This window comes from Paenibacillus sp. FSL H7-0357, from assembly GCF_000758525.1.
GTDB lineage: Bacteria > Bacillota > Bacilli > Paenibacillales > Paenibacillaceae > Paenibacillus_AQ.
Genome location: NZ_CP009241.1, coordinates 6169640 through 6227310 on the forward strand (window position 1 = coordinate 6169640; position 57671 = coordinate 6227310).

52 protein-coding genes and 2 pseudogenes (1 of these 54 cut by a window edge) are annotated in these 57671 nt (G+C 51.1%); 10 read left to right on the forward strand and 44 right to left on the reverse strand.

Annotation, left to right across the window (positions count from 1 at the left end):
• On the reverse strand, nucleotides 1-71 hold the start of the coding sequence (locus tag H70357_RS27250) for a hypothetical protein (RefSeq protein ID WP_038595886.1). Its footprint begins 280 nt before the window's first position; only the first 71 of its 351 coding nucleotides appear in the window; its start codon is at nucleotides 69-71; its stop codon lies beyond the left edge, outside the window.
• 242 nt (nucleotides 72-313) lie between these two features.
• Here H70357_RS27250 and asnB point away from each other — a divergent pair, with 242 nt between their 5' ends.
• Nucleotides 314-2158, forward strand: coding sequence for an asparagine synthase (glutamine-hydrolyzing) (gene asnB / locus H70357_RS27255; protein WP_038595887.1), 1845 nt, complete (start codon nucleotides 314-316; stop codon nucleotides 2156-2158).
• Nucleotides 2159-2259: 101 nt separating this feature from the next.
• On the opposite strand, the gene H70357_RS27260 is transcribed toward asnB, so the two are convergent.
• The 17 genes from H70357_RS27260 to H70357_RS27340 form a co-directional block, all read right to left on the reverse strand.
• Nucleotides 2260-3096, reverse strand: a complete 837-nt coding sequence (locus tag H70357_RS27260) for an aldo/keto reductase (RefSeq protein ID WP_038595889.1) — start codon at nucleotides 3094-3096, stop codon at nucleotides 2260-2262.
• A gap of 191 nt (nucleotides 3097-3287) precedes the next feature.
• The gene (locus H70357_RS27265) at nucleotides 3288-3743 is read right to left on the reverse strand and encodes a cupin domain-containing protein (RefSeq protein ID WP_038595891.1); all 456 of its coding nucleotides are present in this window, start codon (nucleotides 3741-3743) and stop codon (nucleotides 3288-3290) included.
• 109 nt (nucleotides 3744-3852) lie between these two features.
• Nucleotides 3853-4788 carry an SPFH domain-containing protein gene (locus H70357_RS27270; protein WP_038595892.1) on the reverse strand — a complete coding sequence of 312 codons (936 nt, stop codon included), beginning with the start codon at nucleotides 4786-4788 and terminating at the stop codon, nucleotides 3853-3855.
• Nucleotides 4788-5222, reverse strand: a complete 435-nt coding sequence (locus H70357_RS27275; RefSeq protein WP_038595893.1) for an NfeD family protein — start codon at nucleotides 5220-5222, stop codon at nucleotides 4788-4790. Before H70357_RS27275 ends, H70357_RS27270 begins: the two co-directional genes overlap by 1 nt.
• Before the next feature lie 326 nt (nucleotides 5223-5548).
• A complete protein-coding gene (locus H70357_RS27280; protein ID WP_052092274.1) occupies nucleotides 5549-5887 on the reverse strand; it encodes a carbohydrate-binding protein in 339 nt (112 codons plus the stop codon).
• The gene (locus H70357_RS27285; RefSeq protein WP_052092275.1) at nucleotides 5839-7464 is read right to left on the reverse strand and encodes a glycoside hydrolase family 18 protein; all 1626 of its coding nucleotides are present in this window, start codon (nucleotides 7462-7464) and stop codon (nucleotides 5839-5841) included. The genes H70357_RS27280 and H70357_RS27285 overlap by 49 nt, the downstream gene beginning before the upstream one ends.
• Before the next feature lie 525 nt (nucleotides 7465-7989).
• Nucleotides 7990-9579: an FAD-dependent oxidoreductase gene (locus H70357_RS27290; protein ID WP_038595895.1), complete on the reverse strand. Its 1590-nt coding sequence runs from the start codon at nucleotides 9577-9579 to the stop codon at nucleotides 7990-7992.
• On the reverse strand, nucleotides 9576-10505 hold the full coding sequence (locus tag H70357_RS27295; RefSeq protein ID WP_052092276.1) for an ROK family protein: 930 nt from the start codon (nucleotides 10503-10505) through the stop codon (nucleotides 9576-9578). Before H70357_RS27295 ends, H70357_RS27290 begins: the two co-directional genes overlap by 4 nt.
• A 72-nt stretch (nucleotides 10506-10577) precedes the next feature.
• Nucleotides 10578-11405 carry a MurR/RpiR family transcriptional regulator gene (locus tag H70357_RS27300; RefSeq protein WP_038595897.1) on the reverse strand — a complete coding sequence of 276 codons (828 nt, stop codon included), beginning with the start codon at nucleotides 11403-11405 and terminating at the stop codon, nucleotides 10578-10580.
• A complete protein-coding gene (locus H70357_RS27305; protein ID WP_379146024.1) occupies nucleotides 11383-12093 on the reverse strand; it encodes an N-acetylmannosamine-6-phosphate 2-epimerase in 711 nt (236 codons plus the stop codon). The genes H70357_RS27300 and H70357_RS27305 overlap by 23 nt, the downstream gene beginning before the upstream one ends.
• 24 nt (nucleotides 12094-12117) lie before the next feature.
• The gene (locus H70357_RS27310) at nucleotides 12118-13665 is read right to left on the reverse strand and encodes a DUF4127 family protein (RefSeq protein ID WP_038595902.1); all 1548 of its coding nucleotides are present in this window, start codon (nucleotides 13663-13665) and stop codon (nucleotides 12118-12120) included.
• Nucleotides 13666-13728: 63 nt separating this feature from the next.
• Nucleotides 13729-14577 carry a carbohydrate ABC transporter permease gene (locus H70357_RS27315; RefSeq protein ID WP_231578325.1) on the reverse strand — a complete coding sequence of 283 codons (849 nt, stop codon included), beginning with the start codon at nucleotides 14575-14577 and terminating at the stop codon, nucleotides 13729-13731.
• The gene (locus tag H70357_RS27320; RefSeq protein ID WP_038595907.1) at nucleotides 14574-15455 is read right to left on the reverse strand and encodes a carbohydrate ABC transporter permease; all 882 of its coding nucleotides are present in this window, start codon (nucleotides 15453-15455) and stop codon (nucleotides 14574-14576) included. The genes H70357_RS27315 and H70357_RS27320 overlap by 4 nt, the downstream gene beginning before the upstream one ends.
• 73 nt (nucleotides 15456-15528) lie before the next feature.
• Nucleotides 15529-16857: an ABC transporter substrate-binding protein gene (locus tag H70357_RS27325; protein ID WP_038595909.1), complete on the reverse strand. Its 1329-nt coding sequence runs from the start codon at nucleotides 16855-16857 to the stop codon at nucleotides 15529-15531.
• Nucleotides 16858-17194: 337 nt separating this feature from the next.
• Entirely contained in the window at nucleotides 17195-17827 is a 633-nt protein-coding gene (locus tag H70357_RS27330; protein WP_038595911.1) for an XTP/dITP diphosphatase, read from the reverse strand.
• A 1-nt stretch (nucleotide 17828) separates the two neighbouring features.
• Nucleotides 17829-18587: a ribonuclease PH gene (gene rph, locus H70357_RS27335; protein ID WP_038595913.1), complete on the reverse strand. Its 759-nt coding sequence runs from the start codon at nucleotides 18585-18587 to the stop codon at nucleotides 17829-17831.
• A gap of 186 nt (nucleotides 18588-18773) precedes the next feature.
• On the reverse strand, nucleotides 18774-19898 hold the full coding sequence (locus H70357_RS27340; protein ID WP_052092277.1) for a GerMN domain-containing protein: 1125 nt from the start codon (nucleotides 19896-19898) through the stop codon (nucleotides 18774-18776).
• Between the two features lie 271 nt (nucleotides 19899-20169).
• Between H70357_RS27340 and H70357_RS27345 the strand changes: the two genes are divergently transcribed.
• On the forward strand, nucleotides 20170-20769 hold the full coding sequence (locus H70357_RS27345; protein WP_038600605.1) for a phosphatidylglycerophosphatase A family protein: 600 nt from the start codon (nucleotides 20170-20172) through the stop codon (nucleotides 20767-20769).
• 213 nt (nucleotides 20770-20982) lie between these two features.
• On the opposite strand, the gene H70357_RS27350 is transcribed toward H70357_RS27345, so the two are convergent.
• From H70357_RS27350 to nifB, 14 genes are all read right to left on the reverse strand, one after another.
• Nucleotides 20983-21987 (reverse strand): MBL fold metallo-hydrolase, encoded by a 1005-nt coding sequence (locus tag H70357_RS27350; protein WP_052092278.1) that lies wholly within the window; start codon nucleotides 21985-21987, stop codon nucleotides 20983-20985.
• Nucleotides 21988-22029: 42 nt separating this feature from the next.
• Nucleotides 22030-22764 carry a class I SAM-dependent methyltransferase gene (locus H70357_RS27355; protein WP_038595916.1) on the reverse strand — a complete coding sequence of 245 codons (735 nt, stop codon included), beginning with the start codon at nucleotides 22762-22764 and terminating at the stop codon, nucleotides 22030-22032.
• Between the two features lie 140 nt (nucleotides 22765-22904).
• The gene (locus tag H70357_RS27360; protein ID WP_038600611.1) at nucleotides 22905-24596 is read right to left on the reverse strand and encodes a glycoside hydrolase family 13 protein; all 1692 of its coding nucleotides are present in this window, start codon (nucleotides 24594-24596) and stop codon (nucleotides 22905-22907) included.
• Between the two features lie 157 nt (nucleotides 24597-24753).
• Complete coding sequence (locus H70357_RS27365; protein WP_038595919.1) at nucleotides 24754-25527, reverse strand: Cof-type HAD-IIB family hydrolase; 774 nt, start codon at nucleotides 25525-25527, stop codon at nucleotides 24754-24756.
• Between the two features lie 209 nt (nucleotides 25528-25736).
• Nucleotides 25737-26879 carry a homocitrate synthase/isopropylmalate synthase family protein gene (locus H70357_RS27370; protein ID WP_038595922.1) on the reverse strand — a complete coding sequence of 381 codons (1143 nt, stop codon included), beginning with the start codon at nucleotides 26877-26879 and terminating at the stop codon, nucleotides 25737-25739.
• On the reverse strand, nucleotides 26876-27628 hold the full coding sequence (locus tag H70357_RS27375) for a HesA/MoeB/ThiF family protein (RefSeq protein WP_038595924.1): 753 nt from the start codon (nucleotides 27626-27628) through the stop codon (nucleotides 26876-26878). Before H70357_RS27375 ends, H70357_RS27370 begins: the two co-directional genes overlap by 4 nt.
• A 36-nt stretch (nucleotides 27629-27664) precedes the next feature.
• Complete coding sequence (locus H70357_RS27380) at nucleotides 27665-28231, reverse strand: DUF269 domain-containing protein (RefSeq protein ID WP_038595928.1); 567 nt, start codon at nucleotides 28229-28231, stop codon at nucleotides 27665-27667.
• Complete coding sequence (gene nifX / locus H70357_RS27385; RefSeq protein WP_038595931.1) at nucleotides 28215-28619, reverse strand: nitrogen fixation protein NifX; 405 nt, start codon at nucleotides 28617-28619, stop codon at nucleotides 28215-28217. Before nifX ends, H70357_RS27380 begins: the two co-directional genes overlap by 17 nt.
• The gene (gene nifN, locus H70357_RS27390) at nucleotides 28594-29922 is read right to left on the reverse strand and encodes a nitrogenase iron-molybdenum cofactor biosynthesis protein NifN (RefSeq protein WP_038595933.1); all 1329 of its coding nucleotides are present in this window, start codon (nucleotides 29920-29922) and stop codon (nucleotides 28594-28596) included. Before nifN ends, nifX begins: the two co-directional genes overlap by 26 nt.
• A complete protein-coding gene (gene nifE / locus H70357_RS27395; RefSeq protein WP_052092279.1) occupies nucleotides 29912-31276 on the reverse strand; it encodes a nitrogenase iron-molybdenum cofactor biosynthesis protein NifE in 1365 nt (454 codons plus the stop codon). Before nifE ends, nifN begins: the two co-directional genes overlap by 11 nt.
• Nucleotides 31277-31419: 143 nt before the next feature.
• The gene (nifK, locus tag H70357_RS27400; RefSeq protein ID WP_038595936.1) at nucleotides 31420-32979 is read right to left on the reverse strand and encodes a nitrogenase molybdenum-iron protein subunit beta; all 1560 of its coding nucleotides are present in this window, start codon (nucleotides 32977-32979) and stop codon (nucleotides 31420-31422) included.
• Nucleotides 32976-34433 carry a nitrogenase molybdenum-iron protein alpha chain gene (gene nifD / locus H70357_RS27405; RefSeq protein WP_038595939.1) on the reverse strand — a complete coding sequence of 486 codons (1458 nt, stop codon included), beginning with the start codon at nucleotides 34431-34433 and terminating at the stop codon, nucleotides 32976-32978. The genes nifK and nifD overlap by 4 nt, the downstream gene beginning before the upstream one ends.
• Nucleotides 34434-34569: 136 nt before the next feature.
• Entirely contained in the window at nucleotides 34570-35436 is an 867-nt protein-coding gene (gene nifH, locus H70357_RS27410) for a nitrogenase iron protein (protein ID WP_038595941.1), read from the reverse strand.
• A 6-nt stretch (nucleotides 35437-35442) separates the two neighbouring features.
• Entirely contained in the window at nucleotides 35443-36810 is a 1368-nt protein-coding gene (gene nifB / locus H70357_RS27415) for a nitrogenase cofactor biosynthesis protein NifB (RefSeq protein ID WP_038595943.1), read from the reverse strand.
• 666 nt (nucleotides 36811-37476) lie between these two features.
• Between nifB and H70357_RS27420 the strand changes: the two genes are divergently transcribed.
• Nucleotides 37477-38304: a TerC family protein gene (locus H70357_RS27420; RefSeq protein ID WP_038595945.1), complete on the forward strand. Its 828-nt coding sequence runs from the start codon at nucleotides 37477-37479 to the stop codon at nucleotides 38302-38304.
• Between the two features lie 218 nt (nucleotides 38305-38522).
• Here H70357_RS27420 and H70357_RS27425 read toward each other — a convergent pair whose 3' ends face one another.
• The 7 genes and pseudogenes from H70357_RS27425 to H70357_RS27455 all read right to left on the reverse strand — a co-directional run bounded on the left by H70357_RS27425 (nucleotide 38523) and on the right by H70357_RS27455 (nucleotide 47366).
• A complete protein-coding gene (locus H70357_RS27425; RefSeq protein WP_038595948.1) occupies nucleotides 38523-40895 on the reverse strand; it encodes a YcdB/YcdC domain-containing protein in 2373 nt (790 codons plus the stop codon).
• A gap of 172 nt (nucleotides 40896-41067) precedes the next feature.
• Nucleotides 41068-41820, reverse strand: coding sequence for an ABC transporter permease (locus H70357_RS27430; RefSeq protein WP_038595950.1), 753 nt, complete (start codon nucleotides 41818-41820; stop codon nucleotides 41068-41070).
• Nucleotides 41814-42590, reverse strand: a complete 777-nt coding sequence (locus H70357_RS27435) for an ABC transporter ATP-binding protein (RefSeq protein ID WP_038595953.1) — start codon at nucleotides 42588-42590, stop codon at nucleotides 41814-41816. Before H70357_RS27435 ends, H70357_RS27430 begins: the two co-directional genes overlap by 7 nt.
• Nucleotides 42571-43584 carry an ABC transporter substrate-binding protein gene (locus H70357_RS27440; protein ID WP_038595955.1) on the reverse strand — a complete coding sequence of 338 codons (1014 nt, stop codon included), beginning with the start codon at nucleotides 43582-43584 and terminating at the stop codon, nucleotides 42571-42573. The genes H70357_RS27435 and H70357_RS27440 overlap by 20 nt, the downstream gene beginning before the upstream one ends.
• A 172-nt stretch (nucleotides 43585-43756) precedes the next feature.
• Complete coding sequence (locus H70357_RS27445) at nucleotides 43757-44857, reverse strand: Ger(x)C family spore germination protein (protein ID WP_038595958.1); 1101 nt, start codon at nucleotides 44855-44857, stop codon at nucleotides 43757-43759.
• A complete protein-coding gene (locus H70357_RS27450) occupies nucleotides 44850-45932 on the reverse strand; it encodes a GerAB/ArcD/ProY family transporter (protein WP_038595960.1) in 1083 nt (360 codons plus the stop codon). The genes H70357_RS27445 and H70357_RS27450 overlap by 8 nt, the downstream gene beginning before the upstream one ends.
• A gap of 12 nt (nucleotides 45933-45944) precedes the next feature.
• Nucleotides 45945-47366 (reverse strand): annotated as a pseudogene (locus H70357_RS27455) (spore germination protein).
• 286 nt (nucleotides 47367-47652) lie between these two features.
• Between H70357_RS27455 and H70357_RS27460 the strand changes: the two are divergent.
• On the forward strand, nucleotides 47653-47838 hold the full coding sequence (locus H70357_RS27460) for a hypothetical protein (RefSeq protein WP_038595962.1): 186 nt from the start codon (nucleotides 47653-47655) through the stop codon (nucleotides 47836-47838).
• A 106-nt stretch (nucleotides 47839-47944) separates the two neighbouring features.
• Here the strand turns inward: H70357_RS27460 and H70357_RS27465 are convergent, their stop codons facing one another.
• The 4 genes and pseudogenes from H70357_RS27465 to H70357_RS27475 all read right to left on the reverse strand — a co-directional run bounded on the left by H70357_RS27465 (nucleotide 47945) and on the right by H70357_RS27475 (nucleotide 49975).
• Nucleotides 47945-48247, reverse strand: coding sequence for a hypothetical protein (locus H70357_RS27465; protein WP_156130954.1), 303 nt, complete (start codon nucleotides 48245-48247; stop codon nucleotides 47945-47947).
• A gap of 390 nt (nucleotides 48248-48637) precedes the next feature.
• Nucleotides 48638-49399, reverse strand: coding sequence for a SagB/ThcOx family dehydrogenase (locus tag H70357_RS27470; protein WP_038595967.1), 762 nt, complete (start codon nucleotides 49397-49399; stop codon nucleotides 48638-48640).
• A gap of 168 nt (nucleotides 49400-49567) precedes the next feature.
• A pseudogene (locus H70357_RS35490) lies at nucleotides 49568-49660 on the reverse strand (LuxR C-terminal-related transcriptional regulator); the annotation flags it as partial.
• A gap of 33 nt (nucleotides 49661-49693) precedes the next feature.
• Complete coding sequence (locus H70357_RS27475; protein ID WP_038595969.1) at nucleotides 49694-49975, reverse strand: hypothetical protein; 282 nt, start codon at nucleotides 49973-49975, stop codon at nucleotides 49694-49696.
• Nucleotides 49976-50218: 243 nt separating this feature from the next.
• Here H70357_RS27475 and H70357_RS27480 point away from each other — a divergent pair, with 243 nt between their 5' ends.
• A complete protein-coding gene (locus tag H70357_RS27480; protein WP_231578326.1) occupies nucleotides 50219-50455 on the forward strand; it encodes a hypothetical protein in 237 nt (78 codons plus the stop codon).
• Nucleotides 50452-50841: a pepsin/retropepsin-like aspartic protease family protein gene (locus tag H70357_RS27485; RefSeq protein ID WP_038595975.1), complete on the forward strand. Its 390-nt coding sequence runs from the start codon at nucleotides 50452-50454 to the stop codon at nucleotides 50839-50841. The genes H70357_RS27480 and H70357_RS27485 overlap by 4 nt, the downstream gene beginning before the upstream one ends.
• A 150-nt stretch (nucleotides 50842-50991) precedes the next feature.
• Here H70357_RS27485 and H70357_RS27490 read toward each other — a convergent pair whose 3' ends face one another.
• Nucleotides 50992-51216: a helix-turn-helix domain-containing protein gene (locus tag H70357_RS27490; protein ID WP_019908812.1), complete on the reverse strand. Its 225-nt coding sequence runs from the start codon at nucleotides 51214-51216 to the stop codon at nucleotides 50992-50994.
• Nucleotides 51217-51587: 371 nt separating this feature from the next.
• Between H70357_RS27490 and H70357_RS27495 the strand changes: the two genes are divergently transcribed.
• From H70357_RS27495 to H70357_RS27510, 4 genes are all read left to right on the forward strand, one after another.
• Nucleotides 51588-52565, forward strand: coding sequence for a LacI family DNA-binding transcriptional regulator (locus H70357_RS27495; protein ID WP_038595977.1), 978 nt, complete (start codon nucleotides 51588-51590; stop codon nucleotides 52563-52565).
• Nucleotides 52566-52831: 266 nt separating this feature from the next.
• A complete protein-coding gene (efeO, locus tag H70357_RS27500; RefSeq protein ID WP_038595980.1) occupies nucleotides 52832-53734 on the forward strand; it encodes an iron uptake system protein EfeO in 903 nt (300 codons plus the stop codon).
• A 4-nt stretch (nucleotides 53735-53738) separates the two neighbouring features.
• Nucleotides 53739-55037, forward strand: coding sequence for an iron uptake transporter deferrochelatase/peroxidase subunit (gene efeB / locus H70357_RS27505; RefSeq protein WP_052092280.1), 1299 nt, complete (start codon nucleotides 53739-53741; stop codon nucleotides 55035-55037).
• Between the two features lie 631 nt (nucleotides 55038-55668).
• Entirely contained in the window at nucleotides 55669-57114 is a 1446-nt protein-coding gene (locus tag H70357_RS27510; protein WP_231578327.1) for an FTR1 family iron permease, read from the forward strand.
• The last annotated feature ends 557 nt before the right edge of the window (nucleotides 57115-57671 follow it).

Genomic DNA, 57671 nt, shown 5'->3' on the forward strand with positions numbered 1-57671 from the left:
CCCACTTCTGCACAAGGCGCGCCGTCATATTCGGTCATTCTGCGGATTTTGGCGTCTTTAATATAATACACTTGTCATCCATCCCTCCTGGCAAATTTCCCTCTCCCTTAGTGTTCGGATAAGGACATACATTTTATCCCTTCCTTCGGCATATATCTGTATTACTTGGCAAAAAAGAAACAAGTGAAATCGGCTGCGCCGTCCTTAAAGGACGGCATCCATTTCAGCGAGAAATATAAGGATAATTTATTGCGTGGAGCATATAAATTCTTATATTTGGACAACAATCGCACAAAAGAGAGGATGAACCATCATGTGCGGAATAACCGGATTTATCCAGTGGCGCGGCGACCTCACACAGCACTCGCAACTGCTCGTAAAAATGACTGAAACCTTGGCCAACCGCGGGCCGGATGCGGCCGGAACCTGGATTTCAGGGCCTTGTGCCTTCGGTCACCGCAGACTAAGCGTTATCGATCCCGAGAACGGCGCACAGCCTATGATCGCCCGCCATGACGATAAGGTGTACGCTATTGTGTACAACGGCGAATTATATAACGCCCCCGAGCTCAAAAAGGAACTGAAACAGCGGGGACACCATTTTCTCACCGAGTGCGACACCGAAGTTCTGCTGCACGCCTATATGGAGTGGGGACCGGATTGCACCGGGAAGCTGAACGGAATCTTTGCATTTGCCGTCTGGGACGGTCTGCGGGACCAGGTATTTTTGGCACGCGACCGCCTGGGTGTGAAACCCCTGTTCTATAGCCGGGTGGACGATGTTTTTGTCTTCGGCTCCGAACCTAAAGCGCTGCTCCAGCACCCCAAGGTACAACCGAAGGTAGGACCGGAAGGACTGGCGGAAATCTTCATCATCGGTCCGGCCCGCACTCCGGGACATGGGGTATACAAAGATATATTCGAGCTTCGTCCAGGTCATGCCATGATTTATAGCCGGGAAGGCCTGCGCAGCTATGCTTATTGGAAATTAGAAAGCAATCATCACACGGAAAATGAAGAAGAAACAGCCTCCAGAGTGCGTGAATTGCTGCAGGATACACTGGAGCGGCAATTGGTTTCTGACGTTCCGGTCTGCTCCCTGCTGTCCGGGGGGCTCGATTCCAGCGCACTGACCGCGCTCGCTGTGGATTATTACAACCGCACCGGCCAAGGCCGGGTGGATACCTATTCCGTCGATTATGTCGACAACGACAAGCATTTCAAAAGCCACACCTTTCAGCCCGGCGCAGATGGTCCGTGGATTAAGCGGATGGTTGATGAGTTGAACACGAATCACCATTATGTAGCCTTTGATACACCGGAGCTGGTAACGGCGCTGGACAATGCCCTGGAATCCCGCGATTTGCCGGGGATGACGGATGTGGATTCTTCGCTGTATCTATTTTGCCGTGAGATTAAAAAGAACGCGACCGTGGCCATCTCCGGCGAGGCGGCGGACGAGATTTTTGGCGGGTATCCCTGGTTCCACCGGGACGAGATGCTCTCCTCCGGCACGTTCCCCTGGTCGGTAGCCCCCAAAATGCGTGCAGGTCTATTGTCGCCGGAAGTGGGGGAATGGATACGTCCACTGGAATATTTAGGTGACAGATACAGCGATGCGGTAGCGGAGGTGCCGAAGCTTGACGGTGAGACCGGCAAGCAGGCGCAGATGCGCGTAATGTCCTATCTCAACATCACCCGCTTCATGCCGACACTGCTGGACCGTAAGGACCGGATGAGCATGGGTGCAGGACTGGAGGTCCGCGTGCCGTATTGCGACCACCGGCTCGTCCAGTATGTATTCAACATCCCTTGGGAAATTAAAACCGTAGGCAACCGGGAAAAAGGCATTCTGCGCAAAGCACTCGAAGGCATCCTGCCGGATGATGTGCTCTATCGTAAAAAAAGCCCTTACCCCAAAACCCATAATCCGGCCTATTTAAATGCCGTCCGGACTCAGATGCTGGGCATTCTGGATGATTCCACTTCGCCCATCCTGCCGTTGATTGATGCAGCCAAGATCCGTGAAATCGCTGCCTCTCCCGAATCCTCCAGCAATCTGCCCTGGTTCGGCCAGCTGATGTCCGGCCCGCAGCTGTTCGCTTATCTCGCCCAGGTTAACCTGTGGCTGCGCAAGTATAACGTATCTATCGGGTAAATCGCTAAGCTCTCTGCTCTCTGCACACAGCCAATAACTGTAAACAGCAAGCCCCCAACCGGAGGCTTGCTGTTTACAGTTTCCTATTGTAAGAGGCTTGCTCAGAAATTAAAATTATCCGGGTCCGGACCGAACCTGTGGTTCTGGTTCAGGTTCTCAATTGCCTTAACGTCATCGTCGCTAAGCGTGAAGTCGAAAAATCCGGCGTTCTCTGTGATCCGCTCTGCATGAACCGATTTGGGAATGGTAATGACACCCTGCTGCAGATCCCAGCGCAGGACAATTTGGGCGACAGTTCTGCCATATTTGCCGGCCAGCTCTTTAAGCAGCGGCATATCCAGATTGCCCTGCATCAGCGGACTCCAGGCCTCCAGCTGAATGTCATGCTGGCGTGTATATTTCAGCAGCTCGCGCTGGGTCAAGAGCGGATGGAACTCCACTTGATCGACCACAGGCACCACACCTGTATCGTCGATAATATCCTGCAGATGATGGATCTGGAAGTTGCTCACCCCGATGGATTTCACGAAACCTTCCTTTTGCAGATGGATAAGCGCCTTCCAGCTCTCCCGGTACTTGCCGGCGACCGGCCAGTGAATCAGATACAGATCAATTACATCCAGCCCCAGCTTGCGGCGGCTGACTTCAAACGCTTGTAATGCGGATTCATAGCCTTGATCAGGATTGCGCAGCTTGGTCGTAATGAACAGTTCCTCCCGGGGCACTCCGCATTCACGGATGGCTTGTCCGACGCCTTCTTCATTATTGTATCCAGCTGCCGTATCAATGCTGCGATAGCCTGTTTCCACTGCTGCTTTTACCGCGTTGATAACTTCCTCACCATCTTTGGTCTGCCATACGCCCAGTCCCAGCCACGGCATAGTTACTCCGTCATTTAATGTAGGTCCACCCGAAAACGGTCCGTTCAATTCACTCATCGTTAACCCTCCAAGCCTAATGATATTGATCTAACTTCCTTAACCTTAAAAGAGGCCGCATAATCAGCCGATGACCAAAATCAGTATAGCAGATTGCTCCCGCAGGTCCAAAATGCCGCTCTGGACAGGTAAATCAGAATAAAAAATAAGTGCAGTCTGTGTTCACAGTCTGCACTTATTTTAAAATTCGCTTATTTGTCGATTAGCTTGAAATCGTCAAAATTGAATTCCGGGGATACGATGCAGGAGACCAGCACCGGCTCGTCGCCTAGCACCCGGGCCGCCTGCCATACTCCTGCCGGAATAACCACCTGCGGCTGCTGGCCGGCGGCGATGTCGAGACCCAGGATAACCTCGGTAACATCCTCCGGCTGGTCACCGCTGCCTCCAAGGCTTAACACAATCGGGCTGCCGGAATGCCACAGCCAGATTTCGGAAGACAGCACCGTGTGCCATTCCGAGGTTTCGCCCGGATGAAGCAGAAAATAAATCGAAGAAGCTGAGGCTCTGGAGCCCGAATAGCTGCTTCCCAGTGTTTCTTGCGGGATATCAAAGGATGATTTCCAAAGTCTTTTGTACCATCCGCCTTCAACGTGAGGCTGCAGCCCCAGCGCTTCGACCAGCGGAGAAATTTCTTTTTGCGTCACAGTATCGTCTCCTTAAAGTTTTGCGAAGCAAAACTGGCTTCGTAAGCTTACGCTTAAGTTTTGCTTTTACTTTAACGGAATGTGCCGCAATTGTCTAATCCTCTTCCGCTTATTTGCTGTCCTTGCTCGCCTTAAACACCTCGGCAATGGCCCCGAGACTGCCCAGCGTTTCAACGGCGCTGGTCGGCAGGAACACCTTGTTGGCCGGTCCTTTAGCGATTTCGCCTAACGCTTCAAAAGATTGATAAGCCAGCACACGCTCATCCAGCCCTGCGCTGGCGATCAGTGCGATCCGCGTCTTCTCGGCTTCGGCGACCGCCTGAATCGCTTTGGCCTGGCCCAGTGCTTCCAGCTCCTGCGCCTGGCGGAACCCTTCCGCTTGACGGATACGCGCTTCCTTATCGCCTTCCGCCTTCAGAATCTTGCTCTGCTTATCCCCTTCAGCACGCAGGATCATATCCTGTTTGGCGGCTTCCGCCTCCAGTACAATCGCCCGCTTGCTGCGTTCTGCCTTCATCTGCTTATCCATCGCTTCCTGAATGTCCAGCGGTGGCTTGATATCAATAACTTCCACACGCTCGATCCGCACGCCCCACTTTTCAGTCGCTTCATCCAGAGCCAGGCGGATATCCGAGGAGATTTTTTCCCGGCCGGACAACGTTTCATCCAGCTCCAGCTTCCCGATAATCTGCCGCATCGTAGCTGTGGAAATGTTGCGCACACCATATACATAATCGGAAATTCCATAAGTCGCTTCTTCCGGACCAACCACCTGATAGAAAATGATCGTGTCGATCTGCACCTGCACGTTATCCTTGGTGATTACGGTTTGCGGCGGCACATTGGCCTGTTGAATCCGCAAATCATGATAGGTCCGCACCTGATCAATAATCGGAATCAGAATATTCAGACCCGGTGTAAGCAGCCGGTGGAATTTACCGAGACGCTCCACAACCCCTACCCGCTGCTGCGGTACGATTTTGATCGTAAGCGCGATAAAAACAACGACGACAGCAATAACAATACCGATAATTGCCCATTCCATTAGTACTTATCCCCCCATCGTTCTACTTCGATAATCGTGTTGCCTCTTCGGATGACACGGACTGCCTGATCTTTACCCAGAGCTTGAACCGAGGTTGCGCTCCAGGTGTCACCGCCCACTTTGACTTGCCCGTACTGTCCCGGCACAATCGGCTCGACGACAATACCTTGTCTTCCGACAATCTCTGTCCCTGTATCCTTAAACCCCCGTGAGTTGCGGAATCTCGCGACCAGCGGTTTGGTGAAAAAGGTCAGGACGAGGGCAACCAATGAACCGACGACCACCTGCAGCAAAATCGCCTCAGGAAACACAAGTGAGATCAGACCAGCCGCCAGAGCACCTATGCTTAACCAGAGAAGATAAAAAGTAAGCGCAAACATTTCAATCACAAACAGAACGCCGGCTGCAATCAACCAAACTATCCAAGCCTCCATCGGTGAATCCACCACCTTCCGCTATATACTACTATAACGAAAAAAACGGCATAGCGTTGCATTAGTTTTATCAGGGCTGGGACACAGCCATGCTTTTTCATTATATTTCAGCCTATGGAAGGTTATGAGCACCACAATCAGCCTTCTTCATAAAAATCCACACAATTCTGACATTATACAGGAAGACGGGGCTTGTACATCCGCTGTTTCTGCATTCGATCCGGTGAAGTGATTCTGCTGGTGATTATGACATAATAAAAAAAGCTTACAGATCGAGGCGCAGCCTTCTCTGCAAGCTTTTTTTGCTGTTCAGATGGAATTTAGCGCTAAATCAGCTGCCATAGAGCCTGCGTTACCGCCGGTTCCCAACCTTGCAGCGAGGTATGCGACTGCAGGCAGATGTAAGGTTTGCCGCTGTAGCTTACCTTATCGCCTGCTGTATAGGCCACTCCTGCTGCCCAGGCAGATCCCCCGGTCGTTGCCGTCGGGCTTACTGTAGCTGTTGGTACGGGTGTTGCCGTTGGTACTGGCGTTGCTGTCGGACTCACCGTAGCCGTTGGCGCTGGCGTGGTGTTGCCGCAGGTGCCAATCACTTTCCAGGCCCCGAATGCACCGCTCAGATCAGGGCGTTCCCCCTGTGTCCACCACTGGGCTTCATACAGCACACCTCCATTGGAAGCCTGTGGCCCTTGGTGTAGATGGTTGCCGCGTTCCAGGCCGCCGCTGTACATTGCCCCGGTGTTGCAGTTGGCGTCGGGGTAACAGTAGCAGTAGGCGTTGGTGTTGGTTTCACAGTAGCTGTTGGTGTCGGAGTCGGTGTAGCCGTTGGCGTTGATGTCGGTTTCACTGTGGCTGTTGGCGTTGCAGTCGGTGTTGGCGTCGGCACCACTCCGCCGCCCAGATCGGTGTTCAGCTTGTTTTGCAGTGTTTTGTTGCGGTCGCCGCTGGTCTCCCAGAACATCGCTCCTGCCAGGCCTTTGGTTTTGATATAGCTGGTTTTATAGCCGATCGACTCGGCGTCATCATAGCTGATGAAGGTTTGTGTAGACGGATTGTAGAGATAAGGAACTTTTGAGGTGTTATTCCAGTAGCGGGTATAGCCGTTTTTGTTAATATAGTTAGCTTCCAGATCGTAGAAATCATAGTTTCCCTTTTCCCATGTGCCTGTGGACGAAATACCGGCCGAAACCTGATATTGCCCGTTTCCTGTACTCGGCGCACCACCCCAGCCGCGTCCGTAAAACGGCATGCCCAGGACAAGCTTATTCGCCGGGACTCCGCTTGCGAGATAGCTTGTGACAGCCTTGTCGATATTGTAATTCGCCGGATCGGTCAGACCTGATGAGGCTGCTGCCGGGTCATAGTAGAGCGGAGCATTGTGTCCTGTAGTCGTGTTCCAGCTGCCGTTGAAGTCATAGGTCATAATGTTGATCCTGTCGACAACAGCAGCAATGCCGCTAAGGTTGTTATTCTGAACGTAGGCAGGACTTGCACCAGAGGCAATGGTCAGCAGGTAGGTTTTACCGTCAGCGGTTCCGGCCGCATTCAGCTTTTCACGGATTTTCTGCAGCAGCAGCACATAATTCTGCTTATCCTCCGGACGGTAGCTATTGCCTGCAAGGCCTCCGCTGACCGGGTATTCCCAGTCCAGATCGACACCATCCATTTGATATTTGCGGATGAAATCGACTGCGGAATTTGCGAATACTTCACGGGTCGCTGCCGTAGCGGCAACATCCGAGAACCGGTTCGACCAGGTCCAGCCGCCGACGGATATCACCGTTTTAAGATTCGGGTTCTTTTCTTTCAGTTTCCATAGCTGCTTCAGGTTGCCTTTAATCGGATCATCCCACTTGTCATCCCCAAAGCTTTTCTGGGCATCAATCCAGGGATCACCCAGCACAATCGTTCCATTCGGAACACTGATCGTTTGGCCTTGCTCATTTTGGCAGGTCCAGGTGACCGGATTGGGTCCGCTCGGGTCAGGATTGCCGTGAACCCCGTTCCAGCATATATCGGCAAACGCATAGTTGATTACATTCATTTTACTGGGATCGATATCCGTTACGTTGTAGGCTCGCCCATAGGCAGCCCAGGAAGCATAATAACCGACGAGCTTGTAGCCCGCAGCCGCATTTGCAGTTTTGACACTGGTGCCTATCGTTGAAAAGAGTGCAATCACAAGAGCAACGGCCATACCAAGCGCAAAGGTTTTACGAAATCTGCTGTTTGTCGACCTCATTTTCATTTACCTCCTCGGTTCAATGCATAGCCAGCAGTCCTCTTTACAGGCAAAGCTCCCCAAAGTCACCTCCTGGTTCGGATTCACCTTCATCCAGTGTCTCTATCAGATTCATGAGATCAGGATGGTAGATTAAGCACACAAAAAAAGCGCAAGAAAAAATAATCTGTGCTCTTAATCTTGTATTGCTGTTCATGGGTTGCAATCCCGGTAATGTTGTCCGGGACAATGCTTATGCCTACAAAATAGTTGGGAGGGATGGTGTACATGGAATAGGAGGATTCATAACATAAGAAGGATGAAGGCAATCTTATTGTCATATAAAGCACAAGATTAAGCTAGGGGGAAATTTCCATAGTCAGGGGGGAATATCATCTAATTTCCAGTTTTTTTGGCAGCAATAACTGTGCCTCTGTCCCCTATTTGAGGAAGGTTTAGAATTCCGGTGACAAAGGCGGTCCCTTACGCTCCGACAGTTCAAGAGGTGATGGTATCCTTTGCCACCAGATGCGATTATCCTGTCACCTATTGCATTTCCAGCTCTGCATCACTCCAGTGAAGCTGGACGCCATGGTCAATTAAGAGCTGCTGGTAAGCCTTGCGATGGTCATCCGATCCATGAACCTCACGCGGCAAAACTTTATTTGTAATAGCGTAAGAAGCCAGAAGTCCCGCAGCTTCACCAATGTTCCATTCGGTTGGATGAAGGCGGTAGCAGCCGTTTGCGATCTGGGTCATTGAGATATTTTTGCAGGCCGGAAGCAGGTTTGTGACGCGAATAGGGATCAGTGAGCCCAGCGGAATTTCATACGGATGATTGGGGATGTAGAACGTGCGCTGGGATACGGTCGTGGGATGAAGATCCAGATGATAACTTCCAACGCCCACACTGTCCTCATAGCGCATAGGTCCCGCTTCACCGCGCAGCTCCTTGCTTACATCCAGCTCTGTCACCGTGTAGAGTCCGCAGATCCTTCTTGCTTCACGGATGTAGGGAGACTTCGCAAGCCCGTCCTCTGTCCCAAGTACATCTCCCCGCAGCCTCACCCCCGGGTACCCCTTCCCGCCATCTAGTCGGGGCGCCTCCGTCTGAAGCCAATAGACAAGTGACAACGTCAGCTGTCTGGCTCCTTTCAAATGCCGTTCCCGTTCCCCGGGAGGCACTCCGATCAGCGGACCGGCATAATAATCGTTCAGCGCCCAGTTCAGCAGGGTGACTTCACCGTCATTGAGCGGTAGGCTCCAGACCGCAGGATCGACAATCCTCCGGTAATCCCACAGCGAGACAATTCCCTCGTCATTGGGAAACATGGTGAATTGCTTCAGCTTCGTCGTATCACTGGCATCGGAGGCGTACCAGCTGAGAATGGGATACATTGAAAAGGACGGCACATATTGAAGCCAGTAGTCATAGTCCTCAGGCCGTTCTATCGTAAAATCGCCGCCTGGTACATAATCGACGGCAGCAACATGGGTAATCGACTGCATATCGAGCGGGTCCGCTTCCTCCAGCGCATGCGGTTCCCCTGTCTCATGGCGTGATTCAGCGCCGCTTCGATACTCCACCCCCGCAAGCGGCAGCAGATCGCCGCATTCCGTCGCATCCAGATAATACGCCCCTTTAAGCTTGATCTCGGTTCCTTTCACGGTATGTAAGACCGTCACCGCCGTGACCTCATCGCCTGCCGTCTCAGCATGAACGGGAACCGTATAATAAAGCACTTCAATCCGTCCCGAATGTACATAGGGAGCCAGCATTTCATGCAGAACGCTAAGTGCAACCTTCGGCTCATGGGCAAGCCGGCTGACCCAGCCGTTCCCCGGATTGAGCAGCGGATTGTTTCTGGCAGACTCCGTAAGCGGATAATTGCGTCTGTAATACTCCCGCACCCTGTTGCGGAACTCCCGGTAGGTAGCCGTGCTGCCGGAGTTCTCGATCCAGCGGTGCTCATCCGGCGGAACCGCCTGCGAGGTCAGCTGTCCCCCCAGCCAATCCGTTTCCTCAGTTAGGATTACGCGCAACCCTGCCTTGGCTGCGGCGAGAGCCGCGGCAGTTCCTCCAAGGCCCCCGCCGATGATGATCACATCACTTTGTTTCACTTGTCCGAATGTCATGCGGTATCCTCCTCCTCATATCCGTCCGGCAGCTGCCGGAAGCAATCCAATGCAAGCTTGGCCGCGCCGAAGCAGCCTGCCCGGTTCCCAAGCTCCGCCGCTGCAAGGATGTTGGAAAGTCCCTCGCCTTGCAGCCTGTTTTTTAGCAGCGGCCACCAGACGTCCCGGTCATGAATAACCCCGCCGCCAATCACGATAAGCTCCGGATCAAGCGTAGCTCCAATATTGTCCAAGACTACTGCCAAATCAGAGGTGTAGTGTTCGAGAACCTGCAGGGCATCTGGATCACCCCGCCGCGCGTCGCTCATAAGCTCCGCTCCATGTTCATACGCCCGGCCTGTCAGTTCATTTCCGAGCCGCAGCAACGCGGAACCCGAGACGTATTGCTCTACACAGCCCCGGCGGCCGCAATTACAGAGCCGGCCGCCGGGAAACAGGACACTGTGCCCGAATTCTCCGCCGCTCCAGTGCTTTCCCCGGTTAAGCAAGCCTTGAATCATAAGCGCTCCGCCTACTCCGGTACCCAGCGTGAGCATGACCAGATTGTGCCGTCCGCGGCCTGCTCCCTGCCAAGCCTCGCCCAGCAGTGCGGCGTTCGCATCATTATCGGCGGCTGCAGGCAATTTGAAGGTATCCTCCGCCCAACCGGCAAGCTGAAGCCCCTGCCATCCGGGTAAATTATCGGTGGCATACACCACTTCACCCGTGTCTGTATTTACTCTGCCCGCCGAAGCAATCCCGATGGCCTGAACCGGACAGGCTTTAAGCAGTTCGCAGACCACAGCATTCAGCTTGCCGAGTATTGCCTCCCGGCCCTGCCATGCTTCCGTATCGCGACTGGCTTCCGCCCATACGTTTCCGATCTCGTCGAGCACCAGCCCTTTAACGGCTGTCCCTCCGATATCCACACCGATGACCCGTCTCATCCTCGCGTCCCTCCCTTTAGCTCTCGTATCATTCGATGGAGAGGCAGATGTATTGAGGCTGCGGCTGCACCCTCAATAAATACGGTCAATGACAGCTCTTGCCGTCCGTTCCTTCATGTTCTTCGTCTCATCTGTATGCCTGCGTTCCAGTCCCTCACAGATCAGGTCGATAATAAACAACTGGGAGATCTTCGCACCGATGGACCCGCCTTCCAGAGGCGACTCTTTACCGGCAGTGAGAAGAACGATATCAGCAATAGACGCGATGGGGGACTTCGCGTAGTTGGTCATGGCAATGATCTTCGCCCCGTTCTGCTTCGCCTTCATTAACATATCATTGGTATCCAGAGTGCTTCCGGAAACGCTGATGCCGAAGGCGATATCCCCTTTGCCCATCGTTACTGCCATCATCGACTGGATGTGGCTGTCCGCTATGGCCTCAACCCGTCTGCCGATACGCAGAAAGCGATTTTTGGCATCCAGTGCGGTAATCGCCGATGAGCCTACCCCAAAAAACTGCACATGGCGCGCCGCATCAATTTGATTAACGGATTCTTCAAGCTGTCCGCGGTCCAGCATGCTCAGGCTGGATTGGAGGACATCAACCATAGATTCGTAAAGATGCGTCGGATAATCCCCGTCTCTGCCTTCACGGCCGGACAAGGCTTGCTGCTTTGGCAGCCCTTGGGCAAGCATAAGCTTGAAGTCCTGGTAACCCTTAAATCCGATTTTGCGGCAGAAGCGCATAACCGTGGTTTCACCGGTGCCGGCAAAATCCGCAAGCTCCGTAACCGAAAAATAGATGATATTATCCGGATGCTCAAGCACACAACGGGCCACCTTCTGCTCCGATTTGGTCATGGAAGGATAATACGTATTAATCCGATCCGTCATTTCCATCGTTAACAGCCACCTTTCTAATTGCTGCCATAAATCGCCCGGTAATCAGCTGGGGTCTTGTAATGGCTGAACCCACAACTACCGCATAAGCTCCAAGCTCCAGAGCCTGCTGCACCTGGGCGGGTTCATTCATTCTGCCTTCCGCAATAACCGGGATGGACAAACGATCAACAGCGCTTTGCAGCAGTTCAAAGTTAGGCCCTTCCTGCTGCAGGGAATACGGCGTATAGCCCGAGAGTGTGGTCGAGACGCAGGTGACCCCCAGCGCTTCTGCATGGACAGCCTCCTCCAAAATCGAAATGTCGGCCATCGAAGCCGTGCCGCTCCGGTGCAGAAAAGCGACGATTTGCTCCAAGGTGCTGTCTCCCGGTCTCTTTTGCCTTGTCGCATCAAAGGCGATCATATCGGCCCCGGCCTCCAGCAGTTCGTCAATTTCTCTTAGTGTTGGTGTGATATATACTTCCGAACCCGGATAATCCCTCTTGATAATGCCGATAACCGGCAGCGAGACGGCACTTTTGATCGCCCGGATGTCTGCGGAGCCATTTGCCCGGATGCCTACAGCCCCTCCTTCCTCGGCGGCAGCTGCCATGCGTGCCATGATTTCAGCACCATGCAGCGGTTCACCCGGAAGCGCCTGACAGGAAACAATTAGTCCATGACGCAGCTTCTGCAATATCGTATTCAGGGTCCCCACCCTCTCTCTAGTAGTCTATTGTTCCTTGGATTCCCCGGCTGGCACAAAGCGAACGGAGAGCCCTACCTCAAACATCCGGTTCCAAGGCATGTAGCAGTCTGTAATCTCTACCGTGCCCCCGGGACCATCGATTCTTGACGCCAACTCCTGGCGCAGCCGCTGTTCAACCAGAGCCGAGACCTTTCCCCGCTGTCCGTCGAGCAGATATTTGCCGCAGCCCAGCTCCTCGATTGGACCCTCGCTAAGCTCCCCGCGGACGACTGAGCAATAGCATACATCCTCAGCATACCGGAGACCAAGGAAGTCCAAATGCTCTTTTGTGCGCCCGTAATGCAGATAGATCATAGCCTGCGAAATGACCGTCCCCAGCGTGTTGGAGCTTGTATTCCAGCCGGCATAACCTGCGAGTTCAAACAGCATTCCCTTTTCCCGCAGCATTTTGACCAGCTTCTGGTCACCGCCATTGGCATAGCCGACATCGGCAACGGCAACGGGCTTGCCTTTATGTTTCATTATATAATCGCCGTATTCCACAAGCTCCATCAGGTTCCGGTACACATCATAGCTGAAAAAAGACTGATGCTGCGATACCGCTTCCATCATTGTCTCTCCCGGCGTATTCAGCAGCAGCACAAGATCCGCCTCCTGGGCACTGGAAGCAATCAGGCCTCCAGCGGCGGTAATCTGGTACTTCAGCGTCTCATAGAAAAAGCGGTCTTCGAACAACGGGGTGACGAATGCTCCCTGCACCGAAGACAACCTCGGATAAATGAGCGGCACTGATCCTGTAGTTTTATTAATCATCCGTGCCAGCAGCGTGCAGCCCACCTCGTCTGCACCGGGGTACATATAGGCTTTAAGCTCCAAATCAAGCTCCGTAATCCGCGTGCGGACCTTCTGCTGATCTTTGGCTGTATGCCCGAAGGGTGCCGAGTCATCCTGCGGGAAAATCAGGAACTCGATAATGCCTTCCTTCACCAGCTCCAGCACCAGTTTATTCGCTTCAATATTAATGCTGCGCCGTGCGAGGTAATCATCCAGTATTTCCTGCGGAAGCCGTGCTTCAATCTCCGCAAGCTCCTGCAGTTCCTCTCCTGATGCGTTGCCGAGCTCCTTGCGGTGGCCAATAAAACCTTTGCGGAAAATTTCCCGGCCCCAATCGGCATAATAATCTGGCTCTTCGTCGGACAGCGAATACTGCGGGCAGCGCATAATAAGCTGAAAGGCATATATGACCAGCTTCGGGTGCAGCCGTTTGAGATCCCGCAGCTTATCAAGCCTTGCGGCAAGCTCCTCCAGCTGCAAGCTATGCAGTCTGGAGGGGATAATCCCTCCGTACAGCAATGTATCTATAGCAACCACCGCACCGTCCGCCTGGGAGCAGGCCTCTTCAAACCATCTCCATAACCCGTCCGTATCTCCGGGACGCTTCTTCAGTCCCATCAGCTGCATCGGGGGACGCTGCACCTCAAAATCTGTTCCCCTAGCCAACAGAGGGGGGAACTCGTAATTGCAGGGCCGCTCATCCAGCGGCACAAATGCGATTGTGTATGAATTCGCCATTCTTACCCGCCATCCTTTCTATCTGATCATTGAATCCCTTGCAGGGTCAGCCGGTATCCGTTCTTAACCTTTGATCGCACCTGCGATACCTTCCATATAATATTTCTGGGTAAATAGAAAGACTACAATAATAGGAATGACCGATATCATCGTCCCTGCGGCAATCCAGCCGAAGTTATACGAAAACTGGCCGTTCAGGTACGTAAGCGCGGCAGCCAGCGGATATTTCTCGGGATCATCCAGGATGACAATCGGCCACAGGAAGTTATTCCAGAACGCCATGACTTCCAGCAGCACAATGACGGCAATCCCTGGTTTGACCAGCGGCAGAACGAGCTGCCAGAAGATGCGGAGCTCTGAAGCGCCGTCCATTTTCCCTGAATCCCTGATATCCGACGGAATACCCAGAAAGGTCTGGCGCATCAGAAAAATATTGAATACCGACACAGCGGCCGGAAGCACAACCCCCAGATAGGAATTGCCTAAGTGAAAAGCCTGAATGGTCAGATAATGCACAATCATTGCCGTGGAGGAGGGAATAATCATGGTGGCGATCAACAGCGTGAACACGAAATTCCGGCCTTTGAAATGAAAGACTGCCAGCGGATACGCCGTCGTACTGGCCAGCAGAACATTAAACACCACCCCAAGCCCAGCAATAATGACCGTATTCGTAATATAGCGCGGAAAGGACATGAACTGCCAGACCTGCACGTAGTTATCAAAATCAATGAACGTCGGCAGAATGGCCGGCGGGCTGGAGAACACATTTCTGCCAGGCATCAGTGACACACTGAGCAGCCAGAGAAAAGGGCCCATCATGAACAGGGCCAGCAAAATTAGCAGAAGGTAAATGACGGAATAACGGACTCCATTTTTCAGCTGTTTGAATGATCTGCTCGTTGTGTTCAATATGAATTCACCCCGCCTTTCCGGTTAAAGCGGAACACCAGAATGCTAAGCGCCCCTATAATAACGCTGACTATCAGACCAAGCGCGGATGCATATCCGAAGTTGAACTGCTCCAGTCCCTTTTGAAAAATATACACGCTGGAGGTCAGCGTCGAGGTTCCCGGCCCGCCTTTGGTCAGAATGTATACCTCATCGAATACCCGGACCGCCCCCATAATCGAGATCAGCGTACAGAACAGGATATGAGGCCTCAGCAGAGGAATCGTCACATGCACAACGAGCCTCAGAGGACCCGCCCCATCCACTCTGGCCGCTTCATACAAATCTGAGGGAATACCCTGAAGACCCGCCAGATACAGCATCATGTAATAACCGAGACCTTTCCACATGGTGATGAACATCAGGACATATAATGCGGTGCTGCTGCTCGACAGCCACGAGACCTGCCCGTCGATGATTCCAGCTTGGATTAGCAGATAGTTAACCACACCATTGTTGCCCAGCAGCCAGCTCCAGATGAGCGCAACTGCAACCATCGAAGTCACAACCGGAATATAATAAGCCGCCCTGAACATCTTCACACCCGGAAGACGGCTGTTTACGAGAATAGCCATCAGAATGGAGATGACCTGAATAATCGGAACAATAAGGACATACACCAGCGAATTCCATAACGAGACGGTAAAATTGTGATCCTGAAAGGCTCTGGTGAAATTCTCAAAGCCTACATAACGAGTCTCGGCGATGACAGAATAATCGGTTAATGCAAGCGGAATTCCGTAAAGGATCGGCCAAAATGTAAAAATGGCGAGAAACACAAGGCCCGGCGTCATAAACGCCCAAGCGCTGAAAGATTCCGAACGTGCCCATCTCTTCATTCGATATTCCTCCCTCCCTCTGTACTGCAGCATATAAAGGGGAGGACAGCGCCTCCCCGCATCTCTAAGCGGTTTACGAACCCTGTTTAATGATTCCGTTCACTTCTTTTTCCACAGCATCCAGCGTTTCTTTGATATCTGCCCCGTTGAGCAATATTTCCTGCAGTCCGCGGGCAAGCGCGGAGTTGATATCGGAGGCGCTTGGAACACCGACCATATAATCGGTAGCCTTATCCAAACTTTGCGATGAGACAACCTTGGCTTCCGCTTCAAGCGTGCCGTCAGATTTGGTGAAGAATGGATCTGTAATGGAAGCTTTGGATGATGGCAACGTATTGGCAACCTTGGAGAAGGCGGTCTGATTGTCCGCATTGGTCACAAAAGCTGCAAATTCAACAGCCTGCTCCGGATTCTTCGACTTTTGCGGCACAACCAGATCCATGGAATTAGAGAGCCGGAGGTTGGCTTTGCCTGTAGGCAGTTGAACCGCAATCGTGTTCGCATATACTTCCGGCGCCGAGGTCTTGATAAAGTTGATAAAGGTCGGGCCCGACAACTGGAAGGCTACCTGTTCACCGGAGAAATACTGGATCTGCTTTGTGAAATCCGCATCTTCCTTCAGGACCACGCCTTCTTTCATTAGATCGCGCATTTTGGAGATCATGGCTTCAGCTTCCGGCGTATTGAAGGCTGCGGCCGTCTTATCTTCATTCAGAATGGAGATTCCATCGATCGGAAACAGCTTGGATACGAGCTGCTGCGCATATCCGGCGGCTCCGGTCTTTTGATGAACCTGACGGGCCCATTCAATCAGCTCATCCCGGGTTTGCGGCGGATTGGAAGGATCCAGACCGGCTTTTTCCACAAGCTTTTTATTCATGAACAGAACTTCCGTGCCTGTATACCATGGAAGCGCATAGGCCTTGCCGTCAAACACGGTAGAGTTGTAGATCCCTTCAAAATAAGAACCTGCTTCTTCCGCTGTAAGATGATCTGCAAGATTCAGCAAAGCACCTTTGCTTCCCAGCTGGCTCGCAAATTCTGTGTTCAGATTCACTACATCGGGGCTTTTGCCGCTGGCTGTGCTCGTCAGCAGCCGTTGTGAGATGGCATCGTAAGGATAGTCTTTCCATTCAATCGTTACACCGGGGTGGCTTTCCTCGTATTTCGCAATCAGATCATTGAAATAATCATTGAAGGTGGGCTGAAGGGCAATCGTCCAAAATTCCAATGTGACAGGCTCCGATTTGGGCGTATCGGTCTGTTCAGCAGAAGGTTCTGCCCCATTCGCAGAAGTGGTTGGAGCAGGAGCATTCCCATTCCCTCCACAGCCGGCCAGCAGCATAGACAGCGCCATCACGACTAGCAGTGACAGAATAAAGCCTGATCTGTTTGTTCTCACACAAAATCCCCCTTGATAGTGGTATAAGACGAGAGCCTCAAACATGTTACCTTTTCTCACTCAGCCCTCTCTTTCTTAGGAGTATAGCAGATAAAGGAAAAATAATGAAGTATTTTTTCATAAAAATAAATAAAAAAGAAATAATCTTTCTTTTTAGTGTAAACGGTTTCAAATCTAGGTATATCAGGGTAATAATAAAACAACCTGTCTGCAAAATTCGCGGACAGGTTGTTTTTACTTAACGTATAGGAGAAATTTATTCTTGCGACATTTTTCACCGCATGTCAATTTACCTGCCGCAATGTTGTCGAATCAATATAATTTGTCCTGCTGGCTCTTACTGGCGGGAAGCCGCAAGCTTCTCGGTCAGCAGCCGCAGCGCCATCCCCCGGTGGCTGATCTGCTGCTTCTCTTCCAGCGTCAGCTCCGCCATTGTCTTCTCAAATCCCGGCAGATAAAAGAGCGGATCATAGCCGAACCCGCCGCCGCCGGCAGGCTCAGAGGTAATCCAGCCCTCTACCCTGCCTTCAGCGGTAAGCTCTTGTCCATTTGCAGGATCGTACAGCGATAACGCGCAGACGAACCGTGCCGTGCTGAGCAGCGGCTGGCCGGTATCCTCGCCCTGCTTCAGTTCTTCCAGCTCGTTCAGCAGCTTAAGGTTATTCTCACCGTCCTCTGCGCCTTCACCCGCATAACGTGCCGAGTAGACCCCCGGCCTGCCGTCAAGGGCATCCACACAAAGACCGGAATCATCCGCCAGAACGGGCAGTCCCAAGGCATCGCCTACGGCTTTTGACTTTTTCAGCGCATTTTCGGCAAAAGTAACCCCGTCTTCCACTACATCCGGCAGAGCGGGATAATCGAACATACTTTTGACCTCCAGCCCAAGCGGTGCAAAAGCATGCTGGAATTCGCGTACCTTGCCTTTATTTTTCGTCGCAACAATCAGAATTCCGCTTGCGGTCTTCATACTACACCTCTTGGCCTGGCTGGCCGGACGGTATTTTGAGGGCGATGGGACCAAGCACTTCTTTTTGCACGGCGATCAGCTCGTAAATCCCCTTCTCGCCCAAGCCCAGCAGCTGGTCCAGCTCCTGGCGGGTGAACGGCCGCTCTTCGCCGGTGCCCTGCACCTCCACAAAAGCGCCTCCGCCCGTCATGACCACATTCATATCGACCTTGGCTTTGGAATCCTCTTCATAGTTCAAATCCAGCAGCGTTTTGTCGCCAACCACACCGACGCTGATTGCCGCCAGATAGTCCGTAATCGGGAATACGCTCAGCTTGTGCTGGAGCGCAATTTTGTTGATCGCAAAGGCCATCGCTACAAAAGCACCCGTAATCGAAGCCGTCCGTGTGCCTCCGTCCGCTTGAATCACATCGCAGTCCAGCGTAATGCTGCGCTCGCCGAGCGCCTGCAAATTAACAACAGAACGCAGCGCCCGGCCAATCAGACGCTGAATTTCCATCGTCCGCCCGGTAAGCTTGCCGCGCGCCGCTTCACGCTGGTTGCGTGTCTGCGTGGCCCGGGGAAGCATGGAATATTCGGCGGTCACCCATCCCTTGCCTTGTCCTTTAAGAAAAGGCGGGACCTTCTCATCCACCGTTGCCGTACAGATAACTTTGGTGTCCCCCATCTCAATGATTACGGAACCCTCCGCATATTTATTCGTTTGGGTTGTTATTGTCAGCGGCCGGAGCCCGTCGTCGTTACGTCCGTTTGATCTCATGTTTTCTGCCTCCTGCATCTTTGTGTAGCTAAAGTTTGTGTGCTGCCTGCCGGAAATCACTGCATTCTTAGATTTCCGCAGAAACGGATAACACCCCGGTTAAGGACGTTATCCGTTTCTGCTTGGCAAACTTTATTCTACCAAAGAGTAGGCACAAAAGCATCTTTTCAGCCTGCCGGATGCATTTTATAACGGCAGCTCGTTCACATATTCCGGAGCGGAAACCGGCTTGCCGTAATCAACATTATTGCTTCCGGTGACTGTCTCCTTGCCGTTCAGGCGAATCTGGACCGGAGCATCTTCGGCATTTTGCGCGACTGTCAGCACTACGGATTCCAAAAACTCATTGGGAACATTTTTGCTGTCCGCAAACATATCGTCGGTCAAAGAGACTGTAACTACACCATTCTGCCCCGCTTTCACCGAGTCGAGCACGGTTTCCTGGGTCATTACCATCTCCAGGCCGTTTCCGGATTCCGGTCCGGCAATCAGTTCGTTCAAGGCTGCTTTCAGCGGCTCTTCTCCCGCGGGTACAAACCGGGTTACAGGCACATAATACTGATGAACGCCATCAGGGGCTGCAGCGGAAAAATAAACCGTAACTGCGCTGGAATTCATCAGCGGTGTTCCATGCTTCGGCAGATTAATGCCCATGCTGCGTGTCAGCGCACGGTCCAGCGGGATGCCGAGCAGCGGCATTTCTGTCAATTTCTTGCCTTCAACCCAGAGCTGCACGCCCTTAATGCCCTCCTGGCCGGTTAATGTCCAGGTAATTGCTTCGAGAATTTTGCGCTCCTCCAGCGGATCGTAGTCGTTAAAGGTAGAGTTGAACTCGACAACGGCCAGCTTATCTTTATCCACGGAGACACTCTTCACTTCCGTTCCGGCAGGAAGCACACCCTGAAAACCTTCCGGCAAAGACGAAGCGTAGGCTCCCTTGCTGACCAGTGCCGTGAGCGAATCCTTTAGCATAGCAGAGCTCTCGCCTTTCGGCAGGCTAAGCGATACAGGGGCAAGCAATCCGTTGCCATCTTCGAGAAAGACGGTTGTCCGCTCCCCGGCCTCTGCCGGTGCGGCTGCTTTGGCATCCTTATCAGCTACAGCTTCTTTTTCTTCCGAGGCAAGCGGTGCGAACACCCCGGAATCCAGCTCGGTAGTTCCGCTAACCTCCAGCATTTGCGCCTCAACTTCTCCCGGCGGCGGATCAACCGCTGCCGACTCTGAGCCAAACAGACCGCAGCCGGACAGTGCAAGTGGAACCGTCAGCAGACAAACCGCCGAAAGATTGCGGATTTGCTTCATATGTTTCATCAATAATTACCCCTTTCAAGGTTAATACCAGATTGTACTGCTATGTATACGAGCCCTCTGTCCAAAAAATAACAACGGCTTATCCTAAAATATTGGCCGTAAAATAATTGGCAGGGAAATCACTACACTTCCACTTCACAGAAATAGTGCACCTGCTGGACATTGACTGCCAGAATCTGTACAATCTCACTACCTTCAGATTTTTTCGAAGGAAAAGAAAAGGAAATGATAAGAGGCAATAAAACTACTACTTACTATGAGGTGACAGATGATGGCTGATGCAAAAATCCCTTACAGTCTCAACAGCAAGGCCGTTGCGGAAGCAACTAAAGTCTGGATGCACAAACGCGGAGTGACCGTTACAGAAATTGCCGAGCTGGTCATGCTCCTGCAAAAGAAATATTATCCGAATCTGACGATGGAGGAATGTGTCCATAACGTTGAGATGGTACTCAGCAAACGTGAAGTGCAGAATGCAGTGCTGACCGGTATCCAGCTGGATGTGCTGGCAGAGGAAGGCAAGCTGCTTCCCCCGCTGCAGGACATGATTGAGAACGATGAAGGATTGTACGGCGTCGATGAAATCCTCGCTTTTTCCATCGTGAATGTGTACGGAAGCATAGGCTTCACCAATTATGGTTATGTAGATAAACTGAAGCCCGGCGTGCTCGAACGGCTCAATGACAAAACGACCGGAGAGATCCATACGTTCTTGGATGACATCGTAGGCGCTGTAGCCGCTGCCGCCAGCAGCCGTATCGCTCACCGGAAACAAGCAGAGCGCGAACAGGAGCTTGGCCTGCCCCATGCACCCGAAGATGTTGAAGAAGCTGCCAAGAAACCAGCGGCTGGCAGCGACTTGCCGGAGTGAGGATCAGTGATTAATGCAAGTCCCTTGAGAATAGCAGCAACTATAAAAAGCCATGCCACAGTGCAGCGGAAATATCGCGCTCACTCTGTGTCATGGCTTTAAGTATTGTTCTCTATTTGCTTTGTTGCGCTATAGCTTGCTTATTCCCGCCAGCCCCGCCCTCTTCACTCCGCGCGCGGCAACGTCCTGCCGCCGCTTGAGCTTGAAGCAGCTCTACGGGCTCAGAGCAGCGAACAGCACGCTGCCACCCGTCCCGGGAGCAGGCTCTATTACTGCCGCCCGCTCCCGGCGCACCAGCTCGGCGAGATGCGCCAGCGTCTCGCCCATGGCAAAGCGCAGCTGATGCGCGCTGGTTACGCGGCTGCGGAACATAGCCTCGCAGACGGCGAATCCGCTCAGCGGGCCTTCACCCAGCAGGGCGGCTGTGGCATCCAGCCGCTCCTCGTGATGGCGGAGCAGGCTGTCCAGCCGCTCCGCAAAGCCGGCGAACGGTTCCCGGTGCCCCGGGAACGCCATCACCACCGGGTAGCTGCGCAGCGCACGCAGCCCCTCCATGAAGGTCAGCAGCGGCTGCGGATCACTGCCGGGCTGCAGGCTGACATTGGGCGAGATTTGCGGCAGCACAGCATCGCCGCAGAGCATAAGCCCGCTGCCGCCGTGATAAAACGACACATGTCCCGGCGCATGCCCGCCGGTAACCAGCGGCTGCCACTCACGGTCCCCCATCGGAAAAGGGGTGGCAGCATTTATATAGGTAACCTCCGGCTGCGGGGTTACCTCTGGAAGGAAGCCCTCCAGATGCTCCCTGATCCCCTGAATCAAATGCTCCGGCATTCCATGCCGGAGGAACTGGAGCGGCAGCGTCTCGTTCAGAGTGGCCTCCGCTCCCCAGGTCATCCGGGCTTCCGCATGAGCCCGTTCCGATATCCACACCTTGCTGCCGCTGCGGGTTTGCATCCAGCCGGCCAGTCCGTAATGGTCGGGATGATGGTGTGTGACAACAACACCGTGCACCTTGTCCCAAGAGAAGTCCAGCTCCTGCATAACCTCCTGCCAAGCCAGCTCCGCCTCAAGCGTATGCGGGCCGGGGTCGATCACCGTATAGTTGCCGTCCCGGTCTGGCAATAGATAGCTGTTCACCTGGCGCAGCGGCGGGGCCATCGGCACCGAAATCTGGATAATGCCGCTGTCCCTTATCTTGATTTCCGGCTTTCGCATGGAATCTTCGCCGCCTCCTCTAAGTCTTCTTCCCGAAACCATCTAAGTCCGGATCCCCCGGAAGATCATCCGGGTTGAGCTTTCTGCATCATAGTCGCTTTCATCGTAGCAGCCATGCACAGCTTCGAGGCGCAGTTCTGCGGCTGCGATCATCTTGCTGAACTGTTCCAGCGAATAGAGCTTTACCCGTTCATGGTAGCGGCGGGGCGTCTGATTTGTTTTGGAGGTAAGAATGATATCTTTCATCACATAACCGTTTTCGATCCGGCGTGACTCATCAATGAGATTGTCTCCATCCTCACGAATGGAATGTGGTACAAGATGGCGGATCACATAAGCAGGGTTAAGGAAATCTATAATAAACTTGCCGCCCGGCTTAAGCATCCGGTGAATTTCCCGCAGCACCTTCACCTGTTCCTCATCCTCCTCAAAATAACCGAAGGAAGTAAACAGGTTAACCACTGCGTCAAAACCGCCATCCAGCGGCAGCTTCCGCATATCGGAGCGTATCCAGGTCACCGATCCGGCTCCCTTCTGGGAACGCGCCTCCCTCAGCAACGCCTCGGATAAATCTACACCGGTAACCTCGTACCCGGCCTCCGAGAGTGCCAGCGAATGACGCCCCATCCCGCAGCAGAGATCCAGCACTTTGGCGCCATGGGGAAGCGCAAGCCAGTCGATCATCTTTTCCACTTCGCGGCGTGCCCCTCCGAAGTCCCTGTGTCTGTAGACAATTAAATAGTCTTCTCCAAAGCTCTCTTCATACCACTCACTCATGATTTCTCTCCTCCCTCAGCACCTGCAAAAACCTCTCTATGTATGCTAATGTACCGCAATTGTAACCCCTTTTGCCGGCAAACTCAAAAAAGAGTCGCCATTTCGCCATACTTCCCGCGCCATGGCAACTCTCTGCTTTTTCAACGTTGACGCTGCAGATATACCCTTGCCTCATAAGGACGAAGCTTCAGCTTTCTTAGATCTTCCTCTTTGGAAGGGGCATAATTGGAGATCAGCAGCTCCAGCTTCTCCGGCTGGAATTCACCCGGAAGCTCGAACACTGGCTCCTGGCCATAAAAATTCAAAATCACCAGCAGCCGCTGCTCCTCCAGCGTACGGGTATAGGCATAAATCTCCGGATGCTCCTCCAGCAACAATCCATATTCACCATAGACGATCACCTGATGATTTTTACGCAGCTCAATCAGCTTTTTATAGTAGTTAAAAATTGAATCGGGGTCTTTGACTGCACTAGCCGCATTTATTTCCTTGAAATTGGAGTTCACTCTGATCCAAGGCACACCGGTTGTGAAGCCCCCTTCTTCTCCATCATCCCATTGCATCGGCGTGCGGGCATTGTCCCGGCTTTTTTTGTGTATGGCGGCCATAATGTCGGCTTCGGGTACGCCGTTTGAACGCTTTTCCTCATAATAATTGAGCGTTTCCACATCCCTGTATTCGTCGATTGATTCAAAAGCCACATTCGTCATGCCGATTTCTTCGCCCTGATAAATGTAAGGCGTACCCTCCAGCATATGAATAAAGGTGGCCAGCATTTTGGCCGAAGGAACACGGTAGAAGAGATCGTCGCCAAACCTCGATACCGAACGCGGCTGGTCATGATTGCATAAATAATTGGCGTTCCAGCCCCGGTCATGCAGGACGGTCTGCCAGTTGCTGATGATTTTTTTGAGCTCCGTCAGGCGCCAGGGAACCACATCCCACTTCCCTCCGCCCGGTGAGGCGGCATCCAGATTCATATGTTCAAACTGAAAGGTCATGTTCAGCTCCCGGCGTCCGTCCCCGACATAATCCAGCGCCTGCTCCGGCCCGAGGCCCGAGGTTTCGCCAACCGTCATAATATCGTAGAAGTACAGCACCCGATCGTGCAGATTCTGCAGCAGTGTGTGCACATGCGACAGGTTAGAGAACATATCATAGGCGCGCACCGTCGGCGTTCCGCCCGGGTTATGCGCATCAGGGTAACCCTCCGCCTTCACGATGTGGGCGATCGCGTCAAACCGGAACCCGTCGACCCCTTTTTTCAGCCACCACTGCACCATTTCATGCAGCTTGTCGATTACCACGGGATTTTCCCAGTTCAGATCCGGCTGATATTTGGAGTACAGATGGAGATAATACTCGTCCGTCACCGGATCCAGCTCCCAGACCGTACCGCTGAAATACGATTCCCAGTTGTTTGGCGGACCGCCGTTTTTGGCTTTTTTCCATATATAAAAATCCCGTTTAGGATTATCCTTCGAGCTTCGCGATTCAATAAACCACGGATGCTCATGGGAGGTATGATTCAGCACCAGATCCATCATCAGCTTCATGCCGCGCGAATGCATCTCACTGAGCAGCCGGTCAAAATCATCCATCGTCCCGAATTCCTTCATAATGTCGCAGTAATCACTAATATCATAGCCATTGTCATGGTTTGGCGATTTATAAATCGGACACACCCAGATGACATCGACACCCAGATTCTGCAGGTAATCGAGCTTGGAAATAATCCCGCGCAGATCGCCTATGCCGTCACCGTTGCTGTCCATAAAGCTGATCGGATAAATCTGGTACACGACGCTTTCTTTCCACCATTTAGGGTTCACTCCGGTTCCCTCCGCTTCCTTCAATTCCTGTAGTTTAAGATCCTGATCTCCGGCGAAACCGGCGCGGCTTCGCCCGGACATATTAATATATCTTAACCACACTGGAGGAAGACGATAACAAATGGTTTTATATATTGATTCTGTAAAAATCCCTAACCTACAGCAAACCCACCATCTTTAATCCTTCATAAATTCCGTTCTCGCTGACATGCTTGGTGACATATGGAGCCACGGCCTTAACCTCATCCTCCGCATTGCCCATCGCGATGCCATGACCGACAAATTGCAGCATCTCTACATCATTGAGGCCATCGCCAAAAGCATAAATATCTTCCTTCTTCACCCCGAGATGCTTCATCATTTGGGCAATGCCGTTAGCCTTCGAGCCGTTGCCGGGCAGAACATCCATACAGAGCGGATGCCAGCGGATAAATTTGAAGCCGGGGTAGGCTTCCACATACATGTCCTGACTCTCCTTCGGGCAAAAGATCATCGCCTGATAAATTTCATTCAGCAGAAAATACTCTGCATCATGCGTCGGAAAGGCCAGCTTCAGTGATCCTAAGCTTGTCTGAATATACTCATGCTCCGCAACGTTCACCTTCATGTCAATGGCATCAATATAGGCTACCGGCTGATCCTGCTTATCGGCGAACAGTGTAAGCTCCTTCAAGGCAGCCGTATCCAGCGGATTGCGGTAAATCACTTCCCCCTCAAAAACAACATATTGCCCGTTAAGCGAAACATACGAATCGATCCCCAGCTCTTCCCGCAGATCCTCAAACATGTAGGAGGCTCTCCCTGTAGCGATGGCCACATGATGGCCCAGTCGCTGGAGCTCCGCGATAGCTTCCTTGGTGGAGGCAGGCACCTGTTTATCCTCATCATAAATCGTACCGTCAATATCAAAAAAAATCGTTTTTGTAGTCATAGCTCTCCATTCTTCTTGCATTCTCTATGAATCTATCCTGCTCAGATTGTAGTTGCTTACAGTAAGCTATGCAAGTTTTCAACAATAATCGCAGCTTTTTTCACGGCACAGAAGCCTTCTGAACAAGATTACCCGCCAAAAAAGCAAGCAGCGTTCCGCCTCCACAAAGGAAGCGGAACGCTGCTTGCTTCATCACTTACTCCAGGTGCTCAAACCGCATTCTGGGCCCGCTGCTGATCCTCCATCAGCCACTGCACCAGCAAATACTCCGGAACGGTGCCTTTTCTGGCCTCCGCGTATACGCGGACCCGTTCCAGCAAACGCCCCGCCGTGTCGGCATTCACCTCAAGTCCTCTCTGTTCCAGCACATGGATTACCCCATTGCTCCCGGAATGTTTGCCCAGCACGAAACGGTGCGTCCGCCCCACCTCCGCAGGATCAAAGGTCTGATACGTGCTTTTCTCCTTCATCAGCCCGTCCACATGGATTCCCGACTCATGCGTAAATGCCAGCTGCCCCACAATCGGCTTCGCATCGCCGACACTGCGCCCGGAGGCGGCAATAACCTTATCCGCCAAACCCTTGAGCAGATCCATCCGCACACCGCTCTCCCCGCCGTACAAATGCCGCCAGGCCATGGCAACTTCCTCCATGGCCGCGTTGCCCGTGCGTTCGCCAATGCCGGCTACGGTGGTGCTGGCCCAAACCGCACCTGCGGCAATGCCGCTAAGTGTGTTGGCGCATGCCAGCCCGAAGTCATTATGGCAGTGCACTTCCAGCTCCACATCCGCGGGAACCGCCCCCAGCAGCGTGCTTACCCGCTCCGCCATCTGCCCGGGATGATGGGCAGATACGGTATCCGCATAACGGAACCAGCGGATTCCTTCTTTATACAGGCTGTTCACCAATTCAACCAGGAATTCCATATTCGCTCTGGAGGAGTCCTCCATCCCTACCGACACCGTCATTCCCAGCCTGAGTCCATGCTCCGCCGCACGAAGCAGCTTGTTCAGCCCCTCTGCCGGCGTCAGCCCAAGCTTGCCCTGAAGCTGAATCTCCGAGACCGGAATGGACACATGGCTCCAGTTCACTCCGGTACTGCGCGCTTTGTCGATATCGCCAAGGACCGAGCGGTTCCAGGTCATAAGCTTCATGGGAAGCCCCAGTTCGGCGATTGCCGCAATATCCTCCTGCTCCCGCTTGCCCATGGCAGGAATACCCACCTCTGCTTGCTCTACTCCGCACTCCGACAGCAACTTTGCGATTTCCAGCTTTTCCGCCCTCGTGAATGAAACTCCAGCCGCCTGTTCACCATCCCTAAGTGTCGTGTCACATAGCTTGAGACTTTTCACGGTTTACCTCCTTCTCCGCAGCAGGCGCAATTCGGATTACGGGTAAGCCCAACGCTGTAACAGGCGAAGTCGAGTGAGCTGAAGCGATGCATTACGCCCGCATAAGTTGTCCCTACCCTTGTAATCCATTTTACGGCTTCCAGTGCTGCCAAACAACCCGCAATTCCGGACGTAGCTCCCAAAACTGGAAACCCGAACGGTTCCCACTGCGGCTGCAGATCTGGATATAGGCATTCCAGGCAGGGCGTTTCCCCGGGAACGACAGTGGTAAGCGAAATCTCAAAGCCGTACATCGCAGCTTCCACCATAGGCGTCCCGGTATCCACACAAATGCGGTTCAACGCATATCTCTCCGGAAAATCATAGCGGGCGTCAATTACAATATCGGCGCTCTCTACCCAGGGTCTGGCAATCTCATATTCAATTTTGGAATTATGCCCTTCGATCTCCACATGCGGATTCAGCCGCTTCAGCTGCGCTGCTGCCGTGCTTATCCGTTCCATGCCCAGGTGATCGCTGTCCATAAGAATCTGCCGGTTGAGATCCGGTGCAAGGATGATTCCCTCATGGGCTAAAATAAGCTTGCCGACGCCAGCCGCTGCCAAATACAGTGCGGCCGTTCCTCCAAGTCCGCCGATTCCGGCCACCATAACCGTAGCTTCCTTCAGCGCCTGCTGTCCGCTTTCTCCAAGCAGCTTCAGCTGCCGGGCATACCGTTCCAGCTCCAAACCTCCGGCAAGCTGCTCCATCCCTGTCTCCCCCTGTGACTGATATTCATTTACTGGCTAGCCCTCCAGGCTTAGCAAACCGTGCAGGGCGGTAATTTCCTTATATTTATGCAAAAAATCCAGCCCTTCCTCCACACACTCCACCCCGTAACGGATCAGCTTCTCTTCCGCCGTGAACGGAAAGGGGAAACCGGCCCGCAGGCTTTTGAGAACGAGGATCACCCGGCCGGTGTACAGCAGTCCGCGCCCGAAGCCTTCTCCATTAATCTCGGCGGTGCTCTGTACGATAACGCCGCTTTTTTCTTCCATCACGCCGGCGACGGCCTGAAAGACAAGCGGCACCTGATGCCGCACTTCCGGAGATACGGCACAGTTAAATTCCGACTTGCTTTTGTCCTCGGCGGAAGCCAGAAACTGCTTGGCGATCTTTGCCTGCGGCGTAAACGAAGCGTATTTTCCAAAGAAGTCTTCCGTACCCAGCAGATAGCATAAACGCCGGACAAAAGCATCCGCCGTATCCGGATCCGGCGGCTTGTGGCTGGAGCGGCTGCGGCGTTGTACTGCCGCGCCTTCTTGAGCCGCTTCTCCTGACAGACTAATGTTCGTCTTAGCCATGGGTTCCATCTACTCCCTCCCCTTCGCCTTCTTCTTCCGCCCGCAGCACCTTAGCCAGCCACATGGGCGGTTTGCCCTGAAGCATTTCCACCAGCCGTTTCACCTGCTCATCAATCGGACTGCCAAAGGGTACCTTCACCGGCATAATCTTGCGGCGGGTGACCCTCGCCGCTGCGGAGGCCCCGATCTGCATAATGAAGATCAGGGTACAATCACCTATCGCCTCCAGGCGGCTGTCGATCCTGCCCGCTTCATCTTCATTGAGCAGGGCTGGGAGCTTGCGCAGCTCCAAGAGCTCTCCGCCATTTTTGGCCACATTGTAAACAGCGAACATTGGACTTTGCCCGAAATGGGCATTTACACGGTTTCCGTCATCTGTGGCGAACGCTACCTTCACGGCGCTCAGCCTCCCTTCGCATCAACAAATCCCCAGCTTTATTACTCCATTCCATAGCACCCCTATAGCCGACCGAAACGGACATATACGCCCCAAGCTCACTCCAGACCGGAAAACCCGCCGCCAGAAATGCAGCTTCAATACGTTCTGCTCCTGCGATCCCATGCGAATTACTGATCCATAAATCCGCGTCTTTTCCGAGCACCTCGGCATCATCCAGATCACCTACCCACACCTCCCGCTCCATACCTGCAACAATCGGAGTTTCATAGGATGCAATCAGCGCCTTTTGTTCCATGCCCAGTTCCTCAAGCCAGCTTGAGACGGAATACAGATGATCCGGCTCCAGCGCGGCCACCACCGACATTCCGGCAAATTGGAAATGTGCATCCAGCATGCTGTCAAGCAGGTTCTCCCGCTGCCAGCAATAACGGAGCGGCACCGGCTCGCCGCTGATCTGATGCAGGAAATGCAGCAGATCATCTGTTGCCTTGAGCCCCATGGCTCCATTAAATACCTTGTAGGGTGTGCCCAGTGCATTGTGCAGCCTCCTGGCCGGACGTTCCATGCTGGCTCCGACGGCAATCGTCAGGCCGGACTGCAGGCTCTGCAGCATGGAATCCAGCGGTACACCGCCTCGGGTCAGCGGGGAAAATCCGGTTAGGAGATGGCCGGACAGCGAGGTGGATATATCCGGTACAGCAATAACATCAAATCCGAAGGATGAGATCATTTCCTTCAGCTCCATCACATCTGCAGGTGTCAGAAAGGAACCCGGAAGCAGCGTAATCTGGCGGGTATTTACATTCCTCGAACCCCGGTGTCCAACCTGCTGGATCATCTCGTCGATCATTGCCTCCACTGTAGTGCTGAACCCTGACTCCAATGAGCCCCGAAAGTCGGGCAGTACAACGGAGAACGCCAGCCCGCCGCGCATATTGCGTTCCCGCTTATACGTCTTGAGCAGGCTTTGATAGTCCACTCCGGCCACATCGGTCAATTCTGTTCCCACAATGCCGATAATATCGGGCCGGTGCTTGCTCAGCACAAGATTGAGCGCCTCCTCCAAATTGCGGTTAGCATCGAAAATAACATCCATTTCCTGCAGCGCCGAGGTCTGTACGGCGATCGGCTCGCGGAAATGCCGGGTAAGCAGTGCTTTGGGAAAAGCGGAACAGCCTTGGGAGCCGTGGATTAGCGGCATGGCGCGGTAGCAGCCTTGAAGGGCCAGAACAGCCCCCAGCGATTGGCCAATCTTGATCGGATTGACCGAGGCGGGCTTTTTTCTCCGGTTAACGGTCATAGGGCGGAGCCTCCTTATCCCATGGAGCAGGACTAGATGCCAGCTTCCAGATTGGATTCGCCAGGGAATACGTCAGCTCCTTGGCCAGCCGCAGCAGCCCCTCATACCCGGCGTAAGCCTTGTGCCTCTCCTGGTTGATATCAATAAAAGGAATTTGCTCTTTCATCGCCACATACATATTGCGCCCGCCGGCGATCATGATATCAGCTTTACGTTCCCGTACAGTTTTGAGAATCCGGCTCGCACCGCCTTCCGGAATATATTCGGTGTCATCCCCTACCCTGTCGGCAATACGCCGCACATCATCCTCTGTGCTTTTGTTCGTGCCGACTCCAACCACCTGAACACCCAGTTCTTTAAGTGCGGAAATCACGGACCAGCTTTTAACGCCGCCGGTGTACAGCACCGCCTTTTTCCCTTTCAGCAGCTTGCGGTACGGACGCAAATCCATGGCCAGCCGACTTTCTTCACGCTCGGTCAACCGGTCAACACGGCGCTCCATTTCACGGTCATTCATCAGATACGCCATTTGGCGCAGGGAATACGTCGTTTCCTTGGCCCCGTAGAAAGAGCCCTCAAAATAAGGGATGCCATATCTCGACTCCATCTCTTTGGCAAGACCGAGCAGCGCGCGGCTGCAGACCACCATATTCACCTTGGCACGGTGCGCCCAGGTAATCTCCTTATATCTGGCATCTCCTGTAATACGCGAGGTTACGGCGATTCCGGCACTGTTCATCAGCTTCTCGATATCCCACATTTCACCGGCAATATTATATTCACCGATCAAATTGACGCCGAGCGGAGTTCCCGGCTCCGGTTCACCTGTCCCGATCACATACTGCAGCAGAGCATCACCCGCCAGCCGGTTGCCCAGATTCTTGCTGCCGACAAAGCCCGGGCTGTTCACGGGAATAACAGGGATATGCAGACGTTCCCCTGCCTCCTTGCACACAGCATCCATATCTTCGCCAATCAGAGCCGTCACACAGGTTGAATATACAAATATTGCCGGAGGCGCAAAGCGCCCGGCAATATAGTCGATACTTTCCTTCAGTTTCTTTTCCCCGCCAAAAATAATATCGGAATCGTTAAGATCCGTAGCAAAGCCATACTGGGACAGAGAAGGCCCGCTGGACAACGCCCCTCTGCTCTCCCAGCTGTTCCCGGCACAGGCAATCGGACCATGGACAAGATGCGCGGCATCCATAATCGGCAGCAATGTGATTTGGGCTCCGTCGAAGGAGCAGCCTCCGGCCGCTTCACCCGGTTTGGGCCGCGGACAAGGCTTGGATTTGGGGGAGAGGCTCCCGCAAGCCTCGGAATCAAATTCGTCTTTTCGCACAGGGTCCATCGGCTCTTCATCTCCTTCGTTAAAGGTGGATGCTTACTACAGGCAATCCTGCATCTATGAAACAGGAGAGCGAATATCCGGGGAAAACGAGAACGCCGGGAACTTAACTATTTTATAATTCATAGAAATTCATGTGTTTTCTCTTACCGTACCAGATCAAAGTTGAACCCGGAATGGTTGCGGTCAAGCTCATCCAGAACAGTATTAACGATCAGACTGAGCAAATTCAGTGCACCTTGGTATCCAAGAACCGGATAACGGTGCATGTGATGACGGTCAAAGATCGGGAACCCCACCCGGATCAGCGGCACATTCGCATCCTTGGCTGCGAACTTCAGATGCGAGCTGCCGATCGCCAGATCCACCGGATCGTTCAGCAGCAGTGAACGCATATGCCACAGGTCTTTGCCGATATAAACGGCGGCTTCCGAGCCGTACGGACTGGAGGCCAGCAGCGCCTCGGCTTCCTCCTTGAATTTCACATCATTGAAGTCCACATCCCCATTCGAGCAGACGATATGCACAGGCTCCATACCGGTTTCCAGACAGAACCCGATGAGTCCGATGAGCAGGTCGGGATCACCGACCAGTGCCACCCGCTTGCCGTGAATGTAAGGGTGGCTGTCCATAAGGGCATCTACTACCCGGCCGCGTTCTTCAGTAAGCGATGCAGGAACTGGAAGACCCGTCAGCTCACTGATGGTATCCAGCAGCTTGTCGGTTCCTGTAATGCCGAGCGGTGTGGACATCGCAGCGATCAGCTGCTTCCAGGTTCCGCCGATATAATCCTGTGTCTTTTTGAGCGTGTATTTCTGCAGCGACAGCGTAGCGAGCGCGTTAGCGGCCAGAGGCACATCATCAAGCTTCGTTCCACCGTAATAATATTCGTATTCTCCCGTAGCCGGAGAGTCATAGTTGCCGCTGTGATCGCCAAGGAAAGTATATTTGGTATCAAAGGCATTCAGAATTTTACGGATTTCCGCAAAGTTTCCGGTGTATGGCTCAAAGCCAAGCATAACATTCAGCTTCTCCCCCGTTTCTTCGCCGCTTCCCGGAGCAGCCTGAATGCCTGAACGGTCATACAGATAGCTGAGGATTCCTTTCAGCATCGAATCATACCCGGTGATGTGTGATCCGACAAAGCTTGGCGTGTTGCAGAAAGCAACCGGGAAGTCTTCTGAAATCACACCCTTTTGACGGGCGTTGCCGATGAAGGAGGACAGGTCGTCGCCGATAACCTCGGCCATACAGGTCGTACAAAGCGCAACCATCTCCGGTTTGTAGAGGGCAATACTGTTCTCCAGCCCGTCAATCAGATTGCTCATGCCGCCAAATACAGCCGCGTCCTCGGTCATGGAAGAAGAAACAGCAGGGGTAGGCTCTTTGAAATGACGGCTTAGATGGCTGCGGAAATAAGAATTGCAACCCTGCGAACCGTGCACGAAGGGCAAGGTCTTCTCGAAACCGAGCGCGGCCATGATCGAGCCAAGCGGCTGGCAGGCTTTATGCGGATTGATGACAACCGCTTTACGGTTAAAGTTCTTCTCCAAATACTCCGCAGATTGAGAGTAAGCGAGTGCTTCAGCCGTTTCCTGCTCGCTGCAGGGCGCTTCGAACTGCCTTTTATTCTCCCGCTGCTGCACGAAGCGGTCTTCCGAGAACAACGAGTTATAATCCGGAATCTCCAGTCTGTCTTTGCTCATATGCTCGCCCCCTCTGCCTGGACTTTTTCCTTCTTGCTAATCAGATTCCACACCGGGCTGTTCACGGTCATATCCATGTCTTTGGCAAAAATCTTGAAGCCGTCGAAGCCATGATACGGACCGCTGTAATCCCAGGAGTGCATTTGGCGGAACGGAACCCCCATCTTGTGGTATACATATTTCTCCTTAACCCCCGAGCCCACAAGGTCAACATTCATTTTCTGTGCGAGCTCTTCCAGTTCATACGCCGTTGGATCATCCATGATGATCGTGCCTTCCTTCATCATCGGAAAGGTCTTCTCGTAATCATCTTTATGGGCAAATTCATAGCCGGAAGCCACGATGTCCATGCCGAGATCCTCATAAGCGCCGATCGTATGGCGGGACCGCAAACCGCCGATCATCAGGAGCACTTTTTTATTTTCCAGCCGCGGTCTGAATTTATGAATAATGGCATCCATTTCCGGTTTATGCTTTGCGATCATCTTCTCGCAATTCTCCTGGATCGTCTCGTCAAACAAAGCGGCGATGGCGCGCAGGCTCTCATACGTTTTGGAAGGGCCAAAGAAGTTGTATTCCATCCAAGGAATACCGTAGGCCTTCTCCATATGCTCAACCATGTAGTTCATGGAGCGGTGGCAGTGAATCAGGTTCAGCTTCGCCTTATGGGCAATTTCCAGCTCATTCAAGGTACCGTCGCCGGACCACTGGGCAATGACGCGAAGACCCATTTCTTCCAGCAGGATACGGGAAGCCCAGGCATCACCGCCGATATTATAATCGCCGATAATATTGACATCATAAGGGCCGGTTTCAGCCAGTTCAGCTTTGCCGAGCACGAAGTCACGGATTGCATCGTTGGCAATATGATGGCCCAGGGACTGGCTCACACCCCGGAACCCTTCGCAGCGCACCGGAACGATCGGCATCTCCAGCTCTTTGGCCATTTTTTTGGATACTGCTTCAATATCATCGCCGATCAGACCGACCGGACACTCAGATTGAACAGAAATCCCTTTGGCGAGCGGGAACATCTCGGTAATCTCACGCATAATCACTTCAAGCTTCTTATCTCCGCCGAAGACGATGTCTGTCTCCTGGAAATCGCTTGTAATCTGCATGGCGGTAAAATTGTCGATCCCAAGCGTCCCGTTGGCATAGTTGCGGCGGGTCCCCCAGCTGTATTGGCCGCATCCGATAGGGCCATGGCTGATATGAACCATATCCTTGATCGGTCCCCATACCACACCTTTAGACCCTGCATAGGAGCATCCGCGCGGCGTCATGACGCCGGGACGGGATTTAATATTGGACTTCAGCGCACATGTGCCGCAGGTTTTTGCTTCTTCCGTATTGATCTGAAAATGCTTTTCACGGTCTTTCTTCGCTTTTTTGGGGTAGGCTTCCAGCACTTCTTCAACCAGTTTTTTATTCGCCTCGATATCCAGTCCCATTTGCTGACCCTCCTTTTCGTGGTGCAGGAAGCCTAAGCCGCCTGCGTGGCTTCTCGTGCCACAATGAGCGATTCCGGTGAATCAGCCGTCTCTCCACTCCCGTTCACCGGATTTCGCGTAAACTCCCGCCTGCCGCTTATTGTCCGGAAGCCTGGAGCTTCTGGATGGCTGCTTCCTCGTCTTCGATGATGCCGAATTCCATCAGCAGTTCCTCCAGCTCTTCCATCGTAATTGGGGTCGGAATCGTCAGCATTTTATTGTTCAGAATCTTCTCCGCAAGGATTTCATATTCCTTGGCTTGAGCATGCTCCGGATTATATTGGGCAACGGTCATTCTGCGCAGCTCAGCATGCTGAACCACATTGTCGCGCGGCACAAAGTGAATCATTTGTGTATTCAGGCGGCGGGCAAGCTCCATAATGAGCTCGTCTTCACGGTCCGTGTTGCGGCTGTTGCAGATCAGACCGCCCAATCTTACACCGCCGCTGGTGGCATATTTCAGGATACCGCGTGCGATGTTGTTGGCAGCGTACATCGCCATCATCTCCCCGGAACAGACGATGTAAATCTCCTGCGCCTTGTTCTCGCGGATCGGCATTGCGAAGCCGCCGCAAACAACGTCGCCCAGTACGTCATAGGATACGAAATCCAGATCGGAATAAGCGCCTTCCTGCTCCAGGAAGTTGATTGCCGTGATGATCCCGCGTCCCGCGCAGCCTACGCCCGGTTCAGGTCCGCCGCATTCTACGTTAATGATGTCGCCGAAGCCGGTTTGCAGTACATCATCCAGTTCCAGATCCTCTACGGAGCCAAGCTCAGCCGCCAGATGAAGCACGGTTTGTTGAGCTTTGGTATTCAGGATGAGACGTGTGGAGTCAGCTTTGGGGTCGCAGCCTACGATCATAATTCTTTGTCCGAATTTTGTAGCCAGCTGAGCGAGGGTGTTTTGTGAAGTTGTCGATTTACCGATACCGCCTTTACCATAGAAAGCGATTTGTCTCATTTTTCATCATCCCTTCGAAATGTTTATATTTTCAAAATAAGAGCTGTACTTGACGCTTTCGAGAATAGCTTCCTGTATTCCACCTTTGCGGACGAGAGGCAATACTCCGGCTTTGTTCAGGCTGACCCGGGGGCCTTCGCCGATACCGGAGCAGAGAAGAATGCGGCAGTCACTAAGAATGGAGATGATTTCCTGCAGCGTGGCGGCTTTATCGCCGTTGCAATCTGCTTTGCCGTGGCAGTACGCCTGGATCTTACGGACACCGAGCAGTTGTACCTCCGCTCCGTCGGTATCGTACACCAGGAATTCGGTCGCGTGCCCAAAATGCTGATTGACCTTGTCTCCGCCTCTAGTAGCTACGGCGACTCTAATCTTGGGAGCATTCTCCTGCATGTGTCTTTCTCGCCTCACTTTGACGCGCTCGCGGATTTTGGCATCCAGATCATGTTGGAACTGCGCCCTGGCTGCTTCATTGATTGCCGGATCGTCCTCCATCGCCTCCAGCGGGAAATCCTGGTTGCGGTCCTGGCCCAGCAGTCCAATGGCATCGGCCCGGCATTGCCGGCAGTGGCGCATAACCTTCATGCCGTCACGTCCAAGCAGCTCCTGCAGATTGTGCAATTCCTTGGGACGGGGTGCTTTGCGTCCGTCCGCTTCATACTGGCTGCCCGGCGCGATAATCAGCGGAGTTACATTATGCAGTGTGGCCCCGAGCTCTTTTACTCTTTTGGACACTGCAGGCAGATGATGATCATTGACCCCCGGAATCATAATGGAGTTGACCTTAACCAGAATTCCGAGCTTCGCCAGCATTTCAAGACCTTGAAGCTGGCGGCTGATCAGCAGCTCCGCCGCTTCTCTCCCTTCGTACCGCACTCCCTCATCGAATACCCAAGGATAGATTTCGCGGCCGATATCCGGATCAATGGCGTTGATGGTGATCGTGACATGGCGGATACCCAGCTCGATAATCTCATCCACATGCCGGTAAAGTGTAAGTCCGTTCGTGCTAAGACATAAGGACACATCCGGCACATGTCTTTTGACCCGGGCAAACGTATCGAAGGTCTGCTCCGGATTCGCCAGCGGATCTCCAGGTCCGGCTACACCAACCACCGAGAGCTGCATAAGCTGCGCTGCAACCCCTTTTACCTTGCGTTCCGCCTGCTCCGGCGTCAGCACCTCACTGACCACGCCCGGCCTGCTCTCATTCACACAGTCGAACTTACGGTTGCAGTAATTGCACTGGATGTTGCAGGCGGGAGCAACCGGGATGTGCATTCTGGCATAAAACCGGTGGGCTTCCTCGCTGTAGCAAGGGTGGCGGCTAATCTCCTCCTCTGCTTCATTTGGTATACACGACGACGGCTGCATTATTTCCCACCTCCTGAAAGTTTTACGGAGCATCTGCTACCTGAAACCTCTGCGCAGTAAAACTCGCTTCGGAAGCATATGCTTTGTTTTACGGAGCTTAACATCCTGAATTCTTTACACTTAGAAGACTTTAAGCATGATTGGAATTAGTATGTTATATTTCATAACTCCAAACTCACTCAACCGCTTTGATTAATCTCATAATATTTTCAAACCTCCACACCGTCAATTATGTTTAAGCTAAAATAGCCTTATTTTTCCTTAAGTTTGCAGTTTCGTCATAACACATGTAAACTTACATAACATTTATGTATCATGTTTCCGTTTCCATCACGGTCATTTTTCATTGAGAATTAATTTCAGGAAGCATTGACATTAGTCTTCCGGTCATATATGATACTTTTAGATCAATCCTGCAACCAATAAAATTTAATATATCCCGTAAAGGGGAGTAGCTGTTAAATAAAGTCGTCAATACGAGAATATGAGGATATTCTCCGGCTTTATTGGCAATGAACTATTGTTAGCGAGACCTTTACCAATCAGGTTACCTTTATTCCAAAGGCTAATCTGTTTGGTAAAGGTCTTTTTTATATAAATTTGGTTAGACTATTGGTATTGCAGGGTTATTTTTAATATGTTCATCCAAATGAGGGGGAAACAGCAATGGATTGGGGATTATTATTGGAGTATGGCTGGGTATTGCTCGTTCTTGTAGCACTGGAAGGACTACTCGCCGCAGACAACGCACTTGTCCTGGCAATTATGGTAAAACACCTTCCCGATGAGGAACGTAAAAAAGCCCTCTTTTATGGATTGGCAGGGGCGTTTGTCTTCCGGTTTGGTTCACTTTTTGTCATCTCGTATCTCGTCGATATCTGGCAGGTACAAGCCATCGGCGCACTCTACTTATTGTTTATCGCGGGGAATCATATTTTCCGAAAAGTGCTGTTCAAGAAGCCGGTCACTGACGAAGCTGCTGAGAGCGGCTCATCGGCTGCTGTCGATAAGAAGAAAAGCGGCTTTTGGTTTACAGTATTAAAGGTTGAAGTTGCTGACATCGCTTTTGCCGTCGATTCCATCCTCGCAGCGGTTGCCCTTGCGGTAGCACTTCCACCGAGCGGACTGGGCCACATCGGCGGCCTTGACGGCGGACAGTTCCTCGTCATCTTCGCTGGCGGATTTATCGGACTGATCATTATGCGTTTCGCGGCATCCTACTTTGTTAAATTGCTGCATTCCCGTCCGGGCCTTGAAGTTGCTGCCTTCTTCATCGTCGGCTGGGTAGGGGTTAAGCTTGCAGTAATTACCCTGGCTCACCCGTCGCTGGGTGTTCTGTCCGAAGACTTCGCCCACAGCACCTGGTGGAAAGCGACCTTCTATGTAGTGCTGGTTCTCATTGCCGTTATAGGATGGTTCATGAGCAGCCACAAAGTGGAAGAGAACGTTGGAGAAAATCCGGTTAAAGAAGTGGATAAACAACTGGGTAAATAAGCTTTAAAATACAGCCACAAACAATAACCCGAAAGATACACCTTCTGAACAGGTGTTCATCTTTCGGGTTATTGTCATTTATCCACGTTTTTGCTATTAATCAATAAAACCGAGCTGGATGGAGATCTCGTGTAGAGAATACAACTATTCCACGGATTCCAGCAAGATTCGGCATCAAAAATATGCGGAGAGTCATTGCCTGGCTGTCTTTTTAACACTTATTGACCTATGATCTGATCGGTCTTTCCTTGCAGTTCCACTAGCTTCATAATCACCGAAGCAGCCGCTGCTTTCGTTACCGTCTGCTGTGGATTAAACTTACCGTTGTCATCTTTTAAGAGTCCCAATTTTACAACAAGTGCTACAGCTCCCTTATTGTTTATAGCTGAGCTATCACTGAACTGGCTTACAGTCACGTCTTTATCAAGATAAGCTGTGAGTTTGTTGTATTTCAAAAAATTAGCCAGCAGAACAGCAAGCTGTTCCCGGGTTAATTTACCCTCTACTTGCAGGACTTCATCCTTGCTGATCCACTTACGATCAGCTGAATAATTTACAGCATCATAATATGGATTCTCAGGCTTCACGCCTGCCACTGGTTTTCGCTCATTATTACTATAAAAATTGCTGAAATTCGGATTAGAAGCTTTGGCAAGATAGGTTAACCAATCACCTACAGTTATTTCTTGATCCGGGTTCACTTTACCGTCAGCATCCGGAGTAATGACATGGCGGCTTACTAATTCTGATAATTCTTGCTCTGCTGCGTGGCCTTTAATATCCGTTGCAGATAGTTGAATATCTTGCTGTCCGAGGTATTCATAGACCGCACCCCACTTTCCAGTGGTCGCATCTAGAACTTGATAGAAACCATTAGATTCATCGATGACTGTATCATATACCAGCTTCACCTTTGGTGTGACATAGGTATTATAAGTATTGTATCCACCAACCTGAGTATACTTCAGCTTTGTTTGATATTTAAGTTTATAACTTTCGAGCGCTTCCTTCTTGGAAATTGTAGCTTCAGGCTCTAATGTGATTTCATCGATACCGTTTATCCGATTCCCCATGTAAGAAACCAGTCTGCCGTAAAGATCCAAGCTTAACGTAATGGTACTGTCACTCACAGGAATCCCTTGATGATATCTAATAAACTGGTATCTGTATCCTGATCCGTCTGAAGTCTTACTCAAATTATCTCCGTATTCTACAAGCTTTAGCTTCTGGCTCGCCTGAGGGTATAGACTATTAATTAAACTAAGCGCTTTCACCTTGGCTTCAGCCTCACTAAGCTTCTTCCCTCCAGCTGGAGCTGGTTCTTCTTTCTTAGTTCCTTGAATACCATAGGCTTGAATCTGGTACTGCAATATTTCACCAGTCTTTGCATCTATCTCTGCAGAGGATTGTTCTGGATAGCCAGCACCAATGAACCCTTCATTTCCACTACCACCACCCCAGTATAACTGCCAGATCTTCCGATTCGTATCCTGAAAGTCATTTCTCAAGGTTTGCGAGATCAATTTTCGATCTGCTGGAATATAAGCAAGCTTTTCCACAAGCTGTGCCGCTTCTTTTGCAGAAAGCTCTGTATTAGAACTTCTTGCCTGAAAAACATCCTTACTCTTCACCACTTCTGAATACGCAACTTTATTGGATACCCATTCTTTACCTTCATAATCTATCCGCTTGCCCGTCAATGCATCGATAGGATATAGAGTCTGTTCAATTGGACGCCAGCTTAGAATCCAGTTGTTAGGCTTTCCGTTCTTATAAATAGGAGTGTAAAAAAGACCCACATCAAATTGTTCCGCAAATTGCTTTTGTGCTTGTTCCAAGGTAATCTTCGGCACTGCAGACGGATACTCAAGCCCTTGCGAAGACTTAGAGAATTGCGTTACATTTCCGTTGCCATCTACAATTATGTTAATACTATCCGATCCAGAAGGAATACCATTCTTCAAGATACTGAAGTTATATCCATATTGAACAGGGCCGAATAATGTGTTTGTGTAATAATTATAGCCTGCATTCTCTTCTAATTTCAGATCACTGCTCTTAACGGCTGAGGCTGCTTTAACCACAAAAGCTTTTGCGATCTCCAATGCTTGAGTCTTCGATATCTTCGGCGGATAATAGGATTCATTTTTCTCCTGCGAGAATGAGAGGTAGGTATTGATTATATCCCCATTATTGGCGTCTACCTCACTGCTGAAGCCATGCCCGATATTCCCTTCTTGAATCTGCCATTGAATATTCCAGATCATTTGATTAGTTGAAGCCGGATAGCTTTGGCTAGATCCCAGTTGAACATTGTTTACGGTTGCATCTTTTAGGGCTGGAAATAGCTCTCTTAACTTTGCAATGGCTTGCTCCTGTGTAAATTTAGCCTTTGTTGCATCGGCTTCAGAAGCCGTAGTCGAAGTAGGAGTCGCTGATTGCGTACTACCCTGCGTTACCACAGTCTCGCTACTATCAGATATGGTCTCGGCTGCAGCCAAGTCTGGGGGTAACAACAATGCGAGTGCCACTGAAGCGATTAATACCGTTTTAGCTGTTTGATGAACAAAAAGAGCACTATTGCTTTTCAAAAGAATTCATCCTCCTCTAACACGTGATTCATTATTATACCAGATATTCCCTTTCATTTTCCATAATTATTTAACGACAGGAAATTACGACATTTATGTGATGCAAGCTAAAAAAAGCTCCCCTTTGCCTAAACTCGACTAAGGAAAGCTATAGTTATATCTCAAATTAAGTTTAATTCCGCCACTTCATAAACTTATAATCCAGTACATCCACCAACAGGAAGAGCACAAATCCGACCAGGCTGAACAGCATAATGCCCGCGTACATCTCCGGATAATCCAGCCGCAGCCAGGCATCCATAATGAAAAAGCCCATGCCATGCTCCGTCCCGTAAATCTCAGTGAAGAACAGCACGGAAATCGCAGTCCCTAGTGAAATCCGGATCGTGCTGAGTATAACCGACAATGCGCCCGGCAGCGTCACATTCCAGAACTTCTGCCCCGCACTTGCACCGATGCTGGTTAGCACATCGTAGGTGCTGTCAGGAATCGCCTTGACTCCGTCGCGCACGGAGATGATGACCTGAAAGAGCAGAATCAGCATAATCATCAGCACTTTGGAGGTTTCGCCAAGACCGAAGAACAGCATCACCACAGGCAGCAAAGCAATCTTGGGAATGGGATAGGTCAGGTACACGACCGGATCAAGCAGCCTGTTCCAGACCGGTGAGCGGCCCATCAGCAGGCCGATCAGCAGACCAATCACCAGCGCCAGTGCAACACCTTCAAAGATCCGCAGCAGACTATAGCCGACATTCAGCAGAACCTCCCTGGCCCCCAAATGAAACATCGCGTTATACACGGAGCCGGGGCTGGGCAGGATGGAATGATTCATCAGCAGATAGGCGATATACCAGATGATATTCATACACAGGAATACTAACAACAAACGCAATACGTGATGAAGCCGCTGTTTTTTCACCATTTCTCCTGCATTACCTTTCTGATTTGCTTGGTCTGCTCGAAAAACTCATTACTGTCCCGCTTGTCCTCATGCTTCATGCCGAACACTGCGGTATTGTCGAGAATTTCCGGGGTGTGCTGTTTGACCGATGGCATGACGATAATTTTCTGGCCCAGCAGAATCGCTTCTTCCACATCATGGGTCACAAACAGTGTCGTAGCCGGGTGAGCCAGCCAATTGTCCAGGAAAATCTGCTGCAGCGCTTCGCGCGTAATGACATCGAGCGCTGAAAAAGGCTCGTCCAGCAGCAGGATCGTCGGCAGAATGGCAAATGCCCGGGCAATCGCTACCCTCTGCTGCTGGCCGCCGCTCAGCGAAAGCGGATAACGGTCACTCAACTCGGAAATCCCCATCGATGTCAGCCATTGATGAATCTGCGTTTCCCGTTCTTGCTTGCTGCCGCCCGCAGGCCTGGTAATCTTCATCGCAATTCGAATGTTGTCATGAACGGTCTTCCAGGGCAGCAGACCGTAGTTCTGCGGAACAAGGCCAATCAGTGTTTCTTTGTCATGCACGGATTTCCCGTTGAACAGCAGCTCGCCCTGATAACCCGGCAGCAAACCGGCAATCGCCCGCAGCAGTGTAGATTTACCGCTGCCCGAGGGGCCGATTATCGTATAAATGCCATGCTGCGGCAAGTCCAGATTGACTTGTCCCAGAGCCAGTTGTCCGTTTTTATATTCAACTTGAAGCTCTTTAATGCGGAGTCCGCTACTTCTTAAACTGGACATCGGAGATCACTTCTTCAGCCGATATATCTTTGGTCAGCAGGCCTTTTTCCCGTGCCCAGGCAAATGCCGCCTCAACTTCCTTCACATCCACCTGATAGGCAGGCAGGTACTCAGGGACTTTAATTTCATCCTTCAGTGTATCTGGATAGCCTACTTCTTTGATAATAAGATCAATATATTCCGATTGGTCGTGGGATTTCATATATTCCACTGCCTCATCATAGGCCGTGTACATATCACGGATGGCTTGTCCCTTGGCTTCGATCGCACTTTGCGGAAACGCCAGCACGAACGGATTCACGCCTGCCGATACCGTAGAGCTGAGTACGCGCAGTCCGGAGGTTTTGCCCATGGTGACGAATGGCTCAGGCAGAACAGCCGCATCGGCTTTTTTATTCTTGAGCAGCTCCAGCCGCGTCGGAATTTGCGGAACCTCGGTTACTGTAATATCCTCTTCCTTCAGACCTGCCTGTTTCAGCATCATAGCTACGGTATATTGGGTAGAGGTATTCTTGGATAGAATGACCGTTTTGCCCTTCAGATCCTTCACTTCCTGGATCTCGTCATTCCCGGTCAGCAGATCAAACTCACCTGTTGTTGTACTGGTAATCTTCACGTCCAGACCGGCCTCGTTGTAGATGGAAATCGCCACCAGATCAGCGCTCAACCCGTCCACCTTGCCGGCTTGGAAGGCCACATCACGGTCCTTGGCACTCTTAAAGGTCTGGATATCCAAATTGACGTTATGTTTCTTGTCGAAACCTTGCTCGTGGGCAATGATGAAAGGAATGGCATCAATTGAAGGCAGCAGACCAAGCGACACCGTAACCGCTTCAGCCGGTGTATTCGTGTTCGCCTTTGCTTCCCCTGCAGCGGCTCCTGTATTTTTCGACACAGTATTATTGCTTGAAGTTCCGCAGCCAGCGGCAACCATACTGACCGCAGCGACCAGCATAAACAGCATCATTACTTGTTTCCAGTTTTTTCTTTCCATGAATCTCGTAGCCTCCATCTCTTTTTCTAGTACTCTTGCCATGCGCATTAATTCACATATAGGCATGCAAAAACCGTCATGCTCCCCCATGAAGCATTAAGTAATTGCAATTTTACACCCATTGTCCTATTTTGTATATTTATAAATTGAAATAAATCGTAAACAAGCTCTCCTATGAATATTTCCCGTAGTCTTTAATAGTGACTTTCGTCTGGCACTCCACCTCAATTTCAGGATATACCTCTCGCCAATTCAGAGCCTTCCACTCCTTGTAGGACAAGCTGTTTCTGACATGCACACCGATTCCGAAACTGTCTACGTTATACTGCTGCATTTGCTGCACCATTTTCTGGGCTCTGGCTGTAATATATTCTGAGATCTGCTTCTCCAATTCATTTCTGTCCTTTTCCTCATTCAGCTTCTGCTTACCGGTATATTCAAGCACCGAACCCTGGATGGAGGCAGAGAGATCAATTTTAAAACGTCCATCCTCCAGATGGTGCACTTTGATCTTACGCTTGTTTAACAAGGAGCTGAACATGACAACGACCTTTTTGCCGTCCTCTTGCCCTAAATTGATTGCGATTTCGCCTTGTCTCAGATCATCACGGAATAGGCCGAAGATAATCCCGTCCTCAGCCGAAATTTTCGTAACATAACGGTCCTCCTGAAACAAAGCAATCCCGTCAATGAGTACCTTGTTCCCGGCATCCTTCACTATGGGAGTAACGGGATCAATACCGTCATCGTTGTAATCCCTGGAAAACTCATAAAAAGTCGTTGCCGGGATGCTGTTGCCGGCAGCCTCTTTCTCCAGCATATGGGTTATATAACGTCCGGTATCTGTATGCGGCTTGAAATTTTTGGTCAATAGCTCTCCGGCATCACCTTCAACAACAGTTATTCTGACGCCGAGCGCGATGGAAGGATCGCGCAGCAGGGTGTCGATATAATCCTCCACACCTGCTTTTGCCAGCTTCGCTCCGAACAAGGAATCTCTTAGCTGTCCGCTGACTACCTTCAGGTCGGTCTGCCTGGAGAAATCCAGCCGGGCTTCCTTGATGCTGTCCACTTCCGCACTCAGCAGTTCCCGGCGGATGGTGGAGTTAGGATCAATTACCGGAACGCAGGAAGTCACCTTTAACTTGTTATTTTCCAACAGATCATAGCTCGATGTCTGCACCATGCCCAGCTTTTCGAGAATCCGTTCATCGCTTTTACAGCCGGTTAACAGCAGCAAAACAGCCATTGAAATGAACAGCTTATTATTCATGAGAGCTCCTCGCTTTCCCCTGAATTAACAGCACTATAAGTAATAGGATCGGAAACCCAAAGGCAATTCCGACTGCCGCATAACCCAGATTGGTGATCCAGACGTTAACCTGATCCAAAGTCTTCGGGATAAAAGAGATAGCGTAGGAAACAGCCATCATTACAAATACCAGTACCGTTGTCTTTAACTTGGGTACGATTCTCTTTACAGCCTCCTCTGCTGCCCACCAGTACATCACGACAGTCATCAGAATTAAAAAGAGAAAAAAGCCGTAGAGCAAATTTTCCAGCCGCTCAATGAATGGAAGCTGGATATAGGCCAGCAAATCAAGCACGGGATACAGCAGTCTTTTCAACTGGCCCAGGCTGAAGAAGCCGAAACAAATAAGAGCGAGACAGAGGTAGCTCAGGGATAACATGGCGTTGCCGACATAGATGGCGGCCATCGACTTTTTCGTTTTTTCCACGTAAGGAAACAGCAGAATGGACAGCTCATAACCCAAAAATGCGGCATACACTTCTATTCCCCCTTTAACCTGGTCATGTCCACCCTGGAGAATGAACGGAGTGAATCTCTCCCAGCGGAAGGCTGGAAAAAACCACAGCAGCAGCAGGAACATCCATGTCATCATCCAGAAAAAAAGCGTTGCTGTTTTGGATATCGAATAAATCCCTTTGATAAGTATTAGAAAAAGAAGGATGTCCATAGCAAACTTGAAGATCATCGGATTCGTAGTCGGGAAAGAGAGCATCTGAAATAAAAGCACATATTTTTTCCCGATCATGCAGCCGAAGATCAACCAGACAGACGCTAAGCCTATGTAAAAAGGATAGAGTATCCACTTAGGAATAGACTGTTCCATGATTTCAAAGACGGAGCGTCCCTTGCCCAGCCGAAAGACCAGAGAAATCAAAAAAATATTAAATGACGACACCAGGAAACAGGGAATCAGAACCAGCCAGCCGTTCGTACCAAAATAGTCGGCCAGACTACGCGGTAACGTAAACATCACGATCCCGGCCTGTGTCATATACACGAGAACTGAAATATGAAAGGGGCGAAGTTTGTCCATCATAGCCTGCCATTCCTACTTTCTGTTTTTTTGCCTCACCGGATTGGACGTTTGTGCCTGTGAGGGCCGGGTTCTTAACATAGAGAATGGCGCGCGGATAAATACATCCTTCCAGTCACCGGATTTCATAGGTGCTATAGGAATCATATAGGATGAGCCCAGGCTGGTCAGGCTGGATAGGTGAATCACAATTAGAGCGATCCCCATCACAAGTCCCATATTCCCCCATATTCCGGCAAGAATGATAATCCCAAAGCGGATCAGACGGATGGAGGCACTCATCATATAGCTGGGAATGACAAAAGAGGCGATAGCGGATGAAGCAACAGCAATAATAAGCACATTACTGGTCAGTCCGGCCTGCACTGCCGCTTGTCCGATAACAATACCGCCTACGATCCCGATCGTTTGTCCGATCTTGGTAGGAAGACGCGCACCCGCCTCCCTCAGCAGTTCAATCATGATCTCCATAAGCAGCGCCTCATATACAGGTGGAAAGGGCACCTTATTGCGCGATTCCGCCAGCGTTCTCAGCAGCGCTTCGGGAATCATCTCGTAATGAAAGGTGGTTACGGATACATACATGGATGTAAAAGTGATCGTAATGACCAGAGCCAGTAATCTCAATAGCCGCAGAGCCGTCCCCAAAGTCCAGCGTTGGTAGTAATCATCCGGGGAGGAGAAAAATTCAAAAAAAGCGGCCGGAGCACTGATGACTGTCGGGCTGTTGTCAATAATCGTGATGATCCGCCCGGCAGCCAGCTTGGATACAGCAACATCCGGCCTTTCCGTGGTCTAAAATTGGGGGAACACCGAATTCGGCCTATCTTCGATGAATTGGGTCAACGTGCCCCCGTCATTAATTGCATCTGTTTCTATTCCTTGAATCCGCCGCTCCAGGTCCTCAACAAAGGCCAGATTGGCAATATCCTGAATGTAAAGAACATACACACTTGTTTTGGAAATTTCTCCGATAGAATACTTCCTGATTTTTAAATGTGAGCTTTTTATTCTGCTGCGTATTAAGGAGAGGTTTGTTAATGCTGACTCCACAAAAGCATCGTGGGGACCCGCGATAATGGTTTCCGTCTCCGATTGCTGAACATTGCGGGCCTCCGGTTTATAAGCATTCAATAAATAAATGCTGTCCCGGTGAGAGACAGCGACACAGCCCTCCAGGATGCCGATAACCGCCGCTTTGCTATCAGTCACTTGAAGGAATTGCGACTGCGTGAACAGTTGTTCGGCTTCTTGAAGCTGAATGCGGGAAAACGGCTCCAGAATTTCTTTGATGAACAGGGTATTGTCCACAATAGCTGGAAAGTACACAATATCCGTCTGGATCTCCGGAAAGGTCCGGTGAATCAAATCGGCACATTGATCAAATTCTTTAAGAATATGTCCGAGCGTAAGAGTATTCTGCGGGCTTGAATCCATAATATTAACCACGCCTTCACCATAATATTTAAGGTAGTATCCCCAAAATTTTCATTGCTATTTATGAATGCGCAGGAAACGGATGCTCTGAATCGAAGGTGTCTCCTGCACAGAGACATTACTCTTTCAGGAAGATACAAAACCTTTTAAATATCTATTTCCAGCTATAAATTTTGTCTTTTTCCCGTGGACACCTCTTTTAAAATCAGATCAGTCATGCTATAATGTAAGCGTAACCAAAGCAATAAAAATCTATTGATTTCATCGCTCAAGGAGGATGAAGGAAATGCTTGAAGGACTAAAGGAAATTAAGAATTGGGTATCCGGTATTTGGCAGCCATGGACCGTTTCAGGAGAGGAAGATTACCGGAACATGGAATACACCGTGCAGCGGCATCTGCACACGCCGCAAACTCCGAGCCCGCTTACTTATGAACAAGAGTCACGCATTAAGACCATCAAATATCACTAGCCACATCAGCTTTCAGATACAGCTTGACTAACCTGCTTATGAAATAAGGCCGCCATATCCGGGACTTAAGCTTCCGGAGCTGACGGCCTTTTATTTACGTTTCCAATTATAACTTCCAATCCTCATCATCATCATGCCGTAGATCGATCTGCTCCCCGGTCGGGTTCACAAGGTAAACCGTATCAGGGGCCTTGTCGAGGCTCCTGCCACTGACCAGCACATGGTAATTCTCTTCCACCGCATATTTACGGATGTATAATCCCGAACCCACATCTTCGAAAGGATAGCCCTCAAAGTCTGTCCACGCCAGATCTTCACCTTGCTGTGCCAACGAGCGCACCTTGTCCATGGATAATACGGTATCTTCCCCACTGCCCTGCTTGCTGTCACAGGCCGTAAATGTACTCAATATAACGAGTAACATCAAAGTTATTATGCCATGCTTATTTGTCATCCCCCGTAACCCCGCTTTCGTTGTGAACCGTGAAATGAGGTCGAACAAAGCTCCAGCGTATCCATATCCACAATAAAACCGTATTTTTTCAGGATGTCTAGACCAAGTAAGCCTTTATGTGATTTCGGTCCATCGTACTCAATCCTCATACCTTGCGTCTCACTCTTATTAAAGGGTCTTTTCGCAAATGAATGATACAATCCTTATTGGAGGTATGATAAACAATACTGCCAGTCTCAGCACTAAAAAACTCTCTGTTGGCATCCTTCTCGGCTATCACCCTTACAGGCGCAACATCCGTTATATTTTAATTTTACCATATGAGGCTTGGGTAATCAGCTATAGCTATTCTCGTTTCTTTCCAACTGCGCCAAGATAAATAACAAATTCTTCATCACCGTCTAATTCTAAAATCTCATCAATCAGCTTTTGATCATAAATTCCAATTGCGCAAGCACCTGCACCGATAGATTCACTGGATAAATAAAGGTTTTGGCATACATGTCCAACATCGATGAGGATTTTTTTGTGAGCTGAAATATCATACTTCCATTCGGAGCGATATGGTGTTGTACTCCATGCAAACAGGACAGAAGCCTTTTTTGCAAAGTTAGGGACAAATGGCTGATCTAAAGTTATAGCATCAATCTTCTGTTCAAGTTCATCTAATTCAAACATAAATAATAGCTTATGTTCGACAGGAAGGTATCTGTAGATTCCTTGTTGAATGCCTTCTACCCGCATAATAATTAAATAGGTTTCAAATGTGTGTGTCGCCCCACTGCAGGGTACAGTTCGCAGCGTAAGTCCGTTCTTATTAATACCAGTAATCCCTTGAGTAGCCCATAATAAATAGGATAACTCGTCCAGACTTAAAGTTTCCGCAGAATAAAACCTTGTACTTCTTCTTTGATTTATACAATCAAAAATGTTTTCATTACACACAACGTCTTTGCTGACCTTTGGCAGATCAATAATTAGTGATTTCGAATGGACGGGCTTAACAATGGGTGGTTGTGCAAGTCCTTTGATCTTATCTGTTTTTATATGTTTAAATTCATCAAAATTAGATTTTAGAAAGCGCCTTTGTGGTTCGTATCTTGTCATAACAGATCCTCCTGAATTACCTTAATAGCTTTAATTTATCATCTCATAAAAATTAGTTTGTGATCTAACTCACTATTCAGTTGTTTTGGTGAGTAAACAAAAAACCTCCCCTCACCCCAAAGGGTAAAAGAAGGCTTAAACGCATTCATCACTGCGAAAGCACGGCAGCTATATTTTCAGCTCCCCAAGCTTGATCAGCTCGACAACCGCTTGCGAACGGCCTTTTACGTTTAGTTTTTGCATGACGTTTGAGATGTGGTTTGAAGTACACCAACTAAAATCAATTCAAATGCATCACGTCTCAAAGTAATCCAAATAAAACCGTTTAATCTGATGTCCCAGTTCATCTTCTACAAGTGATTTTACAAATTTTCTTCTTAGAATCTCCTTATTACTCGAGTTACTAAGTATCTTCTTAATTTCATCTTCACTGAGGTATGGGAACCAATCCAAATTAAATTTCTGATAATCAAAATTATCCTCTTGTATCACTAAATCATAAAAACCATCAATTCCAATAAAGTTAGCGAAAGGCTCTTTATTATTTATTTTGTTATGCCGTAAAAGTTCAACCAAGACTTCTAACTCGCTTCTTAATGGATCAGGATAACTCTTCGCCGAACTGTTTTCAACTTTATTTTTTGTTTGTTGTACTTTTAAAAATAGTTCTTCTTCAAAATCATCAGTTGAAAGTAAAACACCACCATCACAGGCTGCACCATATATTTTAACATCAAAATTCCTTAAGCATCTATGCTATACTAAAAATATGATAAACCAAGCGAGGTGAAGCCGATGAAATGGGGAGAAATTACGGAATTGCACCCAGGTCGCTTTGTACTGGTGGAAGCAATCAAGGCAAGCTCCAGCAACCGTGTGCGTCAATTAGAGGATATGGCGGTCATTCAAGACTACGATAATCCCGAGGAGGCATGGAGCGGTTATAAAGAGCTTCACAAGCTACATCCGACTCGTGAGCTGTATGTATTTCATACGAGCAGAAGCGATGTCGAGGTTGTCGAGGAATTTTTCTCAGGAGTACGGCAACGGATATGAAGTTACAATTACAATATGGCTTGCCTATCGTTTCCTTGACTTTAGCTCAATATGACAATTCAATTGTTCTGCATAATGTTCTATTTGATACAGGCTGTGCGGCAACTGTTTTTGATTCCGATGCATTAGCTGCAATAGGTATCCACATTGATTTTATAAATGGGCGAGCCAAGCGGATGTATGGGGTAGGAGGAACGAGCGAAATTTGCTATGAGCAGCAGATTCCTGACTTTTGCATTGAACATATTACTTTGACGGATTTCCCCATTCAGCTTGGTTCAATTCAAGAGCCTTATGGCTTTGACGGAATTGTTGGCATTGATTTTATGATGAGAGCCAAATGCAAGGTGGATTTTGAAACCATGACTATTAAGTTTGAGAATTAGACCGGGCAACGCTTACCCTCAAGGGACAGCAATCGCTTGGTCTATTTGTATTTTATTCACATTCCACTTATATCTGAAACAAAAAACCTCCCCTCACCCCAAAGGGTAAAAGAAGGCTTAAACGCATTCATCACTGCGAAAGCACGGCAGCTATATTTTCAGCTCCCCAAGCTTGATCAGCTCGACAACCGCTTGCGAACGGCCTTTTACGTTTAGTTTTTGCATGACGTTTGAGATGTGGTTGCGGACGGTTTTTTCGCTGATGAATAACAATCCGGCAATATCCCGTGTTGTTTTGTCCTGCACGAGAAGCTCGAATACTTCGCGCTCACGATGCGTCAACAGAAATTTGCTATGATGTTCGTTCCCTTTCAATGGTGTCACCCCTCCTTGCTCGGGTTTGTTTGGTATAACAAGGTAAAGGGATACAGTCAAATCATACTATGTATGGGGCATGTTAATGGTGCTGCTGCTGCTCTAAAATGGGCAGTAGCGGAGAAAGGGATCAAGGACAAGGCGTCCCATACTTTTTTATATCGAAAAAACCGCCTCTAGGCGGCAAAATAACAGGCATCACCGGTCCGTCACGCCCTTTCGGTAACGCCGGTTTATCCGGTAAGCTGTTGCAACCCCAGTGTAATTTATGAAATGGATTCCATAGCAAGCGTTTTTATTCGGGAGGTTTCCCAGGGGAGATGTGATAAAATAAAATCATTATACCCCTGACTCAGGAGGCTGCTGCGCCGATGGCCAATATAAAAGAAATCGCCCGCATCGCCGGTGTTTCTGTAACAACCGTGTCGCGAGTGCTTAATAATCATCCTTATGTCAGCAAAGACAAAAGAGCCGCTGTGCTTGATACCATAGAACAGTTAAACTACACGCGGAATATGAATGCCGTGCATCTGATTACCGGCCGTACCGGTGCCGTTGCGGTGATCCTGCCGTTTATCAACTTCTTTTATTTCTCCATTGTCATGGACGGTCTTGCTCATGAGGCACTGCTCGCGCAGTACCGGCTGATTCTCTGCCAGACCAATTATTCACCCGAGGAAGAGCTTAAGGTGCTTGAAATGCTGCGCAATAAAGAAATTGACGGCGTCGTTATCGTATCCACAGCACTTCAGCCCGAAGTCATTGAGGAATACACCGCCTACGGTCCGATTGTAACCTGCCAGAACAGCGGGGAACGCCGTTTCTCCTCTGTGTATATTGAGCATTACGCTGCTTTCCGTCACGGCCTGCAGTATTTGATTGGCAAAGGATACCGTAAAATCGGCTACTGCGAAGGCAGACAGAATGGCAGCAGCTCCTCCATCCGCCAATCCGCATTCCGTGAGTTTCTTGCCGAGAACAAGCTGCCGTTTCAGGAAGCGTGGATGATCTACGACTGTATGACCGAAGAACACGGGGCGGCCGCAGCGCGCTCGCTGCTTGAGATGCGGGAGCGGCCTGATGCGGTTATCGTTTCCGGCGACCATGTTGCAGCCGGACTGATAATCGAGTCACGCAAGCATGGGCTGCGCATTCCTGAAGATCTGGCAGTCATGGGCTTTGACAATCAGCCGATCGGACGGCTGCTGGAGATCACTACAATTGATAATCAGCTATACGAGATGGGGGCCTCCGCCTTCCGGATTATCCATGAACAGATCCGCGGGGACAGTACACTCCCGGTGTACCGCAAGCTGGCATACCGGATTATTGAGCGCTCTACGGTTTAAAGGAAGCCTTTCTGAATTGCCTATACCAGCAGCTCATATACGATTAAATACTTGATCGCATCCCATCCGCAGCTTTCCTGGTGCCTAGATGGCTTTGCTTCCGTCCCTGTTTCAGGGGCGGATTTTTATTGCCCTTTTTCAGCTATGATAAATATCACATTTTTTTGTTGACAGCCACTGTGCAGGGATTTATGATAATTCCAGCATAATTGATAACGATTATCATTTGCATACAAGTTCTTACAATAGAAAAAGGGGTGTTTTGATTGAAATTTAGTTACGCTGTTCCCGCCGGGCTGCTGGCTGCTTCCATTCTGTTTGCCGGCTGCAGCGGCAATGAGAACAATAATAAAACGGATAACAACAATGAGGCTGCGGTAAATGGCAGTGCAGTTACAGCAGCTCCGGTTACAACGGCTGATGCCACCGCTACTACAGCTGCCGCCGATTTCTCTTCAGCCATTGAGCAATACCGGACCTACGTCATTGAACAATGTGACGAATTCGTCAAGCAGACAGAAAATTTTACGAACGCCGTCAAAGCAGGAAGTCTCGACGAAGCGAAGGCGCTGTATGCCCCGGCCCGTATGTACTATGAGCGGATTGAACCGATTGCCGAAGCGCTCGGAGATCTTGATCCCAATATCGATGCCCGTGAAAATGATGTGGATGCGGCCGAATGGCGCGGTTTCCATAAAATCGAACAGGCCCTCTGGCAAAACAGCACGACTGACGGCATGACTGAAGTCGCCGACCGGTTGCTCAAGGATGCCCAGCTCCTGCGCGCCAAGGTGGAAACAGCAGAGATTGATGCGAATCTGCTCGTTACCGGTGCAGTCGAACTGCTGAACGAAGTCTCTTCCTCCAAAGTGACTGGCGAGGAAGAACGTTATTCACACACGGATTTGTATGATTTTGTCGCCAATGTAGAAGGTGCGCAAAAAATCTACGAGCTGCTGAAACCCGAGCTTGCCAAAAAGGATCCAGAGCTCGAACAGACCATCGGCGAACGGTTTACGGCACTACTGGACGAACTCGCTCCATTTAAATCAGGTGACGGCTATGTCTCCTACGAAACACTCAAGGAAGACGAAGTGCGCAAGCTGAGCCAGAATCTGGATGCCTTAGCTGAACCGTTGTCTAACATGGGAACTATTCTAGGAGTGTGACCGGATGAAAAAGCAGCCTGAAGAAGAATTCAAAAGTGAGCAAATGTTAAATAAAAAGCTAAGCCGCCGTGATATGCTACGGCTTACCGGTGCCTCCGGGCTCGGCCTGCTGCTGGGCGGCACAGGTGCAGGAGGGCTGATGGCCGCGCGCCAATCCGCTGCCAAACCACCTGCAGCTTCATTGGATCCTGCCGCCGATACCCTCCCGTTCTACGGAGCACACCAGGCCGGAATTATTACACCTGCACAGAACTTTCTGTGCTTTGCGGCGTTTGATCTGACAACAACGAAGCTGGACGATGTGAAAAAGCTGTTGAAGTCATGGACAGAGGCTGCGGCGGCTTTGACCTCCGGCAGTCTGATCGGCAATGTCAACGACAATCCCAATCTTCCGCCGTCCGATACCGGAGAAGCCAATGGCCTGACCCCCTCCCGGTGTACGCTAACGTTTGGGGTTGGACCGGCTTTTTTTGATGGACGATTTGGGTTAGCCCCGAAACGTCCATCTTCACTTGCCGACCTCCCAGCCTTTACGGGAGACAGTCTGGAGCCGCAGTGGTGCGGCGGAGATCTTTGTGTACAGGCTTGTGCTGATGATCTGCAGGTGGCGTTCCATGCCATACGCAATCTCGCGCGGATTGCCCGCGGCACAGCCGTGCTGCGCTGGACCCAGGAAGGGTTCCAGCGTACAGCGGGAGCCGATCCGAAAGGAGGCACCCCGCGCAATCTGCTCGGCTTCAAAGACGGAACAGGCAACCCCGATGCTACAGACGATGCCGAAATGCGCAAGGTTGTGTGGACCAGCAGCAGCGATGGACCTGCCTGGATGAATGGCGGCACTTACATGGCAGTACGCCGTGTGCGTTTGCGCATTGAGGTCTGGGACCGCTCGACCTTGAGCGACCAGGAAGCGACCTTTGGACGGCACAGGCACAGCGGCGCACCGATCGGAGCCACTGATGAATTCGCCGAACTTAAACTGGACGCCGCCGATGCTTCCGGCAAGCCTGTCATCCCGCCGGATTCGCATTCCGCGCTGGCCCATGGTGACGGCACGATCAAAATGCTCCGGCGCTCCTACTCCTATTCCAGCGGAATGGATCTTAAAACAGGCCAGCTGGATGCGGGTCTTCTGTTCATCAGCTTCCAGAAGGATCTCATTAAACAGTTCGTCAGCATCCAGCAGCGTCTGTCCAAAAACGACCGGTTGAATGAATATATGGTTCATACCGGCAGCGCGGTATTCGCCTGCTTCCCCGGTGTCCGCGAAGGCGGGTATATCGGCGAAGCCCTGCTGGGCTGAACACGAAAACACAGCATGAGTTAGCAACCAGCATGCTGACAGGCAGATCCCTTCAGCCTTCCCGGATCTGCCTGTCCATTATTGAAAGGGGACACTCCCGATGTTATTTGCTAGACAGTATAAATATGGCTTGCCGCATACGACGCTCCCCCCGGCGAAAGCCAAGGGTAAGCTGGGCCGGGTGCATGAAAGCAGGACGGGATTGGCGCAAGGACACGAGCCGGAGCGGATGCATGAGTACAAGCTGGAAAGCACGGGCACCAAACGGGTGCGGATGCATGCGCGCGGGTTGCTGCCCGCGCTGAAGGCAGCCGTTCTGTTCGGCTGCCTCTTCCTGCTGCTGCTCTGCAAGCCAGCAGCTGCCGCGGCGGCGGATGACGGCCGGCATGACGAGCTGCTGCCCGCAGTTGGCAGCGCGCTCGTCGAAGCCGGCCAGGGCCGCTGGGATGCGGCCGCCGCCGATGTGGAGTCGTTCGCGGCGCTGTGGCGCACCGCGAACAGCGGCACGCCGGACCCGGCACTCGCCGGTCCGGCTGCCGCTGTAGACGCCGCGCTCGCTGGCGCGGCGGAAGCCCTGGCGGCGGGCGGCGGCACGCCCGCCAAAACCGCGCTGTCCACGCTGGCCAAAAGCGTGGACGCGTACGTCACCGCCGCCTCCGGCACGGGCGGCGGTGACACCAGCGCCGCCGGGCTCGAAGCGGCGGCGAAGCTGTTGCCCGCGGCGGAGCGCACGCGGGCTGCGGCGCGCAGCGCCGACTGGAAGGCGGCGGCGGAAGCCTACCGCGCCGTCGTGAACGGCTGGACGCCGGCGGAACGCGGCATCCGGGCCGACAATCCCGCCGTCTACGGCTTGCTGGAGACGAAGATGAGCCTGCTGCGCGTTGCGCTGCAGGCCGAGCCGCTCCGCGAAGAAGCGGTAAAAGCGGAGGCCGAAGCTTTGTATACGCTGCTGGCCGACTACAGCGCAGGCAAGACGGTTGACACGGGAGACGTGTCAGCGCAGCCTGCTTCGATCGAGGGGCTGATCAGCTACCTGAAGAAAGCTTCAGCAGCAGCAGAATCCGGAGACAGTGCCGGTGCGGCGGGAATCATGGAACAGTTTATTACAGCCTGGCCTTCAGCCGAAGGACAGGTGCAGATCGCATCGCCCAAGGTGTATGCGAATATCGAGAACGAGAGCGCAGCCGTTACCGGTGATTTGTTGTCCGATCCGCCGAAGCTTAATCAGGCGCTGGCCACCATGGACACGATGCTCGCGGAGCTGACTCCGCTGGCCGGTGACACAGCCTATACGGCCTGGGACGCCGCATTGATTCTGCTCCGCGAGGGCCTTGAAGCGATTCTCGTACTTTCCGCCTTGCTGTCCTATGTGAAAAGAGACGGCGGCCCCAAGACCCAGCGCTGGGTCTGGTCCGGTGCTGCGGCAGGTCTCGCCAGCAGTATAGGCCTGGCTGTTCTGCTAACCTACACCATTTCGCAGGCAGCCTCCGGAAGCGCGCGTGAGCTGATTGAAGGGATTACCGGACTTGTGGCAGTAGTAATGATGCTCACGATCGGCCGCTGGATGCACAGTAAATCGAACGCCGCTGCATGGAATAAATATGTCGGGCGGCAGGTGGACGGTGCGCTGGCTAAAGGCAGCCTATGGTCTTTATTCTTCGTAGCTGCGCTGGCGGTTCTGCGTGAAGGGGCCGAAACGACCATATTCTATGTAGGAATGGCACCATCCATCGCAACCTCAGAGCTGCTGCTAGGGATCGGAGGCGCGCTGGTCGTGCTGATCATTCTGGGGTATGCCATTATTGCCCTAAGCGCCAAGCTGCCGATCGCTGCCTTCTTCCGCGCAGCAACCGTGCTGATCTACTATCTGGTCTTCCGCTTTCTCGGCGAGAGCATCCACTCCTTACAGGTAGCCGGGAAACTGCCGGCACATGTGGAGAATGGGCTGCCGTCGGTCGGTTGGCTGGGGTTGTATCCAACATGGGAGACATTGCTGCCCCAAGTGCTCATTCTGGCGTTTATTCTCTGGGAAATGCTGCGCAGCAGGTCTGCGGGCAAATCAAGGACAGCGGGCTGACACTAAGCAACCGGGACAAATAAAGGAACCATGCTGACGCTTTTTACTGCAGATTGTACAATAGATCTTTTTCAGCATCAAAAAGTAATCTGTGTATTCACTACAGAAGAATATACGGTAACCGTCAAGATAGCCCTTACAACTCTATTCCGATGCACAAAAGTGTCCATTCGGCATTAAATAATGTTTGCTGTTTTGACTACATTGGACTTGCTCAACTGTGCGTATTTTCCAGCGTATCCACAAACTTAATGTGATTACAGCGGGAAATATGCACGTTAATTTTTAACGAATACTGCTTATCAACTGAATTACGTGAATTCTTACCGCTAATATTTACAGATATCCCAGTTAGTTGGATTTGAGAGTTATTAGCGGGCGGGTTTCCCATTAAATTCCTCATATGCAGTCTAATGTCTTTTTAGTGCTATCTTTTCCCGCTAACTGAATTTGGAGCTGTAACACTTACCAGATTACACCTCCAATCTGATCTTCTGACCCAAGACCCACACGGCAGTTAGCAGTTAGCAGTTAGCAGTTAGCATTACAAATTTCCG

Bases quoted from the DNA above. Each gene is read 5' to 3' on its own strand.
- asnB (WP_038595887.1), top strand. From the start codon at position 314: ATGTGCGGAATAACCGGATTTATCCAGTGGCGCGGCGACCTCACACAG.
- H70357_RS27260 (WP_038595889.1), bottom strand. From the start codon at position 3,096: ATGAGTGAATTGAACGGACCGTTTTCGGGTGGACCTACATTAAATGAC.
- H70357_RS27270 (WP_038595892.1), bottom strand. From the start codon at position 4,788: ATGGAATGGGCAATTATCGGTATTGTTATTGCTGTCGTCGTTGTTTTT.
- H70357_RS27275 (WP_038595893.1), bottom strand. From the start codon at position 5,222: ATGGAGGCTTGGATAGTTTGGTTGATTGCAGCCGGCGTTCTGTTTGTG.
- H70357_RS27285 (WP_052092275.1), bottom strand. From the start codon at position 7,464: ATGAGGTCGACAAACAGCAGATTTCGTAAAACCTTTGCGCTTGGTATG.
- H70357_RS27290 (WP_038595895.1), bottom strand. From the start codon at position 9,579: ATGACATTCGGACAAGTGAAACAAAGTGATGTGATCATCATCGGCGGG.
- H70357_RS27295 (WP_052092276.1), bottom strand. From the start codon at position 10,505: ATGAGACGGGTCATCGGTGTGGATATCGGAGGGACAGCCGTTAAAGGG.
- H70357_RS27300 (WP_038595897.1), bottom strand. From the start codon at position 11,405: ATGGAAATGACGGATCGGATTAATACGTATTATCCTTCCATGACCAAA.
- H70357_RS27310 (WP_038595902.1), bottom strand. From the start codon at position 13,665: ATGGCGAATTCATACACAATCGCATTTGTGCCGCTGGATGAGCGGCCC.
- H70357_RS27320 (WP_038595907.1), bottom strand. From the start codon at position 15,455: ATGAAGAGATGGGCACGTTCGGAATCTTTCAGCGCTTGGGCGTTTATG.
- H70357_RS27330 (WP_038595911.1), bottom strand. From the start codon at position 17,827: ATGAAGACCGCAAGCGGAATTCTGATTGTTGCGACGAAAAATAAAGGC.
- rph (WP_038595913.1), bottom strand. From the start codon at position 18,587: ATGAGATCAAACGGACGTAACGACGACGGGCTCCGGCCGCTGACAATA.
- H70357_RS27340 (WP_052092277.1), bottom strand. From the start codon at position 19,898: ATGAAACATATGAAGCAAATCCGCAATCTTTCGGCGGTTTGTCTGCTG.
- H70357_RS27345 (WP_038600605.1), top strand. From the start codon at position 20,170: ATGGCTGATGCAAAAATCCCTTACAGTCTCAACAGCAAGGCCGTTGCG.
- H70357_RS27350 (WP_052092278.1), bottom strand. From the start codon at position 21,987: ATGCGAAAGCCGGAAATCAAGATAAGGGACAGCGGCATTATCCAGATT.
- H70357_RS27355 (WP_038595916.1), bottom strand. From the start codon at position 22,764: ATGAGTGAGTGGTATGAAGAGAGCTTTGGAGAAGACTATTTAATTGTC.
- H70357_RS27365 (WP_038595919.1), bottom strand. From the start codon at position 25,527: ATGACTACAAAAACGATTTTTTTTGATATTGACGGTACGATTTATGAT.
- H70357_RS27375 (WP_038595924.1), bottom strand. From the start codon at position 27,628: ATGGAGCAGCTTGCCGGAGGTTTGGAGCTGGAACGGTATGCCCGGCAG.
- H70357_RS27380 (WP_038595928.1), bottom strand. From the start codon at position 28,231: ATGGAACCCATGGCTAAGACGAACATTAGTCTGTCAGGAGAAGCGGCT.
- nifN (WP_038595933.1), bottom strand. From the start codon at position 29,922: ATGACCGTTAACCGGAGAAAAAAGCCCGCCTCGGTCAATCCGATCAAG.
- nifE (WP_052092279.1), bottom strand. From the start codon at position 31,276: ATGGACCCTGTGCGAAAAGACGAATTTGATTCCGAGGCTTGCGGGAGC.
- nifK (WP_038595936.1), bottom strand. From the start codon at position 32,979: ATGAGCAAAGACAGACTGGAGATTCCGGATTATAACTCGTTGTTCTCG.
- nifD (WP_038595939.1), bottom strand. From the start codon at position 34,433: ATGGGACTGGATATCGAGGCGAATAAAAAACTGGTTGAAGAAGTGCTG.
- nifH (WP_038595941.1), bottom strand. From the start codon at position 35,436: ATGAGACAAATCGCTTTCTATGGTAAAGGCGGTATCGGTAAATCGACA.
- nifB (WP_038595943.1), bottom strand. From the start codon at position 36,810: ATGCAGCCGTCGTCGTGTATACCAAATGAAGCAGAGGAGGAGATTAGC.
- H70357_RS27420 (WP_038595945.1), top strand. From the start codon at position 37,477: ATGGATTGGGGATTATTATTGGAGTATGGCTGGGTATTGCTCGTTCTT.
- H70357_RS27430 (WP_038595950.1), bottom strand. From the start codon at position 41,820: ATGGTGAAAAAACAGCGGCTTCATCACGTATTGCGTTTGTTGTTAGTA.
- H70357_RS27435 (WP_038595953.1), bottom strand. From the start codon at position 42,590: ATGTCCAGTTTAAGAAGTAGCGGACTCCGCATTAAAGAGCTTCAAGTT.
- H70357_RS27440 (WP_038595955.1), bottom strand. From the start codon at position 43,584: ATGGAAAGAAAAAACTGGAAACAAGTAATGATGCTGTTTATGCTGGTC.
- H70357_RS27445 (WP_038595958.1), bottom strand. From the start codon at position 44,857: ATGAATAATAAGCTGTTCATTTCAATGGCTGTTTTGCTGCTGTTAACC.
- H70357_RS27450 (WP_038595960.1), bottom strand. From the start codon at position 45,932: ATGATGGACAAACTTCGCCCCTTTCATATTTCAGTTCTCGTGTATATG.
- H70357_RS27460 (WP_038595962.1), top strand. From the start codon at position 47,653: ATGCTTGAAGGACTAAAGGAAATTAAGAATTGGGTATCCGGTATTTGG.
- H70357_RS27470 (WP_038595967.1), bottom strand. From the start codon at position 49,399: ATGACAAGATACGAACCACAAAGGCGCTTTCTAAAATCTAATTTTGAT.
- H70357_RS27485 (WP_038595975.1), top strand. From the start codon at position 50,452: ATGAAGTTACAATTACAATATGGCTTGCCTATCGTTTCCTTGACTTTA.
- H70357_RS27495 (WP_038595977.1), top strand. From the start codon at position 51,588: ATGGCCAATATAAAAGAAATCGCCCGCATCGCCGGTGTTTCTGTAACA.
- efeB (WP_052092280.1), top strand. From the start codon at position 53,739: ATGAAAAAGCAGCCTGAAGAAGAATTCAAAAGTGAGCAAATGTTAAAT.